The following is a 54,602-nucleotide window of genomic DNA, read 5'->3' on the forward strand; positions in this document are numbered from 1 at the left end:
AGAACTGATTGCGCAGTTCGGCTCCGAGTAAGGCATAGGCCATGCTCGTGCTTGAAAATCTTAATCGTACCCATGGATTACGTTGTTTGGTGACGGCCGGACAGGTCGGGTTATTTTCCTTTTCGTCCTATTGATTTGCCAGCAAGGGAGGAATGATATGAAGACGGTAGCGGATATCCTTAGAGCCAAGCAAAGCCAAGGTGTGTTTACGATCACCCCAAACGTTACGGTGCTTGATGCGCTTAAAGTCATGGCCGAGAAAAATGTGGGTGCCCTGCCCGTTACCGAGGACGGTAAGCTGGTCGGTATCATCAGCGAGCGCGACTATGCGCGCAAAGGCGTATTACAGGGCCGCTCCTCCATAGGAACCGCTGTTCGGGAAATCATGACCCGTGCTGTGATCACAGTGACGCCTAGGGAGAGCATTCGTGAGTGCATGTCGCTCATGACGGATCGCCATTTGCGCCACTTACCGGTGATCGACAATGATCAGCTGATCGGTCTGCTCTCCATTGGCGATATCGTGAAGGAAACGATTGCCGAGCAGGACGGGCTGATTCTGCAACTGGAGCAATACATCCGTGGTGAATATCCCACATCACTGGCCGGGTGATCAGAGGGAGCAGCTCGGCCATGCGTTTGAGCATGGCCTGCGTTGACTGAAAGTCTGGTCGGGCTTTTTCGTAATCACGACTTCCTTGCCCGTCAGGCTGAACTGTTGCGGCGCCTTATGGACGAATCCATTGCCATCATTGATTAAACAGTGAGTGGCACTTCTCAAGGATTCAATAAGGCGCCTATCTGCTGTGCCCGATAAATATCTGGAACCCCTGCCCAATTGGGAGCCGCACGAGCGGCCCTCGATGCCGGGCTCTCCGGCTACGCCACTGCATGCCCCACCGGTACGCCTTGCCTACGCGTTGGTGTCTGTGCTGCTGGGCCTGACAGGCGGCCTCGGTAATGCGCTGATCAGCGTGAACCTTCCTTATATCCAGGGTGATCTGGGTCTGACGCCTACCCAGGGTGCCTGGCTGCCTGCAGCCTTTCTGATGGTAAACGTATCAGCCAACCTGATTCTCGTGAAGTTTCGTCAGCAATACGGGCTTCGCCGCTTTGCCGAGATCGGGCTGGCGCTGTATGCCGTATTCACGATCGCCCATGTGTTTGCCAACAACTTTCCCATGGCGGTGCTGGTCCGGGCCGCCAGTGGCTTTGCTGGCGCGACGATCACAACCCTGGGTACGCTGTATATGCTCCAGGCGTTTCGGAAGGCTCAGGTAGGCAAAGGTTTGGTCATTGGCGTTGGCATCTCCCAGCTGGCAACGCCTCTGGCTTGGCTGCTCTCGCCCGCGCTCAGGGATCTGGGCGAGTGGCATCGCCTGTATATCTTCGAGGCCGGCATGGCGCTGTGCTCACTCGCGGCCATTACTCTGCTCAAGCTACCTCCAGGCATACGTATCAAGGCGTTCGAGCGACTGGACTTTCTGACATTTGCCCTGCTTGGCCCTGCCTTTGCCATGATTGCCGCCGTCCTGGCACAGGGGCGCATTCAATGGTGGCTGACGCAGCCCTGGATGGGGTTTTCATTGGCAGCCGCCTTCGTATTGATCATCATTGCGGTCGCCATTGAGCACCATCGACGCAATCCCCTGCTCCAGACTCGCTGGCTTGGCACCTCCGAGATGCTGCGCTTTGCCTTCGGGGCGATCATGCTGCGCTTTATCCTGTCCGAACAGAATTATGGCGCAGTGGGTCTGCTGCAAACCCTAGGGCTTACAGCCGATCAGTTACAACCGCTTTTTGCAGTGATTCTTGCCGGCATCGTGGCGGGCATTGCCGTCAGTGCTCTGGTATTCAGCCCGAAAACGATGATCCCTCAGATTCTGGTTTCGATTGTATTGATCGGTATAGCCAGCTTCATGGATACCGACTCGACAAACCAGACACGCCCGCAAGACCTGTTTGTCAGCCAGGGTATTCTGGCCTTTGCCAGCGGCATGTTCCTGGGTCCGCTGATGATGATCGGCTTCTTGCGTGCCCTGCAGAACGGTCCGACCTATATCGTCAGCTTTACCGTGCTGTTTTCCTTTACGCAAAGCCTGGGTGGATTGGCCGGCCCGGCTCTGTTTGGAACATTCGAGACGGTGCGAGAGAAATACCATTCCAGTCACCTGATCGAGAACGTCAACCGTACCGACCCACTGGTGGTGCAGCGCCTGCAGCTTCAAAGTCAGGTTTATGCCCCGGTGCAGACTGACCCTACCCTGCAACAGGCGCTAGGCACCTCCCAACTCAGCCAGGCCGCCACACGAGAGGCACATGTGCTGGCCTTCAACGATGTCTTTCGGCTGATCGGCTTCGTATCGATCACTTTTCTGAGCTGGTCGCTGTTCCATACCCTGCGCCTGTCCTATCGGCGAAGAAAGGCGGAACGGGCACAAGCCAACTCCTCTAATAACGCTGCTACGTGAGACGCCATGAGCGACGAGAAACCATTACCTGATGACGAGCGCAAGGGCTCAAGCGAAGCTGAAAAAACGCCGCCTCAAACCGAACAGGCAGCCTCCGTACCGGACGCCGGAGCGACAAACCCTGGGCCGCCCAAAGTGATCAAGCCGTCACGGATGACGGTCATCATCATGCTGGTGGTAGCGCTGGCAGGCGTCCTGACGATTCTCTATGCGTGGCAGCTGTGGCCATTTACCAGTGGCATCGTGACAACCAATAATGCCTACGTCCGGGGACAGATTACTGTCATGGCCCCTCAGGTGAATGGTTATGTCGCCGAGGTACTCGTACAGGACTTCGAGCATGTAAAGCAGGGGCAACTGCTGGTTCGGATCGACGACCGAATCTATCGCCAGCGTGTTGAGCAGAACCAGGCACAGCTGGCAGCTCGGCAGGCGGATCTTGCCAACTCCATACAAACCCTGGCCTCCAACCAGGCCACGCTGGCGTCGCGCCGAGCGGAACTCCTGTCGGCGCAGGCCGAACTGGATCGCGCACGAGCCGATGAGCGTCGTGTCAACGAACTCGCCTCCCGAGGCTCGGTTTCCCTGCGCGAGCGTGATCAGACACGCGCCTCGGCCAGGGCCGCCGCCGCTCAGGTCAAGCAGGCACAAGCGGCCATCAATATTGCCGAGGAAAACGTAAAGGCGACTCGCGTGTCACGCGGAAGCCTGGAAGCTCAGGTACAGATGGCAGAAGCAGCGCTCCATCTGGCACAGATCGACCTCGACAATACTTTGATCAAGGCGCCACGGGAAGGACAGCTCAGCGAGGTATCCGTACGCCTCGGGCAGTACGTGACGGCAGGCTCACAACTCCTGTATCTAGTACCGGATCTGGTCTGGGTGGTAGCCAACTATAAGGAAACGCAAACACATAACATGGCGATCGGTCAGCCGGTCCGCTTCAACGTCGATGCCTTGGACGGCGCAGAGCTTACCGGCCGTGTCGAACGGCTGGCGCCTGCAACCGGCTCGGAATTCAGCATTCTTCGCCCAGACAACGCCACGGGTAATTTCACCAAGGTGGTACAGCGCATCCCTGTGCGGATCACCATTGATCCTAACCAACCCTTGGCGCAGCGGCTAAGGCCAGGCATGTCTGTTGTTACCCATATTGATACGGATGCGACCCCAGCGACCAGCCAGACAGAACGACCTGTAGCGCAACGGAGCGCTGCACCATGAGGGATGTTCGATTCCATCCTTTGCTATTGGCCCTGGCGGTAAGCCTGGCCGCTTGTGTGCCACCCAAGAAACCGCTACCGCCCGAAGCTGCCATACAGCCTCCTGGGCAGTGGCGTGTAGCGAGTGAGCCGGCAAGTGCCGTTCGAAGCGATTGGTGGCGCAACTTCAACGATCCCCGGCTGACTCGCCTGGTAGAAGCCGCGCTTGAGCACAACACTGACGTGTTAGCTGCTATTTCCCGCGTCGATGCGGCTCGCGAGCAGATTGCACTGGCACGCTCGGCCCTGTTTCCTTCGGTAAATGCCTCGGTTGCCACACAAACCAACCGCAATCTCGGCACACTGGGTATCACCCATACCCGTTCGGCCCAGCCACAGGTACAGATTGCGTATGAGCTGGATGTATGGGGGCGCCTGCGTACTCTCGAACAGGCCGCAAGGCTCCAATATCAGGCCAGCCAGACCGATCGGGATGCTGTTCTTCTCACCGTGGCCAGCACGACCGCCCGGGCATACATCACCCTTCTCTCACTGGATGCTCAGCTGCAGGTTACCCGTGAGACAGCCGAGTCTCGCCTTGGGGCGCTCAAGGTCGCAGAGGATCGCGCCGGTGAGGGCTACACGTCAGAACTGGAGTTGACGCAGGCCCAGTCCGAATATGAGGCCGCCATGCAAATGATTCCGCAGCTTCAACAGGCTATTCGCCGACAGGAAAATGCCATTCAGGTGCTGACGGGCGCTCTGCCGGCCCCAGTGGACCGTGGGCTGCACTTTCAGGACGTACACCCGCCCCACGTTCCCGGTGTATTGCCATCGGAGTTGCTGCGCAGACGGCCGGATGTCGCACGTGCCGAACAGCAGCTGGCTGCCAGTGATCTCACCCTGGAGGCCCGACGTGATGAGTTTCTTCCGCAGGTACAACTGTCCGGCAGCGTCGGCCGGCTTTACATCAATTCGCTGAACTACGATCCGGTCAAGGTCTGGAGCCTGGGCGCCAGCATCCTTGCTCCGATTTTTACGGCGGGCCGACTCGAAGCCCAGGTCAATATCGCTACCGCTCAGCGTAATCAGGCCGCTTATGCGTATCGGGCCGCAGCGCTGAATGCGTTTGCCGACGTTGAAAACGCCTTGTCAGGCGTCACGCTGTATGCCGAACAAATTGATCGTATCCAGGCACGCCGGCGCACGCTGGCACGTTCGCTTGAAATCGCCCGGGATCGCTACCGCAGCGGTTACTCCTCCTACCTTGATGAGCTCGACGCCCAACGTAACCTCTTCAATCTGGATCTGGCGGCTGTACAGGTGCGCGAGAGCCAGCTGAACAATGTCATTTCGCTCTACCAGGCGCTGGGAGGGGGTTGGACACCTGCGCGGGATTAGCTGTGCATGGCACACAGCTGATCATTTAGCTCCGCTCAAACTCTCGGTATGGACTAGAATTTGCGCCTTTATTCCCTCTTGAAGAGACAACTATGGGCGCACAGTGGAAAGCCAAACATAAAGAAGCCGCAGCCAATGCCAAGGGCAAGATCTTTGGCAAACTGTCGAAAGAGATCATGATCGCTGCGCGCTCCGGCCCGGACCCAGACATGAATCCTCGCCTGCGTCTGGTCGTCGAGCAGGCCAAAAAGGCCTCCATGCCTCGCGAAACACTGGAGCGCGCCATCAAGAAAGGCGCAGGTCTTTTGGGCGAAGCGGTCAACTATGAGCGCACCACCTATGAAGGTTTTACGCCCCACCGTGTGCCGGTCATTGTGGAATGCCTGACCGATAACGTGAACCGTACTGTCGCCGAGATTCGCGTACTGTTTCGCAAGGGCCAGCTTGGCGCGTCCGGCTCGGTAGCGTGGGATTTCGATTATGTAGGCATGATCGAGGCAACGCCCGATACGCCAGAAGCTGATCCGGAGCTGGCCGCGATCGAAGCAGGTGCTCAGGATTTCGAGGCGGGTGAGGATGACGTCACCCTCTTTATAAGCGACGCTACCGACATGGACGCCGTCTGCAAGGCGCTGCCAACTCTTGGTTTTACAGTACAGTCGGCCAATCTGGGTTATCGCCCCAAAAACCCGGTCACCGGCTTGAGCGATGCTGAAATGGAAGAAGTAGAAGCCTTTCTGGAAGCCCTGGATGCCCACGATGACGTGCAGAACGTTTATGTAGGTCTGGCAGGTTAAGCCATGCAGCCAGGGCGAAAAGCAATTCTTGCCTTTCGCCCTGTGAGATACGTATCAGGCAGCCTTGGGCTGATCAAACAGCATTCGCCCATGGTCCAGGCATTGGTCAACTAGCCATTTGCCGTGAGCAATGGACGCTCTCTGAGCCTGATCCAGTTCGGCCAGGAAGGCATGACTGACCGGAAGCGGCATGCGCCGGGTTACATGCCCGTGCAGGTCGCTTATCCGGCAACCGCCTGCCCAAGGTAAAGGGCTGCCTGGATGCTCCATGATTTCAGCCGTAATGACATGATCGCGGTAGGTACATTGCATGGTACTCATGGTCTGATCCTCGCTTTCGAATGGCATCGTCAGGTTCTCACAGGCATGCCCGCTTCGTACAAGTCTTGTCTCAAAGGATAGATGAACGGTGACACATACACTGTACCGTCATGCCCCCACGCGCAGAAAAACGCAAAAGGCTTAGTTACTGTCCAACGAGGGCCCTATCAGGCCTGTTAGCTGTTCATATACTCCGGGCGCAGCGACCAGAAGCGGATTCCCTCCCAGCAGCCCTTCGCCACGGAAGAAGTCACTCGACCGACCACCGGCTTCCTTGACCATGACAAGACCTGCCAGGCAATCCCAGCTGTTGATAAGCGTCTCGTAATAGCCAATCAACCGACCCGCGGCCACATAAGCCGTCATCAGCGCCCCGGAGCCGTTGCGGATAAACATCCCACCCTCGTCCAACAGACCGGTCAGGAAAGGAATGAAGTTTTCCTTGCCACGGCGGTGCGTTGTACCTACCCCTACGACTCCTTCACGAACGTGTTGGGCAGCATGGGCCTTGAGCAGAATATCATTGACGAACGCGCCCTGGCCCAGGCAGGCATGAAAGAGTTCCTGATGGTTCGGATCGGCGATAGCGCCCAGATAGGGCTCACCGTCAATCATGAGTCCGATGGATACACACCAGCTGTGCAAGCCGTTTACGAAACAGCTGGTTCCGTCGATGGGGTCGATGACCCAGATGCAGCGTGCATCCAATGCTGCAGTACCGTTTTCCTCGCCGATAAAGCCATCCTCCGGAAAACGCTCCGAAAGCTGCGCCCGGATGAAGTCCTCCAGTGTCTTGTCGGCAACACTGACGACATCCTGCAGGTTACCGCCTTTGTGCATTACCGTCAGGCTCGAACGGCGCGCATAGAAGTCCATGCCCAGGCGTGCCGCTTCCTGTGCGATAGCCTTGGCGGCCTCATAGCGTGAATCGATATCGAGGCTATCCGGTGCGCTGGCGCCGGTAACAGTCGTGGTCATGACGGGTCCTTTTCAAAAACATGGTGCAATAATTGGGAGCGCCTAATCTAAGCGCTCCACTGTGACAAATACTGCGCGGCTCGGCATAGGATAAAAAGATGCACTTTAAGCCTAGGCCATGAATGCTGGCAGCAAGACGGACCTTCCAGGCCCATCTACTTATAAGGCAAGCTCAACCCTGGCTATCACCTTTCAGGCCGCGGTTAATCAGCATGGGCTCGATATCCGGCTCATGGCCCCGCCAGTCCCGATAGACCTGCTCCAGATCGGTGCTGTTGCCACGGGAAAGAACCATGTCGCGGAAGCGTTGGCCGTTTTCAGGAGTAAGGCCGCCGTGTTCTCTGAACCACTCGAAGCCATCATCGGCCAGCATCTGTGTCCACAGATAAGCGTAATACCCTGCCGCATAGCCATTGCCCCAGATATGCATGAAATAGCTGGATCGGTAGCGAGGCGGCACATAACTGAGGTTTATGCGGTCCTTCTCCAGCGCAGCCTTTTCAAATGCGTCAACGTCTTGCTGAGGCGCTTCAGCTGCAATCATGTGCCAGTGCATGTCGAGTAGCGCAGCGGCCAGGAGCTCGGTCATGTCATAGCCCTTGTTGAAGCGAGACGCGGTCTTGATCTTCTCGACCAACTCGGCGGGCATGGGCTTGCCGGTTGCGTAGTGCTTGGCATAGTTGGCGAACACCTTGGGATCTTCCGCCCAGTGCTCGTTGATCTGCGAAGGAAATTCGACGAAATCGCTCGGCGTATTGGCGCCCGAGATACTGCCGTACATCTGGTCGGCGAACATACCGTGCAGGGCATGACCGAACTCATGAAACAAGGTTATGACATCGTCCCATGAAAGCAGCGCCGGCTGGCCTGGAGCAGGCTTGGTGAAATTGCAGACGTTATAAACAACCGGCTTGGTGCCCAGCAGCCGGGACTGATCGACGAAGTTACCCATCCAGGCACCGCCACTCTTGTTATCCCGAGCGAAGAAATCGGTGTAGAACAAGGCCATTGAAGAGCCATCCTTGTCGAACACCTCATAAACCTTCACATCCGACTGATACACCGGAATGTCCGTCCGCTCCTTGAACGTAATGCCGTAGAGCGCCTGCGCTGCGTAAAACACCCCATTCTGGAGCACATTATTAAGCTCGAAATACGGGCGAATCTGTGACTCGTCCAGATCGTAACGGGCCTTGCGAACCTGCTCCGCATAATAAGGCCAATCCCAGGCCTGCAACTTGAAGCCGCCCCCTTGCTTGTCGATAACGGCCTGAATATCCGCCGCCTCGCGCTTGGCTCGGGCTGTGGCCGCCGGCGCGATGTCCCGCATGAAACCTAGCGCAGCCTCTGGCTTCTTGGCCATCTGATCCTGTAGCTTCCAGGTTGCATAATCCGGGAACCCCAGCAGCTTAGCCTGCTCGGCTCTCACCTTGGCCAGACGCGCGATAAGCGAGCGGGTATCGTTGGCATCGCCCTTCTCGGCCCGATTCCACGAGGCATCGAACAAGGCCTTACGCGTATCGCGGTTGGCAAGAGACGCTAGCCAAGGCTGTTGCGTGGTGTTCTGAAGAGTGAGCAGCCATTGCTGGTCCAGATGACGGTCCTGGGCTGCCTGTTCGGCTGCCTTGAGCTCAGGCTCGGAGAGTCCCTCAAGCTGATCCTTGTTGCTGACAGCCAGGGCCCCGTTCTTGGCTGCAGCCAGCAGCCGATTCACAAACTGGGTAGTGAGCGTTGCCGCCTCCTGGTTGAGCGATTTGAGCTGGGCCTTATCAGTCTCAGACAGCCGAGCACCTGCCAACACGAAATGCTGATGGGTAATCTCGATAAGCCGCTTGTCCTCGGGTGTCAGATCAAGCGTTTCGCGCTGGTCGTAAACGGTCTGTAGACGGTCGAACAATGTGCTGTTGAGCGTGATCGCATCACCCAGTGCAGCCAGCTTGGGCGACTGCTCTTCATTGATCCGCTGAAGCGTGTCGGACGTATTGGCACCAGTGAGCGCGCTAAAAACTGTCATGACCCTGTCCAGCAGGGCTCCGGCTTTTTCCAGCGCAACGTAGGTATTCTCGAAAGTAGGCGGCTCGGGGTTGTTGGCAATTTGCTCGATTTCAGCCAACTTTTGCCGGATGCCTTCTGTAATGGCGGGCTCGAAGTTCGACTCCTTGATCAGGTCGAACCGAGGTGCCTGAAAGGACAATGCACTCACCTGAAAAAAGGGATTCGCCTGAAGGGCCGAGCCGTTCTTATCTGCCATGTTGACCTCCTGTGCAGTCGTTCCGGCTTCAGTAACAGACTGGGTTTCGTTAGCAAAGGCATAGCTGCCAAGGGACATACTGATAGCCAGAAACAGCAAAGATAGACGCATTAATGCTTACTCTCCCTATTTTTCTTATTCCATGCAGCCACGACGCGGTCATACAAAATAGCGCGTCACATTGGGCACAGCGTAGTTTCAAATTGGCAGGCGAGTCTTGGCGATTGAACTCGAACAAAACGGTGTGAACCGCAGACCGCAATTTGTTATAAGCAAAGAAACCCGTCTGGGCCGGGCCTTGGGATAGTATCGCCTGCCCAAGGGATGCACTAGTCTTAAGAACTGCCCCTATCGTTTCAGCCTAATGGAAAGCCGCCATGCCTGTACGAGCAGCAACGTCCGAGGATGCCTCCGCAATCGCCATGATCCATATCGAATCCTGGCGTGCCGCCTATCAAGGCATCATGCCTCAGGCAGTGCTGGATAACCTCCAATACGAGCCCAGATATGCCCATTGGAAATCAAGACTGGAAGCGGAAAATGCTCCGATATGGGTTGCTGAGCGCAGCGGGTCAGTAGCCGGCTGGATGGCGTGCGGCCCTGACCGTGATTGGCCGGAAGAGGCCTCCAGGCGAGAAATTCATGCGATCTACATAGCCCCACGGCACTACCGTACCGGCCTCGGAACAGCGCTGTTACGGCATTATTTCTCTTCGCTGGAGTTGCCCGCTGTTAGTTGTGTATCCCTCTGGGTATTACAGGACAACCTTGCAGCAATGGCTTTTTATCGACAGCACGGCTTCGACCATACAGAAGCCCGTAAAACCCTATCAAGAGGTGGGGTCGACCTGACCGAAGTGAAGCTGACCAAGCGGCTTATCTGACGTGACCCTTGAAATATCTGCTTTCATTTAAATCCTGCCGGTATTCCTGAGCCGCGGTAGCGTACGCGTTTCGCTGAACCTCACGCTTCAAGGAAACGGCTCATGTTCAAGACGCTTTTTACGGCGTTGGTCACGGCTGGCTGCGTGTTCAACGTTTTATCTGCCCAGGCTGCAAGCAACCTGGTCTACTGTTCGGAAGGCAGTCCAGCAGGATTTGACCCCGGCCTGTACACAGCGGGAACCGATCATGATGCTGCGGCCAGTACGTTGTTCAACCGACTGGCCGATTTCGAGCGAGGCGGCACCAAGGCCATTCCTTCCCTTGCAGAGCGTTGGGACATCAGCGAAGACGGCAAGACCTATACCTTCTTTCTACGGCAGGGCGTGAACTTCCATACGACGGACTATTTCAAACCGACCCGCCCCTTCAATGCTGATGACGTCCTGTTCACCTTTCAACGCATGCTGGATAAAGAGCATCCGTTCCGCAAGGCCTATCCCAGCGAGTTCCCCTACTTTACTGGCATGAGTCTGGACAAGAATATCGCCCGGGTTGAAAAGGTGGACGAGCATACAGTTCGCTTCATGCTAAATGAGCGCGACGCTGCTTTTGTGCAGAATTTGGCGATGCGGTTTGCCGGTATCCATTCAGCCGAATATGCCGACCAGCTGCTCAAACAGGGCAAGGCTGAACAGATCAACCAGAAGCCTATCGGTACCGGCCCCTTCGTCTTCAGTCGCTACCAGAAAGACGCCATGATCCGTTTCAAGGGCAACAAGGATTACTGGCAACCGGGACAGGTCAAGCTCGACAACCTTATCTTCTCGATTAATACCGATTCTGCCGTGCGGGCTCAAAAGCTGCGCACAGGCGAATGCCACGTCAGCGTTTACCCTAATCCGGCGGATATTGCCTCGCTGGAGAAAGACCCCAACCTGAAGGTCATGAGTAGCCCTGGCTATAACATTGGCTACCTAGGCTATAACGTTCAGCATCCGCCACTGGACAAGCTGGAAGTCCGCCAGGCGCTCGACATGGCGATCAACAAGCAGAACATCATTGAAGCCGTTTTCCAGGGCGCAGGGCAGCTTGCCGTTAACGGGATGCCGCCCAGCCAGTGGTCCTACAACGAAACGATAAAGGATCTGCCGCGCGACCCGGTCAAGGCCAAGGAGCTTCTCAAGCAAGCTGGCGTCAAAGAAGGCACAAAGATCACCTTATGGGCTATGCCGGTCCAGCGGCCGTATAACCCGAACGCGCGCCTGATGGCCCAGATGATCCAGAACGACTGGGCCAAGATTGGCATTAACGCCGAGATCGTGACGTACGAATGGGGCGAATACCTCAAGCGCGCCAAGAGCGGCCAGCAGGACACCATCCTGGTGGGCTGGACAGGCGACAATGGTGATCCAGACAACTGGCTGGGTACGCTGTATGGCTGCGATGCGATTGGCAGCAACAACTACTCCATGTGGTGCGACAAAACCTACGATGACCTCGTGAAGAACGGCAAGCGTGTCTCCGATCAGGCCGAGCGGACCGAGTTTTACCGTCAGGCTCAGGTGCGCATGAAGGAACAGATCCCCAATACCCCTATCGCCCACTCCACGGCGTTCATGCCCATGCGCAAGAATGTGCAAGGCTATGTAATGAGCCCGCTGGGCCATAACGCTTTCGTTGGGGTCAGCGTTGACTGATGTCGATACGGCGAGCCGTTAATCGCTCGCCGTGTCGCTCGCGGTAGGTAAATACGTCGGTTCGGTTTTATCATGACGGGTTGCTGCAAGAGATCATCATGAGCCGAGCCGATTTTCATCAAGCACATGCCACACAAGCCGTTGCCGAGGCACAGCGCCTGCTTTCCAGACGAGACGAAATGGGCGCACGCTGGCTACCCTGGGTCGCTACTGAGCTCTATAGCCTCAGCCCTACTGAGTACGCCTCGATGGTGAGGCGTGCCTTGGAGCAGCTGGCCGGTAATACGCCCAATACCTGAATGCTATTTGTCCTCAGAGAGCTATGAGCGAACTGCAGTACGGCCTCCTCTCACCTGAACTCCGCCCGCTTATCGATAAGTTTTATCGCGCCCATGGCAGCACCATGCGAGCCGCCAGAGGCGATGGCGTGCGCTATTGGGTAGCCCGGCGACAAGGCATTCTCGGTGTCCTGAACCTTAGTCCCATCGAACAGGGCTTTTGGCTGACGGGCCTCTTCGTTTCACATGAGGAGCGCGGTCAGCGTATTGCTGGCAGATTGCTGGAGCATGCCGTAAACCATGCGGCATCGCCTGTCTGGCTGTTCTGCCACCCCGAACTCGTCCCTTTTTATCAATCCAATGGATTTCAGACACTAGCATCCTTGCCTGAGTCGCTTAGCGATAAACTCCGGCGCTATCAGCAAAGCAAACCCTTGATAGCCTTGGAATACAGCCCGTCGTGATTGCCTTCTGATTCATGTTTCGGTCACATGATGAAGCTATGTTGAAGAAGTATATTACGGCTGCGGCAGCCTCTTACCCGCACAGTCGCCCTGCTATCCGTTTCGCGCAGATGGAAATTTCTTTGCCAGCCTTGAAGCAAAACGGTTGGCTTCGGGTCTTAAGACCATATAGTCCAGACGCGCGCCAGGAGGCCCCATGACTTCGCACCCCCAGCTCCACGGTACCGGTTTTCTCCTTTTGCTAAAGCGTCTGGTCTCCAAGCGCACCTTCGAGGATATTGATCGTCAGCTTGAGCAGCTAGGTACCGAATTTCCCCTGTTCGACCACCCGCCACTGAACATCGACCAGGAAGGCGCAGAAAGCCTTGAGGGGCTTGGTATCCGGGCGTATCAGTTCCAGGTCATGAGTTGTCACCAAGGTAAAATGGGTTTAGGTGCCGCCTTGATGAAGCTGGGCTTTACTCCCGTTTCGAGCACTCCTGAACAGACGCTGTATCGCAACGAGGCGGGTGAAAAACTGATGCTGCGCATGCAGTCCGAATTTGGCGGTGTGCTGCTCAATCTGGTCACGGACTCACCCGCCCTACTGGCCTCCATTCATGCACAAAAAATTGCACCGCCAGCTCCCTGGCAGGCATTTCCTACGGTCGATGTGGGTTGCATGGATACGCTACAAGGCGAGTTGGCGTTCTGGTGGAGTCAGCACTGGACGCCTTATTGGAGCCGCCTGGATGAAAACGAGCGTCTTCAGTACCTACAACTCAACAACGTGCCCGCTGCCTGGAAAGATTTCCTTTCGCTACACGCCTAAGCCACCCTGCTTTGCTGCTTGACGAGAACCTTTTCGCTCAAGCAGCGCTTGCTCTGTTGGCAAAAACAACACGCCAATTGACGCCCTCTCGTGAAACGTCTACAACACATCATGTTGTACGACGACTTATGACCGCTGTGCCTCTTCCATACTCGAACGAGATCTACAGCCATCACGTACAACGATCCATTCCGCATCGCTTACAACAACAAGGAAATGCTCATGCGAAATATCAAGCTGATCGTTGGCTTTCTGTGCCTTTTCAGCGGCTATGCTATGGCCGCCACGTCTTCGGATGAAACGGCGGTAGCTGAGGCCGTGGACAAGCTTACCCAGGCCATGTGGCACAAGGATATTGCCAGTCTGAATGCCCTGACGGCCGAAAATCTTACCTATGGCCATTCCAGCGGCAACATCCAAGATAAGAAAGCATTCATTGCGGATATCGAAACAGGCAAAAGCGCATTCAAAGAGCTGAAAATGCTCAACCAGAAAATCACAATGTCGGGTGATGTGGCCCTGGTTCGCAATCATTTTTCTGCACAAGCCATCAATAGCGGCAAGTTGACGCCTACTGAAATTGAAAACTTTCAGATCTGGCAAAAACAGAACGGAGAATGGCTGTTGATCGGCCGTCAGGCTTTCCGCTTCTAACCAGGCACCTGCCGCTTCCCCGCTACGAAGCGGCAGAATCAATCACCTGATCCGTTAGTCAAACACAGATCAGACACGACTGGCTTAAAACTGATCTTGAATACACTTCCCTACATTGGATGTGCTGGCTGGAGCCTGCCGCGTTCACAGTGGCCCGACTTTCCGGCAGAGGGCACCCACTTGCAGCGCTACGCTGCCCGCTTTAATACCGTTGAAATCAACTCTTCGTTTTACCGCCCTCACCAACCGGCGACCTACGCCAAATGGGCTGACTCGACGCCAGAGGGTTTTCGCTTCGCAGTAAAGGTCCCCAAGCAGATCACTCACATTCAGCGCCTCGCTCACGGCGGAGCACTGTTGAACGGCTTTCTGTCGGAGTGCAGTCACTTGGGAGAGAAACTGGGCTGCCTGCTGATCCAGCTTCCTCCTTCACTGGCATTCAAGGCAGAACTTACCCGTGACTTTCTGGAGGATCTTAGGGCGCGCTACAACGGACACGCCGTTCTTGAACCCCGCCATGCCAGCTGGCAACGTGATGATGCCCAGTCCATGCTGATGGCTTATCGAATCGGCCAAGTAGCTGCCGATCCCTCTCCATTGGCGAACGGCAACATGCCCGGTGCATCGCCGGAGGTGGTCTACTACCGCCTTCACGGCTCGCCCCAGATCTATCACTCCTCCTATACCCATGATGCCCTTGCGTCTCTGGCCCAGACCTTGGCACATCATCATGGACGGAGCGTTCCCACATGGTGCATTTTTGATAACACCGCCAGCGGCGCAGCCGTACCCAACGCACTGGACATGCAACGTCTGCTTGCAGGCTGATGGCGTATGCCGACCGCCGGACCTTTTGAAGGCGAACCCTTGGTTATCCACTTCCCTCTAAATCAGAGAGGTAGCGAGCCGCCCTGAGAATCGTAATGCCTTTGCAGGCCAGCCATGAAAATTCGATTTATTTCCAGCAACACGCGAAAGATTGAAGAAGTCTCTCACCTGCTCGCAAGAACGCGAATCGAGATTGTCCCCTACCAGATCAAAATCGATGAACTGCAAACCGAGGATGTGTGCCAATTGATCAGCGACAAGCTGCTCAAAGCCTTCCGCCTCGTTGGGAAGCCTGTATTCGTTGAACACACCGGGCTTTACATCAAGAGCCTGAATGATTTCCCTGCCGGCCTTACACAGCTCTTCTGGGACAAGCTACTGGCAGAACGCTTCTCCTCCGTCATAGGCGGCCTTGAAGATCCCTCAGCCGTGGCCAAGACGCTGATCGGCTACTGTGACGGTCGCAAGAAATACTTCTTTGAGGGTGCCGTTCCTGGGCGAATCACAGAGCAGCCGGCCGGTGATAGCAGCTTTGAATGGGATTGTGTGTTCATGCCTGATGGCCTTGATCAAACCTTTGCCCAATTGGGGCCACGCAAGCATGAGTACTCCATGCGACGGCAGGCGCTGGAAAAATTCGTCAGCTTTATCGAGGAGTCCTGAAAATGGAAAGCCTCAAGGACGCTTACCGTAGCAATCGGCTGATCCTGTTCGTAGGGGCTGGAGTATCGGCCAACCTTGGCTTGCCGCCCTGGAAACAACTGATCGAAGAAGTTGCCGTCCAGCTGGATTATGACCCGGACGTCTTCAATACCTACGGCAACTTTCTTGCGCTAGCCGAGTATTACCGTATCAAGAAGGGCAACATCGGTGCGCTCAGAAGCTGGATGGACCGGGAGTGGCATAAAGATATCGATATCACGGCATCAGAAATACATCGGCTGATCGTACAAGGCCGGTTCTCAGCGATCTACACCACCAACTACGACCGCTGGCTGGAATATGCCCACGATGCCTATCAGCGAGAGTACATCAAGATCGCCAATGCCAGCGATCTGGCCAAGGCGCAGGACAACATCAGGCAGATCATCAAATTTCATGGGGATTTCGACGATGACTCGTCGATTGTGCTGGCCGAAACAAGCTATTACGAACGGCTTCAATTCGAGACGCCGCTCGATATCAAGCTGAGAGCCGACACACTGAGCAAAGCCGTTCTGTTCATTGGTTACAGCCTTTCGGATACCAATATCCGGCTGCTCTTCCATAAGCTTTCAAAGATGTGGAGCAAGTATGAGCCCTCCGGCGTCAGGCCCATCTCCTATGTCTTTTCCCATATGCCCAATCCGGTACAGGAAGAGATCCTGAGCCAGTGGGGCATCCGCATGATTTCGTCAGACCATGACGATCCCGGCCATGCCCTGACGTGCTTTCTCAAGGAGCTGGTCGATTCCTGATGAAGCAGGCATCCATGCCCCTGCCCTTACAACGAGCGAGCGTACTGACCGCGGCCGAACATGCGGTCATAGTCATCCGGTGTGGCTTCTGAACGCGAGGCCACGCCTTCCGCCTGAATCTCCTTGGTCATCTCGACCAGTCGAATGGCAGCAGGTCGCTTTGAAATCTCGCCCAACCAGCGTGTCAGATGGGTATAACGCTCATGGGGTAAGCCAAGGAACTCGAGAATGGCCATCCAGGGATACGTCGCGATATCGGCAATCGAATAGGTATCGCCGCCCAGATAAGAGTGGGTAGCCAGACGCTGGTCGATAAGCTCAACCAGGCGCAGCGCCTCAGTGGTATAGCGCGAGCGCGCGTAGTTGGAGACTTCAGGCTCGAAGCGCGTAAAGTGGACATACTGACCGAACATGGGGCCGACTCCAGTCAACTGGATCATCAACCACTGCATGACGTCATAACGTGCCGTACCGCTTGCAGGCAGAAACTTCCCCGTCTTCTCAGCAAGGTACTGCAGGATTGCACCCGACTCGAACACACGATATGGCTCCCCGCTCGGTCCGTCAGGATCGATCAACACAGGAACCTTGCTGTTCGGATTGAGTGCCTTGAAGGTATCGGTGAACTGTTCCCCCTTCCAGACATGTACATGCTTGAACCGGTAAGCCAGTTGCAGCTCCTCCAGCATCAGCACCACTTTCAGGACATTGGGACTACCCATGCCATAGAGTTCAATCATTACGTTTGCTCCTTATCAGGTCCGTTCGTTACAGCCTTGGACAATGCTGTACATCAGTCAGAAAAAAGGGGTATCGGACAGTTCTGCTCGCTCATCAGGAGAGTTGAAAAATGCCTCCTGTCGCTCACTTAGAACGTTAGCCATTCGGCAAACCTCTGAATAGATAGCGGATGATTACCTACAGAACCCTTTGTCCTATTTGCCGGAGAAACCTGCATGGTTGATGTCGATAAAATCCCTGTTCAAGCGGACGTACTAGGCTCCGATGGTCAACACGTCGGCAAGGTCTATGACATTGTGGATCGCAATAAACTCAAGCTTGAGCGAAGTGATCCAGATGCTCAGGGGCAATATCACCTGATTCCTCTGGAATGGGTGGCCCGCGTAGACGGCGCTACCGTCCACTTGGCACGAACATGCGAAGAGGCACAGCGGGATTGGCAGACGGGATAAGCAGGAATCTGAAAAGCAAAACGGTGGGCCGAAACCCACCGTTTTATTACCTTCCAGGCCTACCATTCAGGTCGCTTGAAACGGCTTATTCTCGTGCAGCAGTACGTTGAGTTCATCAACGATCGGCTCCCACTCGGCATCGTTCATGATTTCTTCTTTCAAAAACGCCGCCTGGCTGGGCGTCCAAAAAGGTGCTTCGGAAATCTTGACGTCATCGGGAAGCGGATAGTGCTTGGCGACAAACGCGTCAATACTGGCCTTATCTGAATCCAGACCCAATTGATCGAATAAGGTTGTGAGATCTTTTACAGGAAGTTCCATAGTCATCTCTCCAGGCTTTCAAATCAGTCCGTAGCAAACTGGGACGTAATGCAGTGTCGTCACTTAATCGCTTACGAAGCATTTACCAATAGAGAGGCAGCTGAGCGCATCGGTTCAATCACAGGCCATCAGCAGATGCATTTGATCTGGAAGCAGCCGAGCAAGTGAGAAAGATCACAAAAACGTAGTCATACCGTCATAAGAGCTTAAAAAGGCGGCCTGCATATGCGCTATCAAAAACAAGCGGTTGCGCTCGTAGTGGCTTGGTTCATGGTAGGTGGTTTCGCCCACCTGTTCATGGCCGGCTTTTTCGTCAAACTTGTCCCCATCGACGTACCCTACCGGTTTGCCATCGTTTGCTTTGGCGGCATTCTGGAAATGATGGTAGCGGTTGCGGTGCTCTTCAAAGAGCTTCGTCGTTACGCGGGCAGCGTTCTCTTTGTCTGTACGCTCCTTATGCTGCCTGTACACTTCTACACCTGGCAACATGCGGGCCTGTTTCCAGCGCTTCCTGAGTGGGCCCTGGCAGTACGTCTTGTACTGCATGCGCTTTTTCCAATCGTCATCTGGTATGGCTGTATTCATTACACCCCACCTGCCGAACTGGTAGACAGCGAGAAAGGGGCCGATAAAGGTGTCCACGGCCAGCTCCAGACTGGCGTTAGCCAGCCTGTTATGCGCACCGTAGGCGTAACGCCGGCTTCCAATGCTACTCAGTGGAGCGAACAGAAGCGTTCTCCGACTCCCTGAACATGGACGAAAGATTCTTCTCGATGTTCGCGCAGAGATCGGTCATCTGTATCTGGTGCTGGCTTTCAGAAAACGGGCTTTGTAGATCAGTTCCGATTTTCTCGAGCGCCAGCAACATAAAGCCCACTACCGTAGAGGCCAGAGGTGTAAACCAGCCTAACGACTCTACTAACCCTACCGGGACGATCAAACAGAACAGCGAGATGAACAGGCGTGGAAAGTACACATAAGGATACGGCAACGGAGTATTAGCGATGCGCTCCATACCTCCCTGCCAGTTGGAAATATCCACCATCGTCGATTCAAGACGTGCCAAACGTATGCTGTCCAGACGCCCTGCCTTGTACTCCTGGGCAATCAAAGCTGCCGAGCCGCTTAGGATGTCGTTGGGAAAATTATTGGTATCACCGCTTCGAGCCACTTCCTCAGCAGGCAACAACTCTGCAAGTCGCTCTGGAATCGGCGCCTTCTTGAGATGCGCGGCTAAAGCATTGACATAGGCCACATGGCGGCGAAACAGCACCTCCTTAATAGGGTTTAAAGCATCGCCCGGGTCATCAACCAGAATCAGAACCTGACGGGCAAAGTTGCGCGAGCTGTTAACCATCCCTCCCCATAACGTACGAGCTTCCCACCAGCGGTTGTAGGCGCTGGTGTTCCGAATACTCACCAGCATGGCCAGGGCCGAGCCCAGCAGCGTCAATGGCATCGAAGGAAGGCTCATTCGATCATCGACGAACAGCATGAAGTCAACGGTGACAACAATGTCCCAGATAAGCAGCCAAAACAGCGACCAACCTGTATAGGAAAGGGTTTTATGCAGGAATCGGTACTTACGGCGAATAAGGGTTGGCAATGCAGCGCTACTCCAAAATAAAAACTTACTAGCGCTATGACCACTGCGTTTGAAACCTGGCTCACGAAAGCCATCTCAGGAAGTTGATTCAAGATTCTTCCGGGTTAACCTAATCCGAGAGATGTCCTCTGATCGCAGCGGTAGTTGAGGCAGATCAACAGGACTTATTGCGATCGTTTTTGACAATCTACGGCTGAATTTCAAATATACGTAATAATTCAAACCACCTCTCACTTTCGCCTTTGCACAAATCCACAAAACACCTTTGCCTAACTTGAATATGCGCAGAGGGTGACAGACGGTATAAGATTGCTGTTATAAGAATTCCAACATCCTTCACCGTGCAACTCCCGGGCGACCCTTGCGGTCCAGTCCGGTGAATCCTATTTTAAGAATTTGGTATTGCCTTCATGAACGAAACGACTGGACCGTTTGCAAAAACGCGTCTTTTTTCTACGTTAGTCGGCATCGTCCTTGTGTTGATTGGTCTCGCCATGCTTGTAGGTGGCGTCAAACTGATCACTGTAGGAGGATCCTTCTATTACGCCCTCGCGGGTGCCGGTATTTTCATCACTGGTATCCTTCTCGTGCTTGCCCATCGTGCAGCACTCCCATTGTTTGCGCTCGTTCTGTTTGCCTCAACGCTGTGGGCGCTGTACGAAGTCGGCCTGGACTGGTGGCAACTGGTTCCACGTCTGGCATTGTGGTTTGTAGTAGGCATCGTTCTGCTTTTGCCATGGATACGTCGCCCCATGGCACGTAAGGCGGGTATCAGCTCAGTAGGCGCCATGCCACTGACCGGCGCGGTCGTTCTGGCCGGTGCTGCTGCAGTCGCCAGTCAATTCACCAATCCACATAACATTGAGGGCAGTCTGGATCGTGCCAGTGCAGGTACAGTGAACGCTGCCCCCACCATGCCCGATGGCGATTGGCAGTCGTATGGGCGTACATCATTTGGCGACAAATATTCCCCGCTGAATCAGATCACCCCGGAAAACGTGAATCAGCTGGAAGTCGCCTGGAGCTATCGTACCGGCGACATTCCCGGGCCGAACGATCCGCAGGAAACCACGGCTGAAAATACGCCCCTCAAGGTCAATGGAAAGCTGTACGTCTGTACGCCGCACAGCCAGGTCATTGCCCTGGACCCCGACTCCGGCAAGGAGCTATGGCGCTTTGATCCCAAGCTGAGCACTCAGAGTGCCGACAGCTTCAAGGGCTGGGCACACATGACCTGCCGTGGCGTGGCCTACCATGATGATGCCGCCTATGCACAGGCGGATGCTCAGGACAATGCGCAGGCAGCGTCTGCCCCAGCAGAGGCTACACCAGTCAGCAACTCCTGCCCTCGCCGTCTGTTCCTGCCCACCGCCGATACTCGCCTGATCGCCATAAATGCCGACACTGGCAAAATGTGCGAAGACTTTGGTGACAAAGGCTCCATCAACCTGGGCGCCAACATCGGCGGCTTCACTGCTGGTGGCTACTACTCCACCTCGCCGCCGTCAGTTACCCGTGACCTGGTCATCATTGGTGGCCATGTAACGGATAACGCCTCTACTGACGAGCCTTCCGGCGTTATTCGTGCCTATGACGTGCACGACGGCCATCTCGTCTGGAATTGGGACAGTGGTAACCCTGAAGCTACCGAGCCGATCCAGCCAGGCCAGACCTACACCCGCAACTCTGCGAACGTATGGTCCGTCATGTCAGTGGACGAAAAGCTGGGCCTGATCTACCTGCCAATGGGTAACCAAACGCCGGATCAGTACGGTGGCATGCGTACGCCAGAAGCCGAGAAATACAGCGCCGGCGTTGTCGCTCTGGATGTCAATACGGGTAAGGTACGCTGGAATTACCAGTTCACTCACCATGACCTATGGGACATGGACGTAGGTGGGCAGCCCACGCTGATGGATATCAAGACGGCTGACGGCATCAAGCCAGGCCTAATTGCATCCACCAAGCAAGGCAGCCTCTATGTGCTGGATCGCACCAATGGTCAGCCCATCGTTCCTATACACGAGACGCCCGTTCCGCAGGGCGCAGTGGAAGGCGATCATACGTCCCCCACGCAGCCAATGTCCGAACTCAACATGATGCCGCAGACACTCAAGGAAGCGGACATGTGGGGTGTGACACCTCTGGATCAGATGCTGTGCCGTATCACGTTCAAATCGCATCGCTATGAAGGCATCTACACGCCGCCTTCCCTGCAGGGTTCGATCGTTTATCCGGGCAACTTCGGTGTATTCGACTGGGGTGGCGTCGCCGTGGATCCTATCCGTCAGGTGATGTTCCTTTCGCCTAGCTACATGGCCTTTACATCCAAGCTTGTCGCACGCGAGGATGTCGAGGGTGGTCCGGCTCGCAAAAGCGAGACAGAGGGCGTTCAGCCAAACAAAGGCGCACCGTACGGTGTGATCATGGGGGCACTGCTGTCTCCGATGGGCCTGCCTTGCCAGTCACCACCATGGGGTTATGTGGCTGCTGTCGACATGACCACCAATCAGGTCATCTGGAAGCACAAGAACGGCACTGTTCGTGACAGTGCGCCTGTTCCAATGCCGCTCCCCATGGGTGTTCCAGCATTGGGTGGGGCTTTCATGACATCCAGCGGCTTGGCCTTCCTGAGCGGTACGCTAGACCAGTACCTGCGTGCCTACGATGTTCGTAACGGTAAGCAGCTGTGGGAAGGTCGCCTGCCAGCAGGTGGCCAGACAACTCCCATGACCTACACCGGCAAGGATGGACGTCAGTACATCCTGGTTTATGCGGGTGGGCATGGCTCTCTAGGCACTCGTCAGGGCGACTATGTAATCGCCTTTGCACTGCCTCAGAAGTAAAAAGCTGATAGCAGGCGGGGCTTATCTGTAGCCCCGCCTGCCTTCACCCTTCAAGCTGACATCTCTTCAAACTGCCCCGCCTTACGTCTTTCTCTCTCAACTGTCGTTTCGCTGTACCAGACGTCACATTTTCAAAAAAAATAGATCACTGTACTTTTCTTTGAATTTTTAGCCAGTTCAAGGAAATAAATACGTTTTTTAGCGGTCTATATCGCTGACCGGACAGCCTGCAATCATGGGTTTGATCATTAGATGAACTTTTGGTCTTTTCAAATGCTCATATATGATCGTAATATGATCCTGCTGTGCCCGTGCATTACTGTGAATCGCAACATGGTGTTTAGATACAGATCCAACATCGTTACGACTCCGTTACACTCAGTGCTCAGTCTCGGTCAAGACTTCCCTTTACCGAAACTTAATTTTTGAAAAGGTAAAAAACACCATGGCTAATCGCGAAACCGGTACTGTTAAGTGGTTCAACGATGAGAAAGGTTTTGGCTTCATCACCCCGTCCTCCGGCGGTGCTGATCTGTTCGTTCACTTCCGCCAGATCAAGGCTGCTGGCTTCAAGAGCCTGAAAGAAGGTCAGGCTGTATCTTTCGTGGCTGCCAAAGGCCAGAAAGGTATGGAAGCACAAGAGGTTGAAGTGGTTTAATCCACTTCCCTTGAAAAAGCCCCGTCCATGACGGGGCTTTTTTTATGCCTGAATCAAATGCAAAGGCTTAGTCAAAAAGGGGTTGGCTATCTGCGCTAATACCTGTCATTTTCTGCAGGATCTCATCCGCCGCACGCTCGGCCTCCATAAGGTCCGTAAAGGTACAGTCTGTCGCCACTCGGTGCAGAGCTTCCTCTTCCTTTCCATGCCCTTGTATGGCAATAAAGGCTTCGATGCCTGTTTCACTTTCTACCGCACTTGCCCAGGCGCGATGATCGCCAAAGATTCGCAATCCCATTAATCTCTCCTCTCGTCTAATCCGTGTTCATAAGATAGACACAGGCCAAAGCCATCCTATCCACAACGAGAGTAGATTGATCGATTCAGAGTAGACTCAGGCAGACCAACCTGATCAGAGGCATCAGTGTTGGCCCGCCCTCGGATGTATCAGCCACAACGAGCCGTCTTGATCACAAGCGCCTCATCAGTGGTAACCGTCAGGCGCTCAGAGTTGAAATCCATCGTCATGGCATCATCCGGACGCACAAGACGTGTAATTCTTGCACCAGAACGCTCTTGAAGCTGCTTGAAGAGCTCAGGAGTGGCCGTCTTGCCCACTGCATATTGCGCAGCATCAGAGTTACAACCACTTCCAAGTGCGGATGATGATGCAGTTGCATCACTGCTTCGGGTACGTTCGTTACTGCCAGACTCTGGAGAGCTGCTACAGGCACTTACAAGAACCAAGGAAGAAATTAACGCTGCCAGGGAACTCAACTTCCAAGTCATTACACTGCCTTATCGTTTACATAAAGCTCTACCATACGGACTCGAAGCACCCGGCAACAAGGGCTACTTTGTAAATATGGCTTACCGTCTTCAAGAGGGAGCGTGCGTACTCCACCGTACCAGAAAGAAACCGACCAGTAGCAAGAAGCCAACAACCAAGGTATTAAGCTCGAAAAGACTTTGAATACCTAGACGGGAAGCAATGCGGCGAGCTATGAAATAGCGCCATGTCATTTGAGGGCCAAACATGGCCATCAGAAGACAGACAAAGAGAATCCCTTGAACTACCCATCGGCATGTATACATGCAGCATTAAACCCTCTCCTAAATTAGGGCGAGATTTTCAGTGCGCCTATCAATGCTCACAATTCACATCAGTCGAAAGTGTGACGTACTTACCTTAGCAAAATGCAAAACCTATGCGTTTACGCCTGGAAGCCATTCAGGCCGCCTTTGTAAGGAATGAATTCATTATTAGCCCGTCAAAAGAGACGGCTTCATCGAATTACACCACTAAGGGAGTACGATCATGAGCAATGCAGGCAACCTGGTTATTACCTATGAAGAGGCAGGAGAACCAAGAGAACTGGCAATAGCCGACGCGCCGGCTGATGTCGATGAAGGCACTGTCCTTTTGTACGTACTGAAACAGCATGGAGGCGAAAGTCTGGAACTAGATTTCCCCCCCTATAGTGACGAACTCAACAAGCGTCGTCTGCGTGCACAAAAGCTCAACCTGCTTAACATCGACTGGGCTTATCGATAGGCATCCGCCTGCCCTGCTAGATGGGCCTTGCTACGCTTGACAGCCTGTCCTGCTTTTTCGAATCATGCGCGACTCATTTATAAAATCAGTTGGTTATAAATGAGTCGGCAACGTTTGGTTATTTGTTCTCTGCGTCCTCATCAGACTCCAGAGGAACAGGAGCCTCTTTAGGGTTAGGCTGAATCTCAGGGTCAACGTCGATCTGGTCAGGATTTATATGATCAGTTTCAGGCATGTTGGCATCTCCAAGAAGTAAGCAGCAATATTTTGGGCATTCATACCGGGTATTGGTTCTTACCTTTCTCTGCCCTTAAGCGCGTTATAATGAGAATAGAGGCAAGCCAATACGCATCGAGTCATGTCTTTCGTATCACCTACTGCCTGATCAGCATTCATTCGCTTTACCTAGAGAGTCCATATGTTACGCACAGTATTGTTTTTGGCGTTGACTGCATTCATCGCCTGCGCCTTCGGGATGTTACTTCTGGGTAATGCCTACTGGTTTACAACAGGCGGCTGTCCTTCGCATGGCGGTGTTGCTGAAATATGTGATCAAACCAAAGCCAGAATTCAGCTGGGCTTCGGTATTGCAACGATGATTGTGGCTACTATCGCCATGATTGTCTGCATCGTTAGAGACACCAGAAAATAGAGATTCTTAACGTCTTCAACCTGCAAAATAGATATCTTTAACAATTAAAGGCTCAAACAGCGCTCCCTATCGAACTACTGTATAAACTTAATGTCAGTGTGCCATCCTAAATAGTCGTTCTAAGCATACTGACATGCAACCCTCTCGCTATGATGCCGCCCGCTCCAGAATACAAGCTGCCCTGGCACCTTTGGAATGCCATTTCACCAACCGTGATTCTCGCGGTACCTTTGCCTTTAAAGCGATAGATCCTCAGGGAGTTATCCACTTTGAATCTGGGCGTATCCGTACCGCGATCTACTGCAATCCTACTTCCCTACACCACCTTTTGGTCGCCGCCCGTAAAAAACTGCTGGCTCAAAACATTGAGCTAGAATCCTGGGACGAGCGCCTTACTCTTGAGATGATTGGGCAGTGGGAAAAGGCAGCTAAGCGTACACGGCGCTAATCCTGTCGCTAGCGGGTTACATGACAGTAAGTCGCTAGCAATTACCTCTCCGCCAAACAGCTGTTTATCCATACAGCGAACCATTTCTCATTTTAGTCTTACTGCCTTCCTCAAACCCAACGCTGCCCGTTACCATCCGCGCCGATTTACTTATCGAGCACGACCATGTTTCGTATTTTTTCTCTAATTTCTTTCTTCTTTTTTATCATTCCGGCTCATGCAGAAGCGCCTCGCACGTTTCGCGAAGCCAAAGTGATAGGCGCCAAAGTCTACAAGCAGCAACCTGTAGATTTTTATTGCGGCTGCCACTACTCCGGCAAGACGGTGGACCTGAAAAGTTGTGGCTATGTGCCCCGCAAAAATGCGACCAGGGCCTCTCGCATCGAATGGGAGCACATCGTGCCTGCCTGGGTTATCGGCCATCAGCGCCAGTGCTGGCAAAAAGGAGGGAGAAAAAACTGCACCTCAAGCGATCCGGTTTACCAGAAAGCCGAAGCTGATTTGTTCAACCTGGTACCAGTCATTGGTGAAGTGAATGGCGACCGCAGCAATTTTGCGTTCGGCTGGCTGCCACAGAAACCGACCCAGTATGGAGCCTGCCAGATGGTGGTCGACTTCAAGGCCAAAAAAGCCATGCCCCGCCCAGAAATCCGCGGCATGATTGCGCGCACCTACCTATACATGAGCGAACGGTATGACTTGCGCTTATCCAAGCAGGACCAACAGTTGTATTCAGCCTGGAACAAGCAATACCCGGCCGAGCGGTGGGAGCGCCAACGAAACCAGCGCTTGGCGTGCATTATGGGTCACGGCAATAAATACGTTGGAAACGTCGATCTCAAGGCCTGTCGTACCTAAGATCACTGATCATCCTGTAGCGCTGACTGCTAACCAACGCTACAGGACAGGCGAATTGAAAGAGTTCAGGCAGGAGGGGAAGAGGAAAGAATCTGGATGGTCATTGCTACCAGAAGTGTTACGAGACCAAACAGAAGCAGTACGACGCGCCCCCACCATGTATGGTTATTCTTGACACCCACGATCAGCGCTATTCCCAGAATAGCCAGGGTAGCCGGCAGGTAACGAACCGCCCAGAGCATTACCCAAAAAATCCTTTCCCATACGTGGATCAACACGTCCTGCATTTCTACTTCCCGCGAAGAATTATTGTCAGGCTTTCATTTTACAGACCGGACACTCATGCACCCAACCTGAATGCCTACCGATGCCGCGACCATTCATCTGCCATTGCAGCCGCCCTTACCTGCCCACTTCAAGTTTCGCCTGTTACGCCGATATGTCATGTAGCTCAGGCATATTTCCGGCCTTAATGTCCCACTCATCACATAGCGAATTCATACAGGCAGTCACTCGCGATGATCAGTAAAAAGCCCTTCACGCCCACCGAAAAATTTCTCTACGTTTCCGTCCCGGTCGTTTGGGTCATTTTATTCGGCGCACTTTTCTCATACCTCTAGATGACTGAGAGCGTGCTCTCGAAACAACCTAAAGGGCACGCTGCTTAACCCGTTAGTCAATGCAATACTTAACCGCCTCGCGAACATCGCTGGGCCGAAGAGGATTGTTAGCCATGCGTTCGTGCAGTGTGATGTGACTGCCACGAGAGCTATCGTCTACATGGATAACCGCAGCAGGAATAGAAGAAACCTTGGATGGCACAATAATTCTTTGCTCGCTAGCTGTTCCTGCCAGCGTTGCAGGCGCCCGACTTTTAGCCAGTCGATCAACCAGGCATTGGGTATAGGCCTGAACGTCCTTACCTGATCTGACATCCATTGAAGGCGGACTTTGCTCCAGATCTTTTACGCTTGCACACCCGGCGAGTAGAAGCACGGCTCCTACACAAAACCATTTCATTACCCACTCCTGGCACCGTGACTCGTCAGTCAGAAGACCTGACGTTATACGTCAATTTGAGAACATTATTGAGCTGTGTTTGAGACGAAATGTTTTAACGACCCAAACAAAAAAGCCGATCCTTTCGGATCGGCTTCTTGCCCCGCCAGCAGTGCGGGAATATTTGGTAGGCACGATTGGACTCGAACCAACGACCCCCACCATGTCAAGGTGGTGCTCTAACCAGCTGAGCTACGTGCCTGCTGTGGGTGCGCATTTTACGGAATCAGACTGGGTCGTCAAGCATTTTTCTTCTAAATTACTGAAAAGACGAAAATTTATTGGCATAGCCTGAAATCCGGTAATTCCCTAGTGAGAGAACTGAACCTTAAATGGCTTGGCAACCGGATAGGCTAGATCTTCTCCCTTGCATACCGACAACCTCCGCTTAAACAGCCCTTCAGCCAACTTGATGACTACAGTAACTTTCGCCTACGGAGAAACCTGTTGCCTCGGCCAGAGGCCGCGCAAGTCTGCCATTCCACCATATCCCTGGGACGATGGCCTATCACCTCGCGCCCTACCTTGCGCCCTTCTTCAGCGACTCGCTCAATCGACAGCGGACTTGTATCTTTCAAAGCCACTACCGGCTCATCTATACACCTGACCAACGCATACAAAGTATCTATGCCGTATCGGTCAAGAAGATGCTCGGCAGTGATACGGATATGGATCAGCGTCGTGGTTATCACGAAGCGTACTGAAATCAGGCCCACCAAAGCAGGCGACTGCGGTCGATAGAGGCAGTTGCCTACACTGCAGGCTGAGCGACACAAAAAAGGCCGGAATTTTCCGGCCTCTCAATTTAGACGAGACGTCGGGCTGGCCTACGCCGCGGCATGATAAGTACAGCCAGTGCTAAGGCGATGGCCTCGATGATCCAGGACAGTAAAAAGGCACAGGCCAGCCCCCAACCGATACATTCAGGCGTCAGGACAACCTGATAACGGTAGCCTTGCCACGTCTCTTCAAGTATTGCTGGGTTAGCCTTGGTAAAGACATGCCAGGCGCGCTCATACCAGCGGCCCTGCAATGCCTGCCATTGCGAATCGAGCATTTGCTCACGGCGCATCAGCATGCCAAGGCTATCGGCATCGCTCTGGAAGACCGGATCATCACTGGCACGATAATGGGCTACCAGACGATCCATATCACCGCCAAAAAACTCGCCTGCCGTTTTGCGATACCCTTCCAATGCCTGATGGGCTTCAAGGCGATGGGCCTCGATACGCTGGCTGTAATCAGTGATAAACCCTGGTATCTGCACACCAACCAGAAGGCCTAGCGCAAACAGGATTAGCCGGATGTAACTACGCAGCATCATAACTCCTTGCGTATTGAATGGCAGGCTTCGCTACAACCGTTTAGACCCGCCCCTGGGTGACGATTTCGCCATCCCACCATAATTTCCACTCACCAGGCTGATGAAGCGCCCAGGTTTCGTTGGCCGTCAAAGGCTCTGTCGCAATCACTGTAACCACATCATCAGGCGTTGTTTCAGCCTTGAAATCTACCGTCAGGTCGGCGTCCTTCAAGTGCGCCGGACCAAACGGGGCCCGTCGCGTAATGTGGGCCAGCTTGGTCGAACAAAACGTGAACAGCCAGTCACCGTCACTCAGTAGACAGTTGAACACACCAAAGCGGCGAAAGTGATCGCAAGTTCCGACCAGAACAGGCAGGAGCATTTCGACAGGCACCGGATCGGGAAAACGCCGCCTGACCTCATTGAGCAGATGACAGAATGCCGCCTCACTGTCCGTGTCCCCTACTGGCTGGAACAGACCGGGATCTGGTGCGAACTCGTTGAGTTGGCCATTATGGGCAAAACACCAGTAGCGCCCTCCCAGCTCCCGAACGAAAGGGTGTGTATTGGCAAGGTTTACCGAGCCGACATTAGCGTGGCGAATATGCGCGATAACCGTGCGACTCTTGAGCGGATAGCCCTGGATCATGCGAGCCACTTCAGAATCCGCTCCCGGCATGGAATCCTTGAACATGTGCAGTCCGCGTCCTTCGTACAGCGCCACGCCCCAGCCGTCCCGGTGGGGACCGGTACGTCCTCCTCGCTGCATCAGCCCCGTCAGGCTGAAGGTGATATCGGTAGGAACATTGGCACTCATGCCCAACAATTCACACATATCCAGACCTCATTCGATACGGCACGAGAGATGCTCTAATAGCAGGCCCTCTGCCAGACAATGAGTATGTCCAAGAAACAGTTTCGAATCAGCTGTTTGACGACGATACGGCAATAAAACGGCTACCTGACGGTACTCCCGGCGGCTTCCTATCATTCACTTGTTTTATGAACATACACAGAGATGGACCCAGCCAGACGGAGAACATTCGCCCCAGCCTGCAAACAGACAAGGGCGGCGTGATAGCTACAGGCGCGGCTCGATGCGCGTACGACGCTCTGGGACCCGTGATGGTGGGGATGATGGCGAGGGGTTGTTCGCTGCCGTGGGAGCAGGCTGGTCGGCAGGCGGTGGTGTCTGGTTGGCAGCCTCATCATTGCGTCGGGAGCGTTGAAACAGCCAGCGGATCAGCGCGAAGATGAAATATGCCGCGAATGCGATACACCCATACAACGCCATTTCCGCCACAGCCCGCCAGGCACTGTTTCCTACATGGAAGCCGAGATCCATGACGACAATGGCGCTGGAGGGTGCGTAAAAGCTGTGCTCAGGGTCTGCTATCGTCGGAGAGAACAGTATCAGGGCAACAATCAAACGGATGGGTTCTCGCAGCCAACGCCACATCCAGCCGGTCGCTTTGAAACACACCCATAGACAGCCTAGTGCGGCAACACCATAGACAGCCCAGGCAATCAGGTAATCATGCTCAGTCATTTCGATACATGGCGGGTCTATAAAAAGGATGCCTATGATAGCGACTTTTGCACGGTTGGGCGCCCCTACTCGCGCCCTGCCCATGCACAGGCACCCAAAACCGGTCCACCGACACCTAAGGAGTCACCCCATGACACAACCTCCTCTCGCTCAACGTACGCACGGCGCAGATCCCTACGTTTGGCTGGAGAAACGCGATGATCCTGAAGTGCTGGCCTATCTGAAAGCTGAAAATGCTTATCTGGACGAGGTATTGCAGCCGGAAGCCGCGCTACGTGAGACACTTTTCCAGGAGATCAAGGGACGCATCCGGGAGACGGACCTGTCACTGCCGGTACCGTACAAAGATTATCTCTACTACCACCGAACCCGCGCCGGTGATGAATATGCGCGCCATTACCGCTGCCCTCGCCCCCAGGACGGCTCGCTGACCATCGATGAGTCCCAGGAGGAATTGCTACTCGACGCCAATGAACTGGCCGGTGGCGGATTTCTGTCAATTGGCCGTTTCACGCTCAGCCCTGATCAGACCAAGCTGGGTTACAGCCTGGACCAGACCGGTGACGAAACCTATCGTCTGTTTATAAAAGACCTGGCATCAGGCGACTTGACCGAACTTCCTTTCAATGACTGCGATGGCAGCATGACCTGGGCTGGCGATAGCCAAACCCTGTTTTTCGGAGAGCGTGACGAGGCTCATCGCCCTCACAAGCTCTATCGCTATCGCCTGGGTGACCAAGAGGCGCAAATGGTCTTCCACGAGACGGATGGCCGCTTCTTTATTGGATGCTACCGCTCAAGCTCCGAGCGCAAGCTGATTCTCCTTTCCCACAGCAAGACCACCAGTGAAGCCTGGGTCATGGACGCGGACCGGCCAAGCGAGGCTTTCGTCTGTGTAGCCCCTCGTCAGGAAGGTCATGAGTACTTCCCTGATCATGGAGCTGATGGCTGGATGATTCGAAGCAATCAGGCAGGTATCAACTATGCCCTGTATCAAGCGCCTGATGACATGCCCAGCCGTGAGCACTGGGAGCTGCTGGTTCCACATGATCCCGAGCGCATGCTTGAAGAGGTAAACCTCAATGCCAACGGCTATATCCTGAATCTGCGCGAGTCAGGCCTGCCGGTGCTCGAGGTACGCCCCAAAAACGCACCTGCCTATCGGGTACAGTTACCTGACGAGATTTACAACCTTGGGATGATCGACGTGCTGGAGTTTGACAGCCCGGTCATGCGTTTGCGTTATGAGTCACTCAATCGCCCTGCACAGGTACGCCAACTAGACCTTGCCACCGGCGAACAACAGGTCTTGAAGGAAGTCCCGGTAGAGGGGCCGTTCAATGCCGACGACTATGTCAGTCGACGTTTGTGGGCTACGGCGCCAGATGGCACGCAGATCCCGATCAGCCTGGTCATGCGCAAGGATCGGATGGGCCAGCCCACCCCGCTGTACCTGTACGGTTATGGCGCCTATGGTCACAGCCTCGACCCTTGGTTCTCCCATGCACGCTTGAGTCTGCTGGACCGTGGCTTCACCTTTGCCATCGCACATGTGCGAGGCGGTGGCGAATTGGGTGAAGCCTGGTATCAGGCGGGCAAGCTGGAAAACAAGCAGAACACGTTCGATGACTTTATTGCCTGCGCCGAACACCTGATCGATCTGAGGCATACCACCGCCTCGCAGTTATGCATCAGCGGCGGTAGTGCTGGCGGCCTGTTAATTGGCGCCGTGCTCAATCAGCGGCCTGATCTGTTTGCAGCAGCCATTGCAGAAGTCCCGTTCGTGGATGTGCTCAATACGATGCTCAAGCCCGACCTTCCTCTGACCGTCACCGAGTACGATGAATGGGGCAATCCAGGTGAGGCCGATGTATACGCCCGCATCGCTGCGTATGCGCCTTACGAAAATGTAAAGGCCCAGGCTTATCCAGCCTTGCTGGCCGTAGCAGGCTATCACGACACTCGCGTGCAGTACTGGGAAGCGGCCAAATGGGTAGCCAAGCTCAGAGCCACGCGCACGAATGATGCCTTGCTGCTACTCAAGACCGAGTTTGGCGCAGGTCACGGCGGCATGAGCGGTCGTTATCAGGCGCTACGTGACGTAGCACTTGAGTACGCTTTCCTGCTCAAGGTTCTTGGACTGAGTCACTGATACGCTTCCAGCAGGCAGAGCATCAGACCCTGCCTGCTGGAAACGCTCCGATCTGTTAACCAGCTATCGATCCCACCGGAACAGCTTTGCCTTGGCGCGGTCTTTTTGTAATTGCCTGTCATCAAGGAGCTTGCCATGTTGGGCCGCCGTGCTACTCGGAACAGCCATCTTTCAGACCGCGTGCAAAATGTGGGGGGACTTGAGCGTGTTGCCTCCCTGACAGGGGGTGGCCTGCTATTGATCAAGGGACTACGACAGGGCGGCCTGCTCGGGGTTGCCAGGATGGCGGTCGGGGCGTTGGCGCTTTACCGAGGTTATTCAGGGCATTGTGCTGCCAAACAAGCGTTGAGCCATAGTGAGTTTGAACGCCAGCTGATGCGCGACTATCACTGGAAAAATGCCAAGACCGAGTCTTGCTGCGTGGTTATCAATCGACCCAAGGACGAGCTCTATCGGTTTTGGCGCGACTTCAAGAACCTGCCTGCATTCATGGAGCTGATCCAGCGCATCGACATCCTGGACGACAAACGCTCTCACTGGGTGATTCAAGGCCCAACCGGCCCGCTGGAGTGGGATTCAGTCATTACGGAGGACGAGCCTGGCAACTTGATTGGATGGCGCTCCATCGCCGGCGGCGATCTCAATACGATGGGCTGGGTAGCCTTCAATGAGCGTCCTGATGGTAGTACCGAAGTCGAAACCCTGATTGCCTATGATCCGCCAGGCGGCGTACTGGGGCACAGCCTCGCCAAGATCATGAAACGCGATCCGGCGTCACAGGCTTCCCGAGACCTGACTCATTTGAAACGCTTGATGGAAAGTGCGACCAGCGCCACGCAGACGGTAACCGTTACCGGAAACGCATCGCTGACCGATCCGTCCCCGGTGGGCTGACTCAGCCCGCCCGAAAGATCATATAGTCTTCCCAGTCCTCTTCCGCTACCTGGGTTTCACTCAGCATGCGGCCCGACTGGGAGATTCCGGCATCATGTACGGCGCTTTCGTCTCCCGAGACCAAGGGATGCCAGAGCGGCAGGTCCTTGCCTTCTGACACCAGGCGATAGCCACAGGTGGGCGGCAGCCACTTGAATTCATCAGCCTGTCCTGGGGTGAGCTGAATACAATCAGCCACAAACTGCTTCCGTTCGGCGTAGCGGGTGCACTTGCAGGTTTTCAGGTCCAGTAATTTGCAGGCGATACGCGTGTAATACACGCTGCCATCGTCCTCATCCTCCAGCTTTTGCAGACAGCACAAGCCACAGCCGTCGCATAAGGACTCCCACTCCCCCTGGTCGAGCTGGTCTAGGGTCTTGCGTTTCCAGAAAGGTCGAGTGATATCAGCCATGAACGTAGTCGGTTGCGAAAAGCGCGCAGTCTAGTCCTCATGCACGAATCGGCCAAGCACCGCTCGTGCAGCTTGTCGCCGCAGCCTTCTGGAGGTTAACGTTACAGGGCTTCTCCAGATGCGCAGCTCATGGGCCTGCCTGAGCGTAAAATGTGACGAACCCATGCGCAGGCGAAACAGCATCCGCGGCCAGAATGGCTGAAGTCAGGATGATGGCTTCTGCATGGCGTGCCTCATATCATTTCCTTCAGGCCGAACCAGGGCGACGCGTAACACTTTACCTGCATAGGACGTCACATGACCGCTAGCACTCGTGTTCCGCAGTATGAAGTCGACCCGCAATTCGTCCAACGGTGGTCTCCCCGCGCCTTCAGTGATGCCGCTATAGAAGAAAACCAGTTGATGAGTATCTTCGAGGCCGCTCGCTGGGCGCCCTCGGCCTACAATGCTCAGCCCTGGCGCTTCCTCTATGCTCGCCGTGGCTCTGCGCACTGGGATACCTTTCTCAAGCTGATCAGTGAATACAATCGTAGCTGGGCACAACATGCTGCGGCGTTGGTCATCGTCTTGTCCAAAACCACCTTCGTACCGCCCGGCGGCAGCGATGAGGTTCCGCTGGGTAGCCATAGTTTTGATACCGGCGCAGCCTGGGGCTTTATGTCTCTACAGGCTGGCAAGCTGGGCTTTCATACCCACGGGATGGCAGGTATCGAGTACGATCTGATTCGTCAGGAGCTGAAAGTACCCACCGATTTCAAGATCGAAATGGCAATTGCCATTGGCAAGCTGGGCGACAAATCGTCTTTGTCTGAGAAATTACAGGCCCGTGAGCTGCCCAGCCCACGTCGGCCAGTCGAAGAGTTGGCTGCCGAAGGCCCTTACACTCTCGGCTAATGCCGCCACAGAGCCGGCTTACGAATAGGCCGGCTCTGCACGCAATCAATACCCTTGCTTGAAATCCACCTGCCCTTTCAATGCCTCTCCGTTGCGGTAGCGGCTCAGGTTTTCAAGAAAGAGTCGGGCAATATAAGGGGGCGAAGACACTGCCGCGGTATGGCTGGTAATGATCAGTCCAGGCGCCGACCAGAACGCATGAGTCTTAGGCAGCGGCTCCTCTCGAAAAACATCGAGCACGGCGCCGGCCAGGTATTTCTGCTCCAATGCTGTTACCAGATCGGCATCCACAACGGCAGTGCCACGTCCTGCATTTACGAACAGTGCCGAAGGCTTCAGTTGTTTGAACAGGTCAAGCGTATAGAGATCACGCGTATGCGAAGTGTCAGGTAAAAGGTTGATGAGGTAGTCAGCTTTCGAGGCCTCACGACTCAAGTCCTCAAGACCATGCACGTCAAGAAAGCCGGGCAGTGCGCGCGGGCTTCTGGCAATACCGTAGAGTTCAACTCCAAAAGGCGCTAGAAAGCGTGCTACATCCTGGCCAATGTCACCGGCCCCGACAATCAGAACACGTCGCCCTGCCAGCGAGCCGGGGGTACAGGCTTCCCAGAGTCGATCCGCCTGTTTTCGAGCGCGCTCCAAGAGACATCGCTCATGGGCAAGCAGATAGCCGAACACATACTCGCTCATCAGCTGCCCGAACACGCCCACTGCGCGCGTGAGCACATAGTCCTGCGTTAACCCGGAGGCCAGTAGCGGCCGGATGCCCGCCCAGGTGGACTGAACCCATGAGGGCTTGAGCCCCTGATCCAGAATCTTTGCGACGAGATCTGGCTGCCCTAGCCAGATCTGGCACTCGGCAGCTACGCCTGCCACCTTTTCCGGATCATTACCTCCGACTATTTCCAGAGAGGCGTCCAACCCATGCAACGCGGTGAGATAGTCCTGATAACTGTCTTCCAACAACAAGAAACGCATGATCTGGTCTTTCCTTGACAAGCAGTGGTGATGACTGTCGCGTTACACGGGGTCGTTCATACGCAGCAAATGCTCAGGCAGATGCTCAATGTACTCCTCCTGAGGTGGTGGCATCTGCAGGTGATAACCCTGCTTCTCCAAATTTTCCAAAACCTTTGCAGTGTCTTCGCGCTCCAGCTGTCGTTCCGGCGTAAGAACGAATTCAAACGTAAGCTGAGGGGTACCAAAGGCTGCAATCAACCCTTCTGGTACGCGGGCAAGCCCGTCACGCTTGTCGACGTAGAGGTACATTTCGCTTTTGCGCGGGCTTTTGTAAATGGAACAGATTCGTTTCATGGGTACTCCGGATAACATCAGGTTCGCAAGGCAGCCAGGCGATCCAGCAAGGCCTGCCCCATCAACTCGCGGCGCCATCCGCGCAGCGTGTCGGGTAAAACATATTGACCATCCGGCCAGCCACTCTTAATCAAGGCTTCCAGCACTTTCTTTCGCAGCATGAGTTCAGGCGCCATGGTCAGGCGCTCAGCTTCACTCTGGCCAATGAGACGAAGGTCCTTCAGAATCGGCGAGATTTCCGGAGGCAGCGGCTCGGATAACGGCTCAGGCCATTGATCCGGAGGCGTCTTGGCGGCCTCGCTGATCAGCTCGATCAGGTGATCGCCGTATTGACGTACAGTACGAGGATGCATGTCATCAATACGGGCCAGCGCGACCTTGTCCTTGGGCTGAAGTCGCGCCAGAGGCCACAGGGAGCGCTCGCGCACAATACGATTGCGAGGCTGGTTACATAACCTTGCCTCCTGCTCGCGCCACGCACAGATGGCCCTTAGCACAGCCAGCTGCTGACGCGACAGGCGCCAGCCCAGCTTGACATCTTTATACGCCTGATAGGGGTCCGACTCCTGCTTAAGGTTGGCTACCAGCTCACGGCCATCTTCCAAGAGCCATCCCCGCTTCGTCTGATCCAGGCGCTCAGACAACGCCAGATACAATTCCGCCAGATGCTCCACGTCAGCCGCGGCATAGCGCTCCTGTAGCTCCGTCAGTGGTCGCTGAAGCCAGTCCGAGCGTGTCTCGTCCTTGGGCAAGGCGATACCTAACAGTTCATGTACCAGACGCGAATATCCCATCGAATGGCCCAGCCCCAGATAGGCAGCCGCCAGCTGCGTATCGAATAGCGGCTCGGGGAGGCTTCCGGTCAGCTTGAGCAGAACCTCAAGGTCCTCACTGCAGGCATGAAGGACTTTTACGACCTGCTTGTCTTCCAACAGCCCAGACAACGGCGCCCAGTCACTGATCGTCAATGGGTCGATCAGAAAAGCGCCCTGCCCGTCGCCGACCTGAAGGAGGCCCGCAATGGGATAGAAGGTATCGACCCGCATGAACTCGGTGTCGAGCACGATGAAGGGCAAGGTGCGCCAGAACGCGCATTGTCGAGCAAGGCTGGCATCGTCTTTGAGCCATTGGATAGCAAGAGCCACGTAAATCCTCCAGTACTGTTACCGGAAGTATATCCATCCTGAAGCGTTCAGGCAGATCAAAGGCCCAGATTAAGCCGCTTAATGCTTATCAAGCGTCCCGATTTGCCACATTTGGGGCGCTTCGTTGTCTTAGAACATAGGGCAGGCTGCACGGCATGACCAGACAGGCACCAGCCTGCCGAGGCGACCGCCATCCGAACCTGGCGGCATGAGTCTAACGTGACTAAGCGGAATATGGGCAGGGATGAAAACTTCAAAATCGTCTAAGGGCCTAGGTTTACGTGCGAAACTTAAAGCTAAACTTGAAGTTCAAGGCCTAACGTCAAGAGAAGTCGGGGCTACACGAAAACAACATCAACCGACCAGGCATTCGACTCGAGCGGGTCATTGTCTTAGTGATGAGGTAGCCATGGGAATCGCTGCATGCGAATTGAGTCAGTATGTTATTCGTCCCACCCTGGTCTATCTAGACCGCTATTCTCTGGCAGCAGAGGCCATGCTGCTGGCCACCGCCGCCACGCAGTCTGCGCTAGGCGCCACGCTTGAAACACAGCAATACCACGGTATTTACCGAATTTCCGCCGAACGGCATGCCGCCCTCTGGGATTACTATCTGGCCCGCGACCCTGAGCTGGCCAGCCTTGTCCGAGGCCTCGCCAGTCAACATGCCTTTTTCGGGGCGCCTCATCTGGAGCTGACCGTCAACCTTCGTTATGCCACAGCAATCGCCTGGCTCATGATCGAAGAATCACGCCTGCCCTTACCGGAGCCTGACGACCATCAGGGGCAGGCCCGGTTATGGCGTAAGGTTTTCAATCCTAGAGGCCGTCTTCACGACTTTCACATGGCCTGGCAGCGCTGCAGCGAGACGTGGAACCAGGTAGCCTGAGTATGACCCGGTAGTCTTTTTTGAATAACGGCCAATAGACTGTTAAAACCTTTTTTGAGCGATACGCTCGTCGTGGCTGTTGGTAAAAGGTCACCGTTCTGATAGTTTCCGCCCGCGTCATCTTCTGGAGTTGCGCTAACAATGAAAACAACAGGGTTGAAAACAGCAATTGCGCTGGCTGTCGCCAGTTTTTCTAGCCTTAGCCTTGCCAACGGCATTGCCATCAACGAGCAAAGCGCCAGTGGCATGGGGACCTCCTTTGCCGGTCGTTCGTCCTCTGCCTTGGATGCTTCGACCGTTTTTGGTAACCCGGCTGGCATGTCCAAGCTCAAGCGTACTGAAATCAGCGGCGGAGCGGCCGTAATTGATGCCAGTAGCGATTTTAGTAATGTACGTTCGAATGCGCGTGGCACCAACGAAGGGGATATGGTGCCAACATCCGCCGTTCCGTTCGGCTACGTTGTAACACCACTTAATGATGATTGGCACTTTGGTCTGGGTATCTATGTACCCTACGCGCTGATCAGTGACTATGAAAATAGTTTCCAGGGTCGTTATCACGGATCGTACAGCAAGGTTGAGGTCATTACAGTCCAACCAACGCTGAGCTACAAGATCAATGACCGCGTATCCGTTGGCTTTGGCCCTACGATCAACCGAATAGCAGGCAAGCTGGAAAGCAACTTGTCCCTTGCCCCCTTGGGCGGCGGTGATGCGGAAGTCAAAATCAAGGGCGATGATGTTGCGCTAGGCTACAACATTGGCGTGCTGGCCGATGTAACGGATCAGTTAGCGGTCGGGGTCACCTACCACTCCAAAGTGAAATACAAGTTGGAGGGCCATACCAAGGCCAGTGGCGTGTCCAGTCTGTCTCCCGTCGTCAATCGCCTGATCAGCCCGCTGAATGGCAAGTACGATGCCGAGCTGGATATCACTACCCCTGAATCGCTGGATACGTCCTTTACTTACAAGCTTGACGATCGCTGGACACTATACGGTGGCGCAACCTGGACCCGCTGGAGCCGTCTGGACAAGCTGGAAGTACAAAACAGTGGAACACCTACAGTACCTACTCTGGGCAATGTCCTCGGCACAGTGGATGAAGAACTCAAATGGCACGACACTTGGTCCTATGCCATCGGCGCTTCCTATCAGCTGAACCCCCAATGGGTACTGCGCACTGGTTTCGCAATCGATCCGTCGCCAACCGACAACGAATACCGCAACGTGCGTATTCCGGTGGGTAATCGCAAGACCGTATCGATTGGTGCAGGCTGGTCTCCTTCGCCTGATCTGACTGTTGATGTTGCCTATGCCTACCTGTGGGAAGACAAGGCCTCAATCAATCGTGAAGCGACTGCTTTGCAGCCGGCCTACAGTGCTAAGGTTGAAAACAGCGCCCATGGCTTGGCCGCTCAGGTCAGCTATCGCTTCTGATAGACACGTATGAAAAAACGCCGCCCTTGAGGCGGCGTTTTTATTCAGGTACTCGTCAGGGCTAGCGCAACCAGAACACCGCACTCAAGCAACTCGACCAGCGCACCCGCCGTATCGCCAGTAGTCCCGCCCAGGCGTCTCATGAATGCTCGACGAAGCCATAGAAAGAGCAGCACTGCCATCAGCAAAGCGATCAGGCTTTCTCGTATCACGAGCAACATGACGATGACATGGGCGGCCAGTACAAGGCGCAGCAACCGCTTCGGCATGTGATTGACCAGCACCTGACCCAAGCCTCCCGGCCTTGCATAAGGAGTCACGAGTAACAGCCCAGGCAGAGCAACTCGCGCAAGCCAGGGAACTAGCAGGACGGCATCCAACTGGTGGTGCTCAAGCAGTACGAAAAGCGCCGCGAACTTGAGCAAGAGCACAATGATCACCGCAACGACCGCCATCGGGCCGGAGCGAGGGTCCTTCATGATTGTCAGGGTGCGTTCACGGTCACCAAAGCCACCGACCCAGGCATCTGCCGTGTCCGCTAGGCCATCCAGATGCAGCGCACCGGTCAGCGCGACCCATACAGCCAGAACAATAGCGGCCTGTAATACCGGAGCCGCTTGCCCGAGCAGGTTGCCAAGCAGCCATAAAATGGTACCCACCAGCACGCCTACCATGGGGTACCACAATAAAGACTCACCGGTTTTCTCGGGTGGAGGCATGCCGGGCAGGCGTACCGGCAGACGAGTCAAGAACTGCAGGGCAATCAGGAAGGGCAGCATGGTGGGTACGTGCCGCTCAAGGCAGACGCCTCAAAAGCATGAAGACTGGCATAAGGAACTTCTACTTGAAGCAGATCCTTGCGAGGTAGCCCCTGCTGCCGTGCCAGCAACAACCGGATAACGCCGCCATGGGTTACCACTAGTACGCACGTATCCGCTGTATGCCTGACTATACGCTCCATGGCGCCTAGGACACGCTGTTCGAACGTGGCCACCGGCTCTCCATTGGGCGGCGTAAAACTGTAGGGATCAGCCCAGAACTGGCCTAGGGCATCAGCCTGATCCTCCATCAGTTCGGCAGCGGTACGCCCCTCCCAATCGCCAAAGTCCAACTCGCGCAGGTCAGGCTCAAGTTTGCACTCCACTGTCTGCATACCTGCCAGCCACTCGGCAAAGGCTCGACACCGCTCAAGGGGTGAGCTGATAATCAACTCCCATGACGGTAATGCCTGGACCGCGGCCTGCATACTGGACCAGCCCTGCTCCGAAAGCGGATGATCCAGACGCCCCCGAAAACCACCCGGCCCTTGTGTCTCACCATGTCTCAACAGAAACAGGCTCATGCCGGGCGATCCGATACGCTGGCCTCGGCAAAGGTCGCCATTTCGCCATGCAGGCGACACGCCAACTGAAGCAAGGGCACCGCCAATGCTGCACCGCTTCCCTCCCCCAGACGCAGCCCCAGCTCAATCAGCGGCTGAGCGTTGAGTGCTTCAAGCACAAGTGCATGGCCCGGCTCGGCTCCGCTGTGAGCAAACAGCAGCCACTCCCGCCCGGCGGGGCTCATTCGTACGGCGCACAAGGCGGCAACAGAGCTGATGAACCCATCGACCAACGCCGGAACCCCCTCCTGCATGCAGGCAAGGTAAGCGCCGGTCAACGCGGCAATCTCGAAGCCACCCAGACGGCGCAACACCTTTAGCGGGTTACTCAATGACTCCGCATGGCGTAGCAGACCACGCTGGATAACCGCGACCTTCAAGGCGATGCCATCTGCATCGAGTCCGGTTCCCGGCCCCGTCATCGCGAGGGGTGAAGCTTCCAGCAATGCACAAGCCATAGCGCTGGCCGCCGTGGTGTTGCCAATCCCCATCTCACCACCGATAAACAGCTGAGCGCCACTTGCCTTGGCTTTCTGGACGCTGTCTCGTCCCGCCTGCAGAGCTGCCTCGCATTGAGCAACAGTCAGGGCCGGCTCGCGAGTAAAGTTGGCCGTACCTGGACCAAGAGGACGATCAATAACGCCTGGCAACGCCTCCATTGGCTCAGCGGTTCCCAGATTAATGACCTCCAGCGGAGCCTTGAGCGAACGCGCCAGAACGCTGATGGCAGCGCCACCGCCAACAAAGTTGCGCAGCATTTCGCCTGTCACCGCCTGAGGATAGGCCGACACCCCTTCCTCCACGACACCGTGATCCCCTGCGAAGACACTGATTGCCACGTGCTCGATAACAGGCCGTTCACGTCCCTGCATCGCCGCCAGATCAATCGCAACCTGCTCCAGCAGCCCGAGTGCGCCACGCGGCTTGGTAAGCTGCGCCTGGCGGGCCGTCGCCAACTGGCGGGCCCGCTCATCCAATGGCTGACAGGGTGCCTGCCACCAGTACTGCGTCATAAAGAAGCTCCTTTGAGCGTCATTGGCAAACCTGCCACGGTCAACACAACACGATCACATTGCTCGGCCAGCGCCTGGTGCAGCCAGCCCGCCTCATCGACATAGCGCCGGGTTAGCTCACCCAGCGGCACTACTCCCATGCCAGTCTCGTTGCTGACCAGAATGATATGGCCTGGTAGTTCGGATAGGGCTTCCAGCAAGGCTGCTCGCTCCCGGGCAAGCATAGTGGCATCCTCTGCCATTAGAAGATTGGTCAGCCAGAGGGTCAGGCAATCCACCAGAAGACAGCGCCCAGCCGAAGCATGAGCTCGCAGCACCGCAGCTAGATAAAGAGGCTCTTCCACCAGTCTCCACTCAACGGGGCGGCGGTCGGCATGCTGGGCAATTCGGGTACGCATTTCGCCGTCCCAGGCCTGGGCCGTCGCAACGTAGATGACATCCAGACCTGAGTCAGTGGCCAATTTTTCTGCAAGGCGACTCTTGCCCGAACGCGCGCCCCCCAGAATCAATTCCTTCATTGGTTTATTCCACATAAAGCACGCAATTTCGCGGTGTCCAGATGCTGGTCGACCAAGTCCGCCAGCCGTTCGAGATCGCGCTCGCGCAAGGCATGGTAGTCGACACGTTCAGGAGTAGTCAGCCCCGCCCAGCGCAACAAGGCGGTGCACGCATCAGGCGACTCGAACAACCCATGCAGGTAGGTTCCCATGATCAGCCCGTCTTCGCTCAGTGCGCCATCGCAGCGACCATCATCCAGGATAATGGCAGGGCGCTCCAAGGCGGCCCCTTCGGTGACTCCCGCATGAATCTCGTACCCTGTTACGGCAGACCGGGTAGCCGCCAGGCACCCCGCGACATTACGGAGTTGTTTTTCAGCGGCCAGCTCGGTGTTCATGTCGAGCACGCCCAAACCTGCGCTGTCACCTGGATCACCTTCCAACCCGAGCGGGTCACTTACGGTACGGCCCAGCATCTGATAGCCGCCACAAATACCCAGCACGCGTCCTCCATAACGGAGATGCCGTTGGATATCAGTATCCCACCCCTGTTTGCGCATGAAGGCCAGATCGCCTCGCACGCTTTTTGACCCAGGAAGAATGATCAGGTCGCAAGGCGGTAGCGCCTGACCTTGTCTTACAAAACTGATTTCGACTTGGGGGTGCAGCCTTAACGGATCGAAGTCAGTGTGGTTGCTGATGCGTGGAAACACCGGCACCACCACTCGGATAACCTCGTCCCGCTTGGCGATCTGTCGCGTATCGACCGCATCTTCGGCTTCGAGATGCAGGTCGTGCAAGTAAGGCAGAACACCCAGCACCGGCTTGCCCGTCCGCGCTTCCAGCCAGTCCAGGCCCGGCTTGAGCAATGCAATATCGCCTCGGAAACGGTTGATGACGAAACCTGCCACACGCTGCTGCTCCGACTCGCTGAGAAGCTCTAGCGTGCCCACGAGATGGGCGAAGACACCGCCCCGGTCGATATCGGCGATCAGGATAACCGGGCAGTCCACGCGCTCGGCAAACCCCATGTTGGCAATATCGCCTTCACGCAGGTTGATCTCTGCGGGCGAGCCTGCTCCTTCCACCATGACCACCTCGTATCGGCCGGCCAGACGCGCATGGGACTCCAGCACCGCCTCGCGAGCGATACGCTTGTAGCCGTGATAGGTCTTGGCATCCATCGTAGCCACTGCACGACCATGAATAATGACCTGTGCGCCGATGTCCGTATTGGGTTTGAGCAACACGGGATTCATATCTGTATGCGGCGCGATTCCACAGGCTTGAGCCTGTACAGCCTGGGCGCGCCCTATCTCACCATGGTCTGCCGTGACGGCACTGTTGAGAGCCATGTTTTGTGGTTTGAACGGTACGACAGCCACTCCCTGGCGTTTGAGCCAGCGGCATAAACCGGCGACCAAGGTGCTCTTGCCGGCATCGGAGGTGGTGCCCTGCACCATCACGGTTGTCATAAGGAATCCTTGTATGCCTGCAAAGCCAGGGTGAGTCGCGTCCAACCGGCTTCATCACAGGGAAGACCAAAGCGGATGCCCGCTATTGAAGGGAAAAAACGCGTGAGAATGGCTCGTCTGGCCAGGAATTCATGAAGCGCCTCAGCATCGGGTCGAGACAACCATTGAAACAGACCGCACCCTCCATCAGGGACCAGCTCGTGAGCGGTCAATACATCAGCCAGGCGCTGCCCTGCCGTCGCAAGCCTCTTGCGTTGCCGGTCATGACCACCCTCATCGAGCAGAATTTCACGTGCCACGGCCCGTGCTGGACCACTGACTGTCCAAGGGCCTAAAATATCGTCCAGTCGCTCCAGCAAGTTCGCTTCAGCCAGCACAAAGCCCAGGCGGATACCGGCAAGACCGAAGAATTTCCCGAAAGACCGCAGTACGATCAATCCCTGCCGATCCGTCCATGAAGCCAGACTGTAAGCGGGAGAGAGATCCATGAACGCCTCATCCACGACTAGCCAACCACCCCGGTCGGTCAGCTTGGCATGCCAGCGGAGCAGCCGCTCAGGCTCGATAAGCTGTCCGGTAGGATTGTTCGGGTTGACCAGAACCAAGACGTCAAGCGTGCTTAGCGCTGCCTCTACATCGTCGAGTGACAGGGGTACAACATAATGCCCTGCTCGCTCCCAGGCCTGCTCGTGTTCGGCGTAACAGGGTGCCAGTACGCCTATTCGCCCCTCAGGACGAAGTGTGGGAAGAGCCTGGATGGCCGCCTGCGAGCCGGCAGCAGGCAGCACCCGTGAAGCCCTGTAGTAACAAGCGGCAGCCTCCTCCAGGCCGTCGTTTGTCTCGGGCAGACGCGCCCAGGCTGATAACGGTATGTGGGGTATTGGCCAGGGCATAGGCGCAAGCCCTGTCGACAGGTCCAGCCAATCCTCCAACGCGATACCATAACGCTGCGCAGCCTTGCGCAGACGTCCGCCATGCTCAAGCACTGATCACGCCTCCCAGCACGATAACTGCCACCCAGAGCATGACGCCCCGACGGACGAGCAGCAGTGCCATATCGATACTGTGCGCTGTGGGTGCAGGCCCCAATCCCAGAACAGGCCGATCATGTAGCTCGCCGTGATAGCGCGCTGGACCACCCAGTGTCACGCCCAGCGCACCGGCGCCCGCCGCCATGACCGGACCGGCATTGGGACTGTCCCAACGAGGCGCCTGTGTTCGCCAGCAATGCAGAGCGGAGCCAAAGTTACCCAACAGTGCATACGTCAATGCCACCAGACGCGCCGGCACGTAGTTGAGCCCATCATCTATGCGTGCAGCCGCCCAGCCAAAGCGTTCGAAGCGTGTATTGCGATAGCCCCACATGGCATCCAGCGTATTGGCCAAGCGGTATAGAACAACACCTGGGGCGCCTAACAGGACAAACCAGAAGAGAGCCGCAAAAACAGCGTCGCTTCCGTTTTCCAGTACGGATTCTGTACCTGCCCGCGCGACAGCCTCTTCATCCAGCTCACGGGTTTCCCGGCTGACCACATAGCCAACACGCCGCCGCGCCTCTTCCAAATTATTACGCCGTAGCGCCAGCGCAATGGGCTTGGCATGCTCGCCCAAGCTTTTAAGGCCAAGCGCGAAGTACAGCGCCAGCGCCTCAACCAGCCAGCCTACGTAGGGAATCTGATCGAGTAGTGCTACCAAGACGACCCACGGTAGTACAGCCATGCACCAGGCCGTCAGCCCGTGACTGCGCCAGCCGCCACCGCCTGGATTGAAACGGCGCTCCAGCGCGTTTGCCCACCGGCCAAATCCCACCAGAGGATGCCAACGTCGAGGCTCGCCCAGTATCGTATCCAGCAGTACACCTAAAAAGGTGGTCAGGGCCAGAATCATGTCTTCCCAGTCTCCTTGACAGAACCCCAGCGGTTTTCAAATACAAGCTCATCCAACGGGCGAGCCGTTCGCCAACCCTCCTCGACCAGCATGGGCTGATTGTAGAAGGCCTCGACAGGCCCAAGACACAGGATGGCCAGCGGCTTGCTGCCTTCAGGCATCCCCAGCAGTTCAGCCACCGCAGCCGGGTCGAACAGCGAAACCCACCCCATCCCAAGCCCCTCCGCCCGGGCGGACAACCATAGATTCTGGATCGCACAAGACAGCGATGCCACGTCCATTTCAGGCAGCGTACGGCGTCCGAAGATATGGGCTTCTCGCCCCTCCATTAGGGCAGCCACCAGCAGCTCGGCACACTCTTTTATGCCTTCCACCTTGAGCCGCATGAACTCATCGCTACGCTCACCCAGCGCCTCTGCCGTGCAGACACGCTCGGACTCGACCAGCCGGTAAAGCTCGGCACGCAGTTCCTGATCAGTAATGCGCATGAAGCGCCATGGCTGCATGAGGCCTACGCTTGGCGCTTGATGAGCAGCGCTCAACAGCCGCCGCAGCTGATCCTCCGGTACATGGCCGCCACTGAAATGACGCATGTCACGTCGTTCGGCGATAGCACGATAGACGCCGGCCTGCTCGGCGGAAGGAAAGGCGTGAGGATTCATGGTGCTAGTAGGGCAGCCGCCGTTTCGGGGGCGGATGGCATGTAGAAGTGAATGTAGCTGGCAGTCAGGCGGCCCTGTTGGAACACCGACTCCGCCGTGGCCTTGCCATTGGGACAGATACCACGCAACGTTGGAGTCAGTGGCGATTCCAAGGATGAGTGATGATACGTATGGCCACGCAAGGTGCCGCTCTCGAAGGCAACGCTTTGCAGCGCCAGTGCAGTAAGACGTGGCTGCAAGGTAGCTTCCCCTTCGAGAAGTCCAACCATCTCGCCCTGCTCGCCTGTCTTGTCAGCCAGGCGCTCCAGCAGATAGAGCATCCCCCCGCATTCGGCCAGAATGGGCTTGCCTGCGGCATGATGCGCCCGAATAGCAGACTGCATGGCGGTATTTCCAGACAGCTGTTGAATATGTAATTCAGGATAACCGCCCGGCAAGTAGAGACTGTCTACTTCCGGTAACTGCTGGTCCTGCAACACTGAAAAATGCCGAATCTCAGCGCCCATGGCGCGTAGAAGATCAAGGTTCGCCTGATACAGAAACGACAGTGCCGCGTCGCGTGCCACCCCGATGCGCACATCAGCCAGCAGCGGTTCGACGCTCTTCTTCATAGGGGCCTGAAACAGCACAGGCTCCGGTAGTGAGGTATCGGCACTGGCAGCAATGGCATCGGCCGCAGCGTCCAAACGTGCATCCAGATCCGACAACTCGTCAGCCTGGATCAGCCCAAGATGCCGGCTCGGCAACTCGATACCCGAGTTACGCGGCAAGGCACCAAACCAGCGCATACCGCTTGGCAAACTGGCCTTGAGCAGCTCGGTCTGCCGGGCGCTGGAGCCACGATTGGCCAGCACGCCAGCAAAGGGCAGATCCGCCTGATAATGTGCAAGACCGTAGGCTAATGCCCCAAAGGTCTGCGCCATGCCGGTCGCCTCAATAATACCCAGTACCGGCACATTGAAGCGACGTGCCAGGTCCGCACTAGACGGCGTGCCGTCAAACAGCCCCATGACGCCTTCGATAAGGATCAGATCAGCTTCGCCTGCTGCTTCCCATAGCAGCCGGCGACTTTCTTCTTCCCCTACCATCCACAAGTCAAGCTGGTACACCGGCGCACCGCTCGCACGGGCCAGGATCATGGGATCGAGAAAGTCCGGGCCGCACTTGAACACACGTACCTTGTGGCCCTGTCTTGTATGCAGACGTGCCAGGGCTGCCGTTACACTGGTCTTGCCCTGGCCGGAGGCCGGCGCGGCAACCAGGAGCGCCGGACACCGACGATGATCATGCAGGTTCAAAATTCGATTCCTTTCTGGGCGCGAATGCCGCTCTGGAAGGCATGCTTGACCAAGCCCATTTCACTGACGGTATCAGCCGCGTCGATCAGCGCCTGCGGTGCACCGCGCCCCGTTACGACAACGTGTTGGGAGACCGGACGCGCCTCGATATCCGCCAGCACGTCTTCAACCTTCAGGTAGCCATGCTTGAATGCGATATTCAGTTCATCAAGCACTACGAGTGCTATTTCAGGATCACTCAATAATGCTTTGGCCACAGCCCAGGCACTGGCAGCGTTTTCGATGTCCCGTTGACGATCCTGGGTCTCCCACGTGAATCCCTGGCCCATCACATGGTAACGGACCTCCTCGGGGAACCGCTGGAAGAACATCTGCTCACCGGTACTGACGCGTCCCTTGATGAACTGTACGACGCCCACTTTCAGTCCATGCCCCAAGGCTCGGGCCACCATGCCAAAGGCAGAGCTGCTCTTGCCCTTGCCGATACCGGTGTGTACCAGCAGCAAGCCTCGCTCATTCTGTGCATTGGCGATCCGCTCGTCCATGACAGCTTTCTTACGGACCATTCGCTCACGGTGGCGCTCATTGCGCGCATCATCGACGGGTAACGAGGTGGGGGTTTCTGGGGTATCGCTCATGACGCTCTCCTTCAGGCAAGGGCTGAGGCGAACGGAAAGATCTGCTCCGCAAGGATACAGATGAGGCAACGACGCACAACGCCATTAGCCCTGTGCGACGATCAATGCCCTCCGCATTGCCGTGTAACGCCTGAGGCCGGTCTCCGGGCTCGTGAGCGGAAAACTCCTCCGCCGCGCCTTCCCAGACAGCTGTCCAGTGGCCTGTGCGACGTTCAACTCACCTACCGTTGCGGGGGCAGCGCCGGCTTGCTACCGGCTTCCCTGTTTCACCTCGTCGACCCATGTCACGAGGCACCTCAAGCAGACGCGCAGGTTACGGGCAAGCCCTGGGAGCGTCAACGAAAGTCATGGCAAATGGGGATAAATCTTTGCGCAGAAAATCCACCGGCGCGACAGATTCATTTCGCTTTGTCGTCACCGCGCTATCATATTTGATAGCCATGCTGGCTGAAGCTGGTGATAATGCGCCGCTTTCCATCCAGTCAAACTCTTTGGCTGGCCATGAAGTTATCGAGCTACAGGTCTCCCTATGTCCGAATCTACTGCCAACGATCCCCGTCTTAGCCGCATGAAGCGCCGTATCCGCAAGAAGCTCTACCTGGGCGAATTCCAGGAACTGGCATTCGAGCTCAAGGCTGATTTCAAGGAATCGCTTGAAGACGAAGCGCTAGAAACGCTGCTGAGCGATTTCGTCGATTTCGTCGAGTCCCGTAACCTGGACTACATGGGTGGCTTCGGCGAAACCTGGATCGAAGGCACTATCATGGCAAACAAGCGCTACGGCTCGCCCACCGAGGAAGACCGTCAGGCCCTGACCGATTGGCTCAAGGCACGCAAGGAAGTGGCAAGCGCTTCTGCCAGCGAACTCTACGATGCCTGGCACTTTGAAGAGTAACAGGCCATCATGAAAAGCCCCGGCCAGTGCCGGGGCTTTTTTATTTCTGCTGCGTTCAGGAGGCTGGCCAGTAGATCCGCGTCAAGGGAATCAGAGATTTCAGCTCCAGATCCAGAGACTCGTAATGCACCAGAAGCATGTCGACTAACTGATCCATGTCCATCAGAGCCACCAATTGACCGGCGCGCTCGACCTCATAGATGGCCTCCTGGCTGAAGCCGCATGTACTGACAAAAATACCCTTGTCGTCAGCCTTCAGACAGTTCAGAAGCTCTCGCAAAGTCTCACCGCCTACAACACCTTGACGATGCTGAACCTGGACCTTTACATGAGGGGGATGCAGACCCAAGCCATCCAGAGAGGCCTCAATAGCCAGGCTGCCGCTGGACGCAGGAGGCTGTTTGGTGATAAATCCCATGGCGCGTACCAGACCGGACACCAGTTGGATGATCTGCGCCTCGGAAAGACGATCGAGCCGATCAGCAATCAGTTCGCGAGCCTGTGCTTCCATATCCTGTCGAGCACTGAGGATAGTGTCGGCCTCCTGCTCGCTTGGCTGAAAATCACCACGGCTGAGTGAGTCGAGCTGCTGCCAGATTTCCTGGCGCAACTGACAGCCCTGCACCGCACTTAATGCATTGCGCGCCTTGACGCTGAGCTGCGCACGGGGAATCTGTGCATACCACCTGACCTGTCTCAGGTTGGGCCACTCCTCGCATTCATGCGGATCATAGCTGTACCCACCTGTAACATGTCCCAGCCAGTACTGACGCGTCCTGTGGTCATACACGACTAAGGCATCGCCTACCCTGATGTCGTGGGTTAGCGTCTTGAGCGCTGACGCCCATGTATCCAACATTGACTCACTATGCTGGGTCGTATACTCGGAAAGCTTGATCTTGATTGCCTTTTCATCAGGATAAGCCCGCAGATCGCCCAGCTTGGGCCAACCCAGCGCAATTATCCCACGGCGCAACGCCTCGTTAAGCGCGCGCCCTTCTACCTCAATCTTCCACGCTTGATTCATAGCGATGCGCTTCCATTAACCTGCAGATACCTCCTGTTTGAAGGTACCCGCACATTCTGGTGAGAAATCAGTAATCAGGTTTGTAACCAGACCAAAATCCGGGAAGCGATGACGTCTAAACGCCCGTGATATGTTACAAATCGTGAGCCATGAAGTACTGCTAATCGTTGATAGCGACAAGCAGCGGCAGCAGATTACTGCTCAATGATGAGAAACTGTCTGCAAGTTTTTGGATAAAAACATCACATATTTTTCCTTAACCCATGCGAAGGGACATTGGTGTCGTTTTTCATCGATAATGCCGTTTGAATGTTTAAACGAATAACGGCTAACTCAAGACGCTCATGCAAGTGGGATTGCCTAACACTTACAGCCTCTTAACCGTTAAATCAGGCCAGACAATCGAATTCTCGCCGCCCATTAGCGTCGTAACTTCACACTGACAGCATGCATTTCCCATGACAACGATTCTGCAAATCTCCGATACTCACTTCGGTACCGAACAACAACCCGTACTTGATGCGCTGGAAGATCACGTACGTGAACATGGCGCCGACTTGCTGATTCTTTCAGGAGATATCACACAGCGAGCCCGTGACAAGCAGTTCGAAGCCGGGCTGGCTTACGTGCAGCGTCTTGAGAAATATGGCATTCCAGCTACCCTGGTAATACCAGGCAACCACGACATTCCGCTTTATAACCTCTTTGCCCGCTTCATGACGCCCTATGCCAACTACCAGCGTCATTTTGGAAACGACCTTGAGCCTACCTATGAAGATGAACATCTTCTGGTCATTGGGTTGAACACTACTCACCCCAAGCGGCGCAAGGACGGATCGGTTACATCCGAGCAGATTCAACGCGTCGTCGACCGCCTGAACAAGACCTCAAAGGAAAAGCTGCGCATCGTTGTAGCACATCAACCCTTTGGCGCCATGGTTCTGAGTGACTTGAGCAATCTGCAGGGCGGCGCAGGAGATGCGCTTACCGCCTGGGCTGACGCCGGCCTAGACTTGGTAATGGGTGGCCATATCCACCTCCCTTATGTTCTTCCCCTAAGCGGCCAGTACCCTGAGCTTTCCCGAGAGATATGGATTGTGCAGGCAGGCACGACGCTCTCCTCTCGCGTACGTGGCAGTGCACCCAACTCCTTCAATCGACTGATCGTAGGCAACGGTGAAACCAAATGCGTTGAGGTAGAGCGCTGGGACTTCATCGACAAGCGCTTTACGGTTGCCGAGCGCTTCAACCTGACCTGGAAGGCAGAAGAGCAGGCGCTGGAGACGGATCGTCATGAGGTCCTGGTGCCCGGCGGTCAGCAGTAAGAAGGCTTATGCGTGCATGGCATTGGTCAGGCGCGCTCTTGTCAGAGGTACCTGCCGCAGCCGTAACCCTGTCGCATCGAATACCGCGTTGGCAATAGCGGCAGGCACTGCAGCAGACGTTGCTTCACCTGCCCCAACAGAAGGCTGGTCCGGCTGATCGAGCAAGACGATGTCAATCTCTGGTACTTCATGAAAGGCCAGCACGGGATAGGCTCCCCACTCAAGACTGGTCACACCGGTAGGGTTGAACGTCACTTCCTGCTTGAGTGTACGGGCGATCGCCTGAATCACATTCCCCTCAATCTGATTCCTAACACCGTCCGGGTTGATGATGAGCCCGCAATCATGGGCAACCGTCACGCGTCTGACCCTTACTCCGGCTGAGCTGACATCCACATCGGCGACTACGGCCACATAGGCATTTTCATTCTCGTATTGAACGTAACTGATCCCGCGGCCCTGGACGGATTGGCCTTTCCATCGATCAGGACCCTGCTGTCGAGGCGTCCAGCGAGCCTGCCGGGTGGCCGCTTCAAGCACGGCACGGCCGCGAGGATCCTGCAGATAACGCAGTCGAAACGCCAAGGGATCAACCGACACGGCCCAAGCCAGCTCATCCATGAAGGATTCATTGGCAAAGGTGTTTGCTACCGCTCCCAAACCACGCAGTGCAGAGGGCCGTAGCGGCGAACTCAAGGGGTCGATCCAGTGCGTTTCAACCCGACAGTTCACCAGGGTGTAATTGGTGGGGGCGTTACGGTCTCCCCCCGCGTTGGGCCCCTGGATGGCCAGTCCCCGAGAGAGCTGTCCGGCCAACAGGGAAGCAGCCCCCGCCTTGGCGCTGGGCCGGGTGACATGGGTAGGCGTCCAGTTCTGGAAGTGCCACGCCACAAGGTCACCGGATTCGTTCATGCCTCCCTGCAGCTGCATCAGCATAGCCGGACCCTTGGGGTTCCAACCATGCTCGTCAGCCCTGGACCACTGCACACGTACCGGACGACCACAGTGCCTGGACAGCAGCGCAGCATCACCCGCGACGTCGTCCGCCCCATTATGTCCATAGCATCCTGAAGCTTGGCTATAAATGACATGCACGGCATGTTCGTCCATGCTTAGCAGATTGGCCAAAGCCGACCGTAACGGATAAATGCCTTGAGTACCCGACCAAATGGTTGCCGCGTCAGCTCGTACATCGGCAATAGCGCACGAAGGACCAATCGAGTCGTGATTTTGAAAAGGCCAGCGGTACTCAGCCGAGATAACCTGGGCGGCTTGTCCCATATGCTCGATGACATCGCCCTGCTCGACCAGTACCTCAGGCTCGCCGGCCACATGGCGCAAATGGCCGAACAAATCGCCAGGGTTCGGCAACGTAGAGGTATAGCTCCACGTCACTTTGAGCGCACGGGCAGCCTGCATAGCCACCCATTCCTGCTCTGCAACCACACCCACGAAGTTGCCTTCATAGACCAGTTGCGCGCCTGCCGGTAGTTCACTGGCATCGAGGTGCTCGATTTTTAATCCATCCAGACGGCTGGCGCCCGTTATCGGAGGACGAATTACCCGCCCATGCACCATACCAGGGACAGTTAGGTCATGAGTGTAACGAAACTGGCCGAAAACCTTGGCAGGAATATCCACTCGCGGTATGGATTGACCGACGACTCGATAGCTTTCGACCGCTCGAACACTAGCAGTCTTATCTACAGAACGTTCAAAGGCACCCTGCGTCAGCAGGTCGGAATAACGAATATAACGGCCTGCTGGATCGCCTCGGTAGACCACACACCCATCCACCGTATCGAGCACCGATGTATCGAGCCCCAGACGACGTGCGCCCTCATTAAAAAGATAATGCCGGGCTGAAGCGACAGCCTGACGCAACTGGGCACCACCCACCTGAATTGTCTTGCTCCCTGCCGTGATGCCCTGGTTGGGCGTCAACTGTGTATCACCCTGAATCAAGCGAGTGGACTCGAACGAGACGCACAACTCATCCGCCACGATCTGGCGCAATGCGGTCTCAACCCCGGTTCCCAGCTCCACCTTGCCGCTATAGATAATGACGTGGCCATCCTGGCGAATAGCCAACCAGGCGTCGAGCTGTCTGGCGTCCAGGGTTTTCTTCGCCTGCTCGGCCGAAAGGTCAGGCGTCAATAGCTCGGCAGCCCGAACACCGTCAAAGCTGAACCCTACCACCAGAGCGGATAGCCCTTGGAGAAAACAACGGCGCGACACCAGGAAAGTCATAAGCGCTCCTCGCCCTGGCGCATGAGGCCTGCGGCACGCTGGATTGCCTTGACGATGCGCGTATGTGTTCCGCATCCACACAGATTACCGGCAAGCGCCCGTTTGACTTGCTCGTCGGTTGGCGAGGCGTTTTGAGAGAGCAATGCCTGTGCACTCATCAATATGCCTGGAATGCAATACCCACATTGTGCGGCCTGCTCATCGATGAACGCCTGCTGCAGAGGGTGTGGTCGGTCTGGCGTGCCCAAGCCTTCAACGGTCACGATAGCTTGGCTTGCCAGTGAGCCGACCGGCACGCAGCAGGAGCGTACAGGGCGACCGTCTGCCAGAACCGTGCAAGCCCCACACTCACTAAGACCGCATCCGAATTTAGGGCTCATGATGCCCAGCTCGTTGCGCAGCACATACAACAGTGGCACCTGCGGATCGACATCGACCTCGTAAGCCGCACCGTTGACATTCAATTGATGGATTATCATTGCCCGGCTCCTGCTTCTCGTTGACGGGCTACGTCCTGAGCCGAAAACACATGGGT

Annotated in this window: 61 protein-coding genes, 1 tRNA gene and 1 riboswitch (2 of these 63 cut by a window edge); of the genes, 30 read left to right on the plus strand and 32 right to left on the minus strand. The window is 55.7% G+C overall.

Annotated features, from left to right (window positions below):
* The 6 genes from GM154_RS18895 to GM154_RS18920 form a co-directional block, all read left to right on the plus strand.
* A protein-coding gene (locus GM154_RS18895; protein ID WP_258019912.1) for a GFA family protein crosses the window boundary here: on the plus strand, positions 1-31 show its 3' end. Its footprint begins 392 nt before the window's first position; only the last 31 of its 423 coding nucleotides appear in the window; its start codon lies off the left edge, out of view; the stop codon is at positions 29-31.
* A gap of 126 nt (positions 32-157) precedes the next feature.
* Entirely contained in the window at positions 158-613 is a 456-nt protein-coding gene (locus GM154_RS18900; protein ID WP_010794683.1) for a CBS domain-containing protein, read from the plus strand.
* 250 nt (positions 614-863) lie between these two features.
* Positions 864-2,471 (plus strand): MFS transporter, encoded by a 1,608-nt coding sequence (locus tag GM154_RS18905; RefSeq protein ID WP_219653083.1) that lies wholly within the window; start codon positions 864-866, stop codon positions 2,469-2,471.
* Between the two features lie 6 nt (positions 2,472-2,477).
* On the plus strand, positions 2,478-3,695 hold the full coding sequence (locus tag GM154_RS18910; RefSeq protein ID WP_219653049.1) for an HlyD family secretion protein: 1,218 nt from the start codon (positions 2,478-2,480) through the stop codon (positions 3,693-3,695).
* Complete coding sequence (locus GM154_RS18915; RefSeq protein WP_010794686.1) at positions 3,692-5,074, plus strand: efflux transporter outer membrane subunit; 1,383 nt, start codon at positions 3,692-3,694, stop codon at positions 5,072-5,074. Before GM154_RS18910 ends, GM154_RS18915 begins: the two co-directional genes overlap by 4 nt.
* Before the next feature lie 92 nt (positions 5,075-5,166).
* Positions 5,167-5,871 carry a YebC/PmpR family DNA-binding transcriptional regulator gene (locus tag GM154_RS18920; protein ID WP_219653050.1) on the plus strand — a complete coding sequence of 235 codons (705 nt, stop codon included), beginning with the start codon at positions 5,167-5,169 and terminating at the stop codon, positions 5,869-5,871.
* A gap of 54 nt (positions 5,872-5,925) precedes the next feature.
* Here GM154_RS18920 and GM154_RS18925 read toward each other — a convergent pair whose 3' ends face one another.
* The 3 genes from GM154_RS18925 to dcp all read right to left on the minus strand — a co-directional run bounded on the left by GM154_RS18925 (position 5,926) and on the right by dcp (position 9,532).
* Entirely contained in the window at positions 5,926-6,192 is a 267-nt protein-coding gene (locus GM154_RS18925; RefSeq protein WP_122044769.1) for a hypothetical protein, read from the minus strand.
* Between the two features lie 141 nt (positions 6,193-6,333).
* On the minus strand, positions 6,334-7,170 hold the full coding sequence (locus GM154_RS18930; RefSeq protein WP_219653051.1) for an inositol monophosphatase: 837 nt from the start codon (positions 7,168-7,170) through the stop codon (positions 6,334-6,336).
* Between the two features lie 172 nt (positions 7,171-7,342).
* Positions 7,343-9,532: a peptidyl-dipeptidase Dcp gene (gene dcp, locus GM154_RS18935; RefSeq protein ID WP_219653052.1), complete on the minus strand. Its 2,190-nt coding sequence runs from the start codon at positions 9,530-9,532 to the stop codon at positions 7,343-7,345.
* Between the two features lie 266 nt (positions 9,533-9,798).
* Here dcp and GM154_RS18940 point away from each other — a divergent pair, with 266 nt between their 5' ends.
* The 9 genes from GM154_RS18940 (at position 9,799) to GM154_RS18980 (ending at position 16,495) form a co-directional block, all read left to right on the plus strand.
* Complete coding sequence (locus GM154_RS18940; RefSeq protein WP_219653053.1) at positions 9,799-10,305, plus strand: GNAT family N-acetyltransferase; 507 nt, start codon at positions 9,799-9,801, stop codon at positions 10,303-10,305.
* Between the two features lie 102 nt (positions 10,306-10,407).
* Complete coding sequence (locus GM154_RS18945) at positions 10,408-12,003, plus strand: ABC transporter substrate-binding protein (RefSeq protein ID WP_010794692.1); 1,596 nt, start codon at positions 10,408-10,410, stop codon at positions 12,001-12,003.
* Positions 12,004-12,101: 98 nt separating this feature from the next.
* A complete protein-coding gene (locus GM154_RS18950) occupies positions 12,102-12,302 on the plus strand; it encodes a hypothetical protein (protein ID WP_074824259.1) in 201 nt (66 codons plus the stop codon).
* Positions 12,303-12,325: 23 nt separating this feature from the next.
* A complete protein-coding gene (locus GM154_RS18955) occupies positions 12,326-12,745 on the plus strand; it encodes a GNAT family N-acetyltransferase (protein ID WP_219653054.1) in 420 nt (139 codons plus the stop codon).
* 196 nt (positions 12,746-12,941) lie between these two features.
* Positions 12,942-13,556, plus strand: coding sequence for a hypothetical protein (locus tag GM154_RS18960; protein ID WP_019367006.1), 615 nt, complete (start codon positions 12,942-12,944; stop codon positions 13,554-13,556).
* A gap of 222 nt (positions 13,557-13,778) precedes the next feature.
* The gene (locus GM154_RS18965) at positions 13,779-14,210 is read left to right on the plus strand and encodes a nuclear transport factor 2 family protein (RefSeq protein ID WP_074824250.1); all 432 of its coding nucleotides are present in this window, start codon (positions 13,779-13,781) and stop codon (positions 14,208-14,210) included.
* Positions 14,211-14,300: 90 nt separating this feature from the next.
* Positions 14,301-15,038, plus strand: coding sequence for a DUF72 domain-containing protein (locus tag GM154_RS18970; RefSeq protein ID WP_374940329.1), 738 nt, complete (start codon positions 14,301-14,303; stop codon positions 15,036-15,038).
* A gap of 114 nt (positions 15,039-15,152) precedes the next feature.
* On the plus strand, positions 15,153-15,701 hold the full coding sequence (locus GM154_RS18975; protein ID WP_010794698.1) for a non-canonical purine NTP pyrophosphatase: 549 nt from the start codon (positions 15,153-15,155) through the stop codon (positions 15,699-15,701).
* Between the two features lie 2 nt (positions 15,702-15,703).
* Complete coding sequence (locus tag GM154_RS18980; RefSeq protein ID WP_010794699.1) at positions 15,704-16,495, plus strand: SIR2 family protein; 792 nt, start codon at positions 15,704-15,706, stop codon at positions 16,493-16,495.
* A gap of 26 nt (positions 16,496-16,521) precedes the next feature.
* Here the strand turns inward: GM154_RS18980 and GM154_RS18985 are convergent, their stop codons facing one another.
* Positions 16,522-17,235: a glutathione S-transferase N-terminal domain-containing protein gene (locus GM154_RS18985; protein WP_010794700.1), complete on the minus strand. Its 714-nt coding sequence runs from the start codon at positions 17,233-17,235 to the stop codon at positions 16,522-16,524.
* 216 nt (positions 17,236-17,451) lie between these two features.
* On the opposite strand from GM154_RS18985, the gene GM154_RS18990 reads away from it, so the two are divergent.
* A complete protein-coding gene (locus GM154_RS18990) occupies positions 17,452-17,688 on the plus strand; it encodes a DUF2171 domain-containing protein (RefSeq protein WP_074824233.1) in 237 nt (78 codons plus the stop codon).
* A 66-nt stretch (positions 17,689-17,754) separates the two neighbouring features.
* Here the strand turns inward: GM154_RS18990 and GM154_RS18995 are convergent, their stop codons facing one another.
* Positions 17,755-18,009 carry a DUF2789 domain-containing protein gene (locus GM154_RS18995; protein ID WP_074824231.1) on the minus strand — a complete coding sequence of 85 codons (255 nt, stop codon included), beginning with the start codon at positions 18,007-18,009 and terminating at the stop codon, positions 17,755-17,757.
* A gap of 225 nt (positions 18,010-18,234) precedes the next feature.
* Here GM154_RS18995 and GM154_RS19000 point away from each other — a divergent pair, with 225 nt between their 5' ends.
* Complete coding sequence (locus GM154_RS19000; RefSeq protein ID WP_219653055.1) at positions 18,235-18,759, plus strand: hypothetical protein; 525 nt, start codon at positions 18,235-18,237, stop codon at positions 18,757-18,759.
* Here the strand turns inward: GM154_RS19000 and GM154_RS19005 are convergent.
* Entirely contained in the window at positions 18,719-19,615 is an 897-nt protein-coding gene (locus tag GM154_RS19005) for a bestrophin family protein (protein ID WP_010794704.1), read from the minus strand. The two genes, GM154_RS19000 and GM154_RS19005, sit on opposite strands and share 41 nt — an antisense overlap.
* Before the next feature lie 410 nt (positions 19,616-20,025).
* On the opposite strand from GM154_RS19005, the gene GM154_RS19010 reads away from it, so the two are divergent.
* Together GM154_RS19010 and GM154_RS19015 are read left to right on the plus strand one after the other, a co-directional pair.
* Positions 20,026-22,461, plus strand: a complete 2,436-nt coding sequence (locus GM154_RS19010; protein ID WP_219653056.1) for a membrane-bound PQQ-dependent dehydrogenase, glucose/quinate/shikimate family — start codon at positions 20,026-20,028, stop codon at positions 22,459-22,461.
* A gap of 445 nt (positions 22,462-22,906) precedes the next feature.
* Positions 22,907-23,119 (plus strand): cold-shock protein, encoded by a 213-nt coding sequence (locus GM154_RS19015; RefSeq protein WP_010794706.1) that lies wholly within the window; start codon positions 22,907-22,909, stop codon positions 23,117-23,119.
* 67 nt (positions 23,120-23,186) lie between these two features.
* Here GM154_RS19015 and GM154_RS19020 read toward each other — a convergent pair whose 3' ends face one another.
* Positions 23,187-23,417, minus strand: coding sequence for a hypothetical protein (locus GM154_RS19020; protein WP_219653057.1), 231 nt, complete (start codon positions 23,415-23,417; stop codon positions 23,187-23,189).
* Positions 23,418-23,566: 149 nt separating this feature from the next.
* The gene (locus tag GM154_RS19025) at positions 23,567-23,908 is read right to left on the minus strand and encodes an I78 family peptidase inhibitor (protein WP_010794708.1); all 342 of its coding nucleotides are present in this window, start codon (positions 23,906-23,908) and stop codon (positions 23,567-23,569) included.
* A 529-nt stretch (positions 23,909-24,437) separates the two neighbouring features.
* Here GM154_RS19025 and GM154_RS19030 point away from each other — a divergent pair.
* The 4 genes from GM154_RS19030 to GM154_RS19045 all read left to right on the plus strand — a co-directional run bounded on the left by GM154_RS19030 (position 24,438) and on the right by GM154_RS19045 (position 26,632).
* A complete protein-coding gene (locus GM154_RS19030) occupies positions 24,438-24,674 on the plus strand; it encodes a hypothetical protein (protein WP_010794710.1) in 237 nt (78 codons plus the stop codon).
* A 418-nt stretch (positions 24,675-25,092) separates the two neighbouring features.
* Positions 25,093-25,326 (plus strand): hypothetical protein, encoded by a 234-nt coding sequence (locus tag GM154_RS19035; RefSeq protein WP_010794712.1) that lies wholly within the window; start codon positions 25,093-25,095, stop codon positions 25,324-25,326.
* A gap of 133 nt (positions 25,327-25,459) precedes the next feature.
* On the plus strand, positions 25,460-25,774 hold the full coding sequence (locus GM154_RS19040; protein WP_010794713.1) for a hypothetical protein: 315 nt from the start codon (positions 25,460-25,462) through the stop codon (positions 25,772-25,774).
* Between the two features lie 165 nt (positions 25,775-25,939).
* Positions 25,940-26,632, plus strand: a complete 693-nt coding sequence (locus tag GM154_RS19045) for an endonuclease (protein ID WP_219653058.1) — start codon at positions 25,940-25,942, stop codon at positions 26,630-26,632.
* 65 nt (positions 26,633-26,697) lie between these two features.
* On the opposite strand, the gene GM154_RS19050 is transcribed toward GM154_RS19045, so the two are convergent.
* From GM154_RS19050 to GM154_RS19075, 6 genes are all read right to left on the minus strand, one after another.
* A complete protein-coding gene (locus tag GM154_RS19050) occupies positions 26,698-26,919 on the minus strand; it encodes a hypothetical protein (protein ID WP_073450168.1) in 222 nt (73 codons plus the stop codon).
* A gap of 385 nt (positions 26,920-27,304) precedes the next feature.
* Positions 27,305-27,652 carry a hypothetical protein gene (locus GM154_RS19055; protein WP_010794716.1) on the minus strand — a complete coding sequence of 116 codons (348 nt, stop codon included), beginning with the start codon at positions 27,650-27,652 and terminating at the stop codon, positions 27,305-27,307.
* 164 nt (positions 27,653-27,816) lie between these two features.
* A tRNA-Val gene (locus tag GM154_RS19060) sits at positions 27,817-27,893 on the minus strand.
* 603 nt (positions 27,894-28,496) lie between these two features.
* Entirely contained in the window at positions 28,497-29,012 is a 516-nt protein-coding gene (locus GM154_RS19065) for a DUF2937 family protein (protein ID WP_019366989.1), read from the minus strand.
* 43 nt (positions 29,013-29,055) lie between these two features.
* On the minus strand, positions 29,056-29,829 hold the full coding sequence (locus tag GM154_RS19070; RefSeq protein WP_074824203.1) for a class II glutamine amidotransferase: 774 nt from the start codon (positions 29,827-29,829) through the stop codon (positions 29,056-29,058).
* Between the two features lie 246 nt (positions 29,830-30,075).
* Positions 30,076-30,543: a hypothetical protein gene (locus tag GM154_RS19075; protein ID WP_026004109.1), complete on the minus strand. Its 468-nt coding sequence runs from the start codon at positions 30,541-30,543 to the stop codon at positions 30,076-30,078.
* A gap of 130 nt (positions 30,544-30,673) precedes the next feature.
* Between GM154_RS19075 and GM154_RS19080 the strand changes: the two genes are divergently transcribed.
* Positions 30,674-32,695 carry a S9 family peptidase gene (locus GM154_RS19080; protein ID WP_219653059.1) on the plus strand — a complete coding sequence of 674 codons (2,022 nt, stop codon included), beginning with the start codon at positions 30,674-30,676 and terminating at the stop codon, positions 32,693-32,695.
* Between the two features lie 135 nt (positions 32,696-32,830).
* Positions 32,831-33,589, plus strand: a complete 759-nt coding sequence (locus tag GM154_RS19085; RefSeq protein WP_219653060.1) for an SRPBCC family protein — start codon at positions 32,831-32,833, stop codon at positions 33,587-33,589.
* Between the two features lies 1 nt (position 33,590).
* Here GM154_RS19085 and GM154_RS19090 read toward each other — a convergent pair whose 3' ends face one another.
* Positions 33,591-34,040: a YcgN family cysteine cluster protein gene (locus tag GM154_RS19090; RefSeq protein ID WP_010794722.1), complete on the minus strand. Its 450-nt coding sequence runs from the start codon at positions 34,038-34,040 to the stop codon at positions 33,591-33,593.
* 297 nt (positions 34,041-34,337) lie between these two features.
* On the opposite strand from GM154_RS19090, the gene GM154_RS19095 reads away from it, so the two are divergent.
* Positions 34,338-34,934, plus strand: a complete 597-nt coding sequence (locus GM154_RS19095; RefSeq protein ID WP_019366983.1) for a nitroreductase family protein — start codon at positions 34,338-34,340, stop codon at positions 34,932-34,934.
* Between the two features lie 45 nt (positions 34,935-34,979).
* On the opposite strand, the gene GM154_RS19100 is transcribed toward GM154_RS19095, so the two are convergent.
* The 3 genes from GM154_RS19100 to rnd are packed head-to-tail and all read right to left on the minus strand — an operon-like array spanning position 34,980 to position 37,393.
* The gene (locus GM154_RS19100; RefSeq protein ID WP_219653061.1) at positions 34,980-35,912 is read right to left on the minus strand and encodes a D-2-hydroxyacid dehydrogenase; all 933 of its coding nucleotides are present in this window, start codon (positions 35,910-35,912) and stop codon (positions 34,980-34,982) included.
* A gap of 42 nt (positions 35,913-35,954) precedes the next feature.
* Entirely contained in the window at positions 35,955-36,248 is a 294-nt protein-coding gene (locus GM154_RS19105; protein ID WP_019366981.1) for a YcgL domain-containing protein, read from the minus strand.
* Positions 36,249-36,265: 17 nt separating this feature from the next.
* Positions 36,266-37,393, minus strand: coding sequence for a ribonuclease D (rnd, locus tag GM154_RS19110; RefSeq protein ID WP_150347154.1), 1,128 nt, complete (start codon positions 37,391-37,393; stop codon positions 36,266-36,268).
* A 409-nt stretch (positions 37,394-37,802) separates the two neighbouring features.
* On the opposite strand from rnd, the gene GM154_RS19115 reads away from it, so the two are divergent.
* Both GM154_RS19115 and GM154_RS19120 read left to right on the plus strand, forming a co-directional pair.
* Complete coding sequence (locus GM154_RS19115) at positions 37,803-38,282, plus strand: hypothetical protein (RefSeq protein ID WP_010794727.1); 480 nt, start codon at positions 37,803-37,805, stop codon at positions 38,280-38,282.
* Between the two features lie 141 nt (positions 38,283-38,423).
* Complete coding sequence (locus tag GM154_RS19120; RefSeq protein WP_010794728.1) at positions 38,424-39,719, plus strand: outer membrane protein transport protein; 1,296 nt, start codon at positions 38,424-38,426, stop codon at positions 39,717-39,719.
* A gap of 44 nt (positions 39,720-39,763) precedes the next feature.
* Here GM154_RS19120 and GM154_RS19125 read toward each other — a convergent pair whose 3' ends face one another.
* Genes GM154_RS19125 through cobO form a run of 10 tightly spaced genes read right to left on the minus strand, consistent with a single transcriptional unit; the run spans position 39,764 to position 48,570 of the window.
* Entirely contained in the window at positions 39,764-40,498 is a 735-nt protein-coding gene (locus GM154_RS19125; protein ID WP_219653062.1) for an adenosylcobinamide-GDP ribazoletransferase, read from the minus strand.
* Positions 40,483-41,061, minus strand: a complete 579-nt coding sequence (gene cobC, locus GM154_RS19130) for an alpha-ribazole phosphatase (RefSeq protein WP_219653063.1) — start codon at positions 41,059-41,061, stop codon at positions 40,483-40,485. The genes GM154_RS19125 and cobC overlap by 16 nt, the downstream gene beginning before the upstream one ends.
* Positions 41,058-42,113, minus strand: a complete 1,056-nt coding sequence (gene cobT / locus GM154_RS19135; RefSeq protein WP_219653064.1) for a nicotinate-nucleotide--dimethylbenzimidazole phosphoribosyltransferase — start codon at positions 42,111-42,113, stop codon at positions 41,058-41,060. Before cobT ends, cobC begins: the two co-directional genes overlap by 4 nt.
* Positions 42,110-42,631, minus strand: a complete 522-nt coding sequence (gene cobU / locus GM154_RS19140) for a bifunctional adenosylcobinamide kinase/adenosylcobinamide-phosphate guanylyltransferase (protein WP_219653065.1) — start codon at positions 42,629-42,631, stop codon at positions 42,110-42,112. The genes cobT and cobU overlap by 4 nt, the downstream gene beginning before the upstream one ends.
* On the minus strand, positions 42,628-44,085 hold the full coding sequence (locus tag GM154_RS19145) for a cobyric acid synthase (protein WP_219653066.1): 1,458 nt from the start codon (positions 44,083-44,085) through the stop codon (positions 42,628-42,630). The genes cobU and GM154_RS19145 overlap by 4 nt, the downstream gene beginning before the upstream one ends.
* Positions 44,082-45,071 (minus strand): threonine-phosphate decarboxylase CobD, encoded by a 990-nt coding sequence (cobD, locus tag GM154_RS19150; RefSeq protein ID WP_219653067.1) that lies wholly within the window; start codon positions 45,069-45,071, stop codon positions 44,082-44,084. The genes GM154_RS19145 and cobD overlap by 4 nt, the downstream gene beginning before the upstream one ends.
* On the minus strand, positions 45,064-45,972 hold the full coding sequence (cbiB, locus tag GM154_RS19155; protein ID WP_010794735.1) for an adenosylcobinamide-phosphate synthase CbiB: 909 nt from the start codon (positions 45,970-45,972) through the stop codon (positions 45,064-45,066). The genes cobD and cbiB overlap by 8 nt, the downstream gene beginning before the upstream one ends.
* The gene (gene bluB, locus GM154_RS19160) at positions 45,969-46,634 is read right to left on the minus strand and encodes a 5,6-dimethylbenzimidazole synthase (protein WP_219653068.1); all 666 of its coding nucleotides are present in this window, start codon (positions 46,632-46,634) and stop codon (positions 45,969-45,971) included. Before bluB ends, cbiB begins: the two co-directional genes overlap by 4 nt.
* Positions 46,631-47,932: a cobyrinate a,c-diamide synthase gene (locus tag GM154_RS19165; protein WP_219653069.1), complete on the minus strand. Its 1,302-nt coding sequence runs from the start codon at positions 47,930-47,932 to the stop codon at positions 46,631-46,633. The genes bluB and GM154_RS19165 overlap by 4 nt, the downstream gene beginning before the upstream one ends.
* Positions 47,929-48,570 carry a cob(I)yrinic acid a,c-diamide adenosyltransferase gene (gene cobO / locus GM154_RS19170; protein WP_010794738.1) on the minus strand — a complete coding sequence of 214 codons (642 nt, stop codon included), beginning with the start codon at positions 48,568-48,570 and terminating at the stop codon, positions 47,929-47,931. The genes GM154_RS19165 and cobO overlap by 4 nt, the downstream gene beginning before the upstream one ends.
* A gap of 116 nt (positions 48,571-48,686) precedes the next feature.
* Positions 48,687-48,884: riboswitch (cobalamin riboswitch) on the minus strand.
* 215 nt (positions 48,885-49,099) lie between these two features.
* Here cobO and GM154_RS19175 point away from each other — a divergent pair.
* On the plus strand, positions 49,100-49,465 hold the full coding sequence (locus GM154_RS19175) for a YggL family protein (RefSeq protein ID WP_074824165.1): 366 nt from the start codon (positions 49,100-49,102) through the stop codon (positions 49,463-49,465).
* A gap of 55 nt (positions 49,466-49,520) precedes the next feature.
* On the opposite strand, the gene GM154_RS19180 is transcribed toward GM154_RS19175, so the two are convergent.
* Positions 49,521-50,492, minus strand: a complete 972-nt coding sequence (locus GM154_RS19180) for a restriction endonuclease (protein ID WP_219653070.1) — start codon at positions 50,490-50,492, stop codon at positions 49,521-49,523.
* Positions 50,493-50,950: 458 nt separating this feature from the next.
* On the opposite strand from GM154_RS19180, the gene GM154_RS19185 reads away from it, so the two are divergent.
* A complete protein-coding gene (locus tag GM154_RS19185) occupies positions 50,951-51,817 on the plus strand; it encodes a metallophosphoesterase (RefSeq protein ID WP_219653071.1) in 867 nt (288 codons plus the stop codon).
* Positions 51,818-51,823: 6 nt separating this feature from the next.
* On the opposite strand, the gene GM154_RS19190 is transcribed toward GM154_RS19185, so the two are convergent.
* The 3 genes in view from GM154_RS19190 to GM154_RS19200 are tightly spaced (each overlapping or abutting the next) and all read right to left on the minus strand, a layout consistent with a single transcriptional unit that may run on beyond the window.
* Positions 51,824-54,067, minus strand: a complete 2,244-nt coding sequence (locus GM154_RS19190) for a molybdopterin cofactor-binding domain-containing protein (protein ID WP_219653072.1) — start codon at positions 54,065-54,067, stop codon at positions 51,824-51,826.
* On the minus strand, positions 54,064-54,546 hold the full coding sequence (locus GM154_RS19195) for a (2Fe-2S)-binding protein (RefSeq protein WP_219653073.1): 483 nt from the start codon (positions 54,544-54,546) through the stop codon (positions 54,064-54,066). The genes GM154_RS19190 and GM154_RS19195 overlap by 4 nt, the downstream gene beginning before the upstream one ends.
* Positions 54,543-54,602, minus strand: partial view of a cytochrome c gene (locus GM154_RS19200; protein ID WP_258019918.1) — the 3' end only. Its footprint extends 1,191 nt past the window's final position; only the last 60 of its 1,251 coding nucleotides appear in the window; its start codon lies off the right edge, out of view; its stop codon occupies positions 54,543-54,545. Before GM154_RS19200 ends, GM154_RS19195 begins: the two co-directional genes overlap by 4 nt.

The sequence above is a fragment of the Pseudomonas sp. MAG002Y genome (assembly GCF_019400845.1).
Lineage (GTDB): Bacteria > Pseudomonadota > Gammaproteobacteria > Pseudomonadales > Pseudomonadaceae > Chryseomonas > Chryseomonas luteola.

What these genes read in the sequence shown, in the direction of transcription:
- GM154_RS18900 (WP_010794683.1), top strand. Translation starts at nt 158, where the DNA reads ATGAAGACGGTAGCGGATATCCTTAGAGCCAAGCAAAGCCAAGGTGTG.
- GM154_RS18905 (WP_219653083.1), top strand. Translation starts at nt 864, where the DNA reads ATGCCGGGCTCTCCGGCTACGCCACTGCATGCCCCACCGGTACGCCTT.
- GM154_RS18910 (WP_219653049.1), top strand. Translation starts at nt 2,478, where the DNA reads ATGAGCGACGAGAAACCATTACCTGATGACGAGCGCAAGGGCTCAAGC.
- GM154_RS18915 (WP_010794686.1), top strand. Translation starts at nt 3,692, where the DNA reads ATGAGGGATGTTCGATTCCATCCTTTGCTATTGGCCCTGGCGGTAAGC.
- GM154_RS18920 (WP_219653050.1), top strand. Translation starts at nt 5,167, where the DNA reads ATGGGCGCACAGTGGAAAGCCAAACATAAAGAAGCCGCAGCCAATGCC.
- GM154_RS18925 (WP_122044769.1), bottom strand. Translation starts at nt 6,192, where the DNA reads ATGAGTACCATGCAATGTACCTACCGCGATCATGTCATTACGGCTGAA.
- GM154_RS18930 (WP_219653051.1), bottom strand. Translation starts at nt 7,170, where the DNA reads ATGACCACGACTGTTACCGGCGCCAGCGCACCGGATAGCCTCGATATC.
- dcp (WP_219653052.1), bottom strand. Translation starts at nt 9,532, where the DNA reads ATGCGTCTATCTTTGCTGTTTCTGGCTATCAGTATGTCCCTTGGCAGC.
- GM154_RS18940 (WP_219653053.1), top strand. Translation starts at nt 9,799, where the DNA reads ATGCCTGTACGAGCAGCAACGTCCGAGGATGCCTCCGCAATCGCCATG.
- GM154_RS18945 (WP_010794692.1), top strand. Translation starts at nt 10,408, where the DNA reads ATGTTCAAGACGCTTTTTACGGCGTTGGTCACGGCTGGCTGCGTGTTC.
- GM154_RS18950 (WP_074824259.1), top strand. Translation starts at nt 12,102, where the DNA reads ATGAGCCGAGCCGATTTTCATCAAGCACATGCCACACAAGCCGTTGCC.
- GM154_RS18955 (WP_219653054.1), top strand. Translation starts at nt 12,326, where the DNA reads ATGAGCGAACTGCAGTACGGCCTCCTCTCACCTGAACTCCGCCCGCTT.
- GM154_RS18960 (WP_019367006.1), top strand. Translation starts at nt 12,942, where the DNA reads ATGACTTCGCACCCCCAGCTCCACGGTACCGGTTTTCTCCTTTTGCTA.
- GM154_RS18965 (WP_074824250.1), top strand. Translation starts at nt 13,779, where the DNA reads ATGCGAAATATCAAGCTGATCGTTGGCTTTCTGTGCCTTTTCAGCGGC.
- GM154_RS18975 (WP_010794698.1), top strand. Translation starts at nt 15,153, where the DNA reads ATGAAAATTCGATTTATTTCCAGCAACACGCGAAAGATTGAAGAAGTC.
- GM154_RS18980 (WP_010794699.1), top strand. Translation starts at nt 15,704, where the DNA reads ATGGAAAGCCTCAAGGACGCTTACCGTAGCAATCGGCTGATCCTGTTC.
- GM154_RS18985 (WP_010794700.1), bottom strand. Translation starts at nt 17,235, where the DNA reads ATGATTGAACTCTATGGCATGGGTAGTCCCAATGTCCTGAAAGTGGTG.
- GM154_RS18990 (WP_074824233.1), top strand. Translation starts at nt 17,452, where the DNA reads ATGGTTGATGTCGATAAAATCCCTGTTCAAGCGGACGTACTAGGCTCC.
- GM154_RS18995 (WP_074824231.1), bottom strand. Translation starts at nt 18,009, where the DNA reads ATGGAACTTCCTGTAAAAGATCTCACAACCTTATTCGATCAATTGGGT.
- GM154_RS19000 (WP_219653055.1), top strand. Translation starts at nt 18,235, where the DNA reads ATGCGCTATCAAAAACAAGCGGTTGCGCTCGTAGTGGCTTGGTTCATG.
- GM154_RS19010 (WP_219653056.1), top strand. Translation starts at nt 20,026, where the DNA reads ATGAACGAAACGACTGGACCGTTTGCAAAAACGCGTCTTTTTTCTACG.
- GM154_RS19015 (WP_010794706.1), top strand. Translation starts at nt 22,907, where the DNA reads ATGGCTAATCGCGAAACCGGTACTGTTAAGTGGTTCAACGATGAGAAA.
- GM154_RS19020 (WP_219653057.1), bottom strand. Translation starts at nt 23,417, where the DNA reads ATGGGATTGCGAATCTTTGGCGATCATCGCGCCTGGGCAAGTGCGGTA.
- GM154_RS19025 (WP_010794708.1), bottom strand. Translation starts at nt 23,908, where the DNA reads ATGACTTGGAAGTTGAGTTCCCTGGCAGCGTTAATTTCTTCCTTGGTT.
- GM154_RS19030 (WP_010794710.1), top strand. Translation starts at nt 24,438, where the DNA reads ATGAGCAATGCAGGCAACCTGGTTATTACCTATGAAGAGGCAGGAGAA.
- GM154_RS19035 (WP_010794712.1), top strand. Translation starts at nt 25,093, where the DNA reads ATGTTACGCACAGTATTGTTTTTGGCGTTGACTGCATTCATCGCCTGC.
- GM154_RS19040 (WP_010794713.1), top strand. Translation starts at nt 25,460, where the DNA reads ATGCAACCCTCTCGCTATGATGCCGCCCGCTCCAGAATACAAGCTGCC.
- GM154_RS19045 (WP_219653058.1), top strand. Translation starts at nt 25,940, where the DNA reads ATGTTTCGTATTTTTTCTCTAATTTCTTTCTTCTTTTTTATCATTCCG.
- GM154_RS19050 (WP_073450168.1), bottom strand. Translation starts at nt 26,919, where the DNA reads ATGCAGGACGTGTTGATCCACGTATGGGAAAGGATTTTTTGGGTAATG.
- GM154_RS19055 (WP_010794716.1), bottom strand. Translation starts at nt 27,652, where the DNA reads ATGAAATGGTTTTGTGTAGGAGCCGTGCTTCTACTCGCCGGGTGTGCA.
- GM154_RS19065 (WP_019366989.1), bottom strand. Translation starts at nt 29,012, where the DNA reads ATGCTGCGTAGTTACATCCGGCTAATCCTGTTTGCGCTAGGCCTTCTG.
- GM154_RS19070 (WP_074824203.1), bottom strand. Translation starts at nt 29,829, where the DNA reads ATGTGTGAATTGTTGGGCATGAGTGCCAATGTTCCTACCGATATCACC.
- GM154_RS19075 (WP_026004109.1), bottom strand. Translation starts at nt 30,543, where the DNA reads ATGACTGAGCATGATTACCTGATTGCCTGGGCTGTCTATGGTGTTGCC.
- GM154_RS19080 (WP_219653059.1), top strand. Translation starts at nt 30,674, where the DNA reads ATGACACAACCTCCTCTCGCTCAACGTACGCACGGCGCAGATCCCTAC.
- GM154_RS19085 (WP_219653060.1), top strand. Translation starts at nt 32,831, where the DNA reads ATGTTGGGCCGCCGTGCTACTCGGAACAGCCATCTTTCAGACCGCGTG.
- GM154_RS19090 (WP_010794722.1), bottom strand. Translation starts at nt 34,040, where the DNA reads ATGGCTGATATCACTCGACCTTTCTGGAAACGCAAGACCCTAGACCAG.
- GM154_RS19095 (WP_019366983.1), top strand. Translation starts at nt 34,338, where the DNA reads ATGACCGCTAGCACTCGTGTTCCGCAGTATGAAGTCGACCCGCAATTC.
- GM154_RS19100 (WP_219653061.1), bottom strand. Translation starts at nt 35,912, where the DNA reads ATGCGTTTCTTGTTGTTGGAAGACAGTTATCAGGACTATCTCACCGCG.
- GM154_RS19105 (WP_019366981.1), bottom strand. Translation starts at nt 36,248, where the DNA reads ATGAAACGAATCTGTTCCATTTACAAAAGCCCGCGCAAAAGCGAAATG.
- GM154_RS19115 (WP_010794727.1), top strand. Translation starts at nt 37,803, where the DNA reads ATGGGAATCGCTGCATGCGAATTGAGTCAGTATGTTATTCGTCCCACC.
- GM154_RS19120 (WP_010794728.1), top strand. Translation starts at nt 38,424, where the DNA reads ATGAAAACAACAGGGTTGAAAACAGCAATTGCGCTGGCTGTCGCCAGT.
- GM154_RS19125 (WP_219653062.1), bottom strand. Translation starts at nt 40,498, where the DNA reads ATGCTGCCCTTCCTGATTGCCCTGCAGTTCTTGACTCGTCTGCCGGTA.
- cobC (WP_219653063.1), bottom strand. Translation starts at nt 41,061, where the DNA reads ATGAGCCTGTTTCTGTTGAGACATGGTGAGACACAAGGGCCGGGTGGT.
- cobT (WP_219653064.1), bottom strand. Translation starts at nt 42,113, where the DNA reads ATGACGCAGTACTGGTGGCAGGCACCCTGTCAGCCATTGGATGAGCGG.
- cobU (WP_219653065.1), bottom strand. Translation starts at nt 42,631, where the DNA reads ATGAAGGAATTGATTCTGGGGGGCGCGCGTTCGGGCAAGAGTCGCCTT.
- GM154_RS19145 (WP_219653066.1), bottom strand. Translation starts at nt 44,085, where the DNA reads ATGACAACCGTGATGGTGCAGGGCACCACCTCCGATGCCGGCAAGAGC.
- cbiB (WP_010794735.1), bottom strand. Translation starts at nt 45,972, where the DNA reads ATGATTCTGGCCCTGACCACCTTTTTAGGTGTACTGCTGGATACGATA.
- bluB (WP_219653068.1), bottom strand. Translation starts at nt 46,634, where the DNA reads ATGAATCCTCACGCCTTTCCTTCCGCCGAGCAGGCCGGCGTCTATCGT.
- cobO (WP_010794738.1), bottom strand. Translation starts at nt 48,570, where the DNA reads ATGAGCGATACCCCAGAAACCCCCACCTCGTTACCCGTCGATGATGCG.
- GM154_RS19175 (WP_074824165.1), top strand. Translation starts at nt 49,100, where the DNA reads ATGTCCGAATCTACTGCCAACGATCCCCGTCTTAGCCGCATGAAGCGC.
- GM154_RS19180 (WP_219653070.1), bottom strand. Translation starts at nt 50,492, where the DNA reads ATGAATCAAGCGTGGAAGATTGAGGTAGAAGGGCGCGCGCTTAACGAG.
- GM154_RS19185 (WP_219653071.1), top strand. Translation starts at nt 50,951, where the DNA reads ATGACAACGATTCTGCAAATCTCCGATACTCACTTCGGTACCGAACAA.
- GM154_RS19190 (WP_219653072.1), bottom strand. Translation starts at nt 54,067, where the DNA reads ATGACTTTCCTGGTGTCGCGCCGTTGTTTTCTCCAAGGGCTATCCGCT.
- GM154_RS19195 (WP_219653073.1), bottom strand. Translation starts at nt 54,546, where the DNA reads ATGATAATCCATCAATTGAATGTCAACGGTGCGGCTTACGAGGTCGAT.